This window comes from Propionivibrio limicola (assembly GCF_009469695.1).
GTDB classification, from domain to species: domain Bacteria; phylum Pseudomonadota; class Gammaproteobacteria; order Burkholderiales; family Rhodocyclaceae; genus Propionivibrio; species Propionivibrio limicola.
Map to the genome: position 1 here is coordinate 1 of NZ_SSSR01000023.1, position 46031 is coordinate 46031.

Sequence of the window (46031 nt, forward strand, 5' to 3'; positions counted from 1 at the left end):
GCGCTGATCGCGCCGCCTTCCGGTCGGGCCTTCGCCCCTCCCTCTCGGCAACGCGATCAGCGCAAATGAAGTGTCCGGGGTGTGTCAGTTTTGAATCGCTGCCCAACAAAAATCTGTATCAGTTTTGAATCGCCGTTGACACCTGCTCTGGGCCATTGAGCACCTGCATCATGATGAGCATATCGATGCCGCAACCCTGTCAGGTGTTCTCAACTACGCTTTCTGTATCCAGTTGAGCGACAGCGGGGGCAATCCGTCCGTTGAGGGGCAAGCTTACGATGCCGATCGGCAGGCGCGATGGCCCCAACCGCCGATTCTTTCGCCTCCACGCCGACCGATGACGTATGAGGATCCCGAAAATCACATTTTTGTGATCTCCCACGACTGCGCTATCGGCTGCGCTCGGAAGCCGCACAACGACGATTGTGTCGTCGAGCACGGAAATATGGTCATCGAGTCGATTTATCTCGATGACCAACTGGCTCGCGGGGCCGAGATGTCACGGTGTGTCGGCATCGACCATCTCGAATCGCAACCCTACATCCTGGATATTGATCTGGATGCTTTCCACAGCAGACAGGCGATCGATCCGGCCGACCGGACTACCTTTTACCGCCTGATCAGAAATGCGGCGGCAATCACCGTCGCCACCGAGGCCGAGTGCGTGGATGATCTGAAGTTTGACGGTGAGGCAATTGACGTCGATTTCTTGCTGGCTAGGGTGGTGGAACATATCAAGGCGGCACAAACACTCGTTCCGGGGTGAGTGATGTATCGGAGATATGGGAGTAAGGCAATTCCAGTTCGGGGGATGTTCGCGGAATCGAACTCGGGCATTTCGCTATACTGATTTGCGGCACGGTGCATGGGCGGGGGTGGTAGAGGAACGAAAAACTCCCTCCGAAGCACCCGGTGGCTTCAATCCTTCCTAAAATTTCCGAAATGCTTTAAGATACAAGTTCTTTCGGTGGTTGTAGTCCACCACTAGATTTTCAAGCACTTACGCCAATCCTGTTGGGTTGGCGTTTTGCTTTACGGCATTCACGTAGCCAAAATCGGCGGGGGAACGTCTCTCTCACGATCCGGGCTTGGGCCGTTGAAGTAAGCGCAAGTATTAATCGGGCGCGGGGTGGAGCAGTTGGCAGCTCGTCGGGCTCATAACCCGAAGGTCGCAGGTTCAAGTCCTGCCCCCGCAACCAAGCAGCAGATATGCAGCCCATTCTTCGGAGTGGGCTTTTTGCTATCTGGCGTTCGTTATGGGCTGAGACAGCGCGGAATCCCAAGGTTGTTTGTGAAGCGCCTCCCTTCGCAAAATCGGGGCTGGCCAAGGTTCGGGCTGGCCTTTTTATGGTTCATCGCGCTTTGCCGGGGAAGGCGGCCTTTGTCTTCGGAAAGAAATAGTGGTGTGGGCTGAGGTGGCGGATTCGGGATTGGTCGATTGATGGTCGCCAAGCGTGTCAATCATCCAAAGTGCTACTGACAGAAGGCGTTTTGGCAATGGATGCCACTGGACCCCGATTCGGTGTGATCGTTGCCGTGCCGAATTTGTACTGAATGGCTGATTTTGTACCGGTAAAAAGAAAAAGGCACCGAGGACGAGGTCCTGGGTGCCTAATTTCTTCAGAATTCGTGGTAGGGCGTGAGGGGATCGAACCTTCGACAAACGGATTAAGAGTTCTTTCGGAAAGCTATTTTTGGCTCGCCAGCCTTTCAGAAAAACACTTGTTTTTCAAAGGCGTACCCTCTCTCGCAGTACATTAACTCGCCTTTTTCTCAGTACAGATGGCGTACAGATGTTGCACGAAAAACCAGAAATGGACCGTAACCAGCGGGGGTGATTCAGAATGCAACTTCCCACTGCCTCAGTTGGCCGACCGTCTCTGGAAGACCTTGCTGAAGCAGCGTATCTAGGTATTCGGCAGTAGTTTTCGGTGGGTTCTTGAGGGTGCGACGGTGCGCTGCAACAGCCGACAGCACTCGAGCAGTGTCGAGGTCGATTAGATCGGAGATGAACTCGTCCGGGTGGAGCGCTTCGACCTCATATTTGCTCAACTCTTCTTTCGGAAAATCCTTCAGGTTAAACGTCAGAATAACGCTCGACTGACTACGTATCGCTGTCGCGAGTACGTGTCGATCATCCTCATCCGGCAGTTGCAGCGAAGGGATCAAGTACTCGTAGCCTCTGACCAGACAATCACGAACGCTGGCGTCCATAAGCTGACGGGTACGCTCCAGCCGCTCCCTAGTCAGGTCCTCCCGAGATTTCAGTACATTCCGCATCCATTCTTCGTGGATGCGAGCCGACCACTTGGCTCGGTACAGGTCCGTCAGTGCCAAGTGCATCAGCAAGTCTCGCAGTGGTGCCGGATACAGCACACACGCGTCGTACACCACTGAGAAGCTGGTCATTCGTAGTAGCCCATATTCAGTTCTTGTGCCTCCGCTGCGAGAGCTTCCAGCGCTTTATTACGTTCGCCATCGATTCGTGCCTTGTATTCCACCAAATCGCGGTAGTAGACGCGGCGATGGCTGCCGACCTTGTGGTACGGCATATCACCCGTGTCGAGTAGCTTGACCAGATAAGGGCGGGATACGTTGAGCATGTCGGCCGCTTCCTGCGTCGTCAGTTCAGCATGAACCGGGATCATGCTGACAGCGTTACCCTGTGCCATTTCGGACAGAATATCGATGAGCAGCCTGAATGCAGCAGTCGGCACCTTGATAGCCTCATGCTCACCGGCTTGGTCGATCACCCGGATCGACTGAGATTCTTCCTTCGTGCTTAGGTATAGAGAGAGTAGGCGGCTACTCTCTCTCGCCATCGACGCTTCTGCGTTGGTGGGTAGTTCGGTCTTCACCTTCGTGTTCATGGTTTCACCTGCCTGTGTCAGTCGTCTAATTATCTGTACGTTGTCGTCGTGTCTAAGCTTTAGTAGCTGTCGAATTTGTTACGTGTAGGGAAGGGGTAGACAGTGTACTTAAACGAAATATCCGAAACAAGCGAAATAATCGAATTGTTTTCGGTCTGGTCAACCTCATTGGAATTGCACTTGCCGGCGAGGAGTCATGACCCTCCTCCATGAAACGAAAAATCCAGAGGTAGCGAGCCCCGTATCTCCTTCGCCTTCCTAGAAGGCGAAGCACGATCGATGACCGGTGGTGTCAATTCATTGATTCTATCTACCCCTTTGGAGTAATTGACACCACCTGCCAGCCCGCATGGATGCGCTGCTAATGTGAGCCTACCAAAAAGCGATCAACTTCCTAGCAACGCTAGTTCAAGTCGTACAGTGTTGGGAGCGCGAGGATTTGGTTCGCCGTCGGTACTCTTGCGATCTACTCCGGAGAGTCGTAGGTCACGGTATTGCGCAAGACCAAAGACCCGCATGAGATAATTTCTACGTCATTCATAGACCTTGGGAGTGAACAAGTGCTGATCCGAAAATTCGAGCATCAGCAAATCAATGGGTTGCATTTATGCATAATTAACTCCAAGTTCCGACTGGCCAATATAAATTGTTATGTTACCCCAGCATTCTCGCAAACACTGTTAGGCAAGCAATAGGGCTTTCAAAATGAAGATTAACAAGACACCCAAGGCTTTTTTCACCGAACTCACAATGGGCTCAGAGCGTTACGAGTGTGATTCTATGTCTGGTAAATTGCGTGTAAAAGGGGAGTATGGAATAGGATTATGGCTACGTAAAGATCAACAGCCGCCGTATAAATCCACACTACTTTTCCAAGTAAACCAGCAATTTCAAGAAGTATTTGTACAGCTTTCTGACAAAAAGTACAGCCTTGAGCATGAAAGCGAAGGGCATAGTGCATACTTGGTGATGGACTCCTGCCCGAGTGTTAAAGAATTCATCGAAACAGCTCTTGAAGCTCTTGCTGTCCTTGATAAGGCGGTGATGATAAGAAGAATGGCGATTTCTTGCGACACTTCGAGCAGTGAGGATTAATCCTGTAGTCCACAGAGGCGCTGCGCAAAATAGAAGCGCAGCGCCTCTGTGCTGTGCTTGGACGTTGAAGGTCCGCTTTCGAAAATCCTGACCGTCGCCTTCGGGGCGTGACCTGTCGAAAAGCGACGCTTGACCTCTGCTCAAAACAATGGCTGCTTCACCGCTTAGCGGACTGAATCCTTCGATTTAAGGGCTACGTATCGATCAATAAAATCGACGAATACCTGTTTGCCATTCCTGCCGCCATACTTCTTCGTAACCCGATTCCACCACGGCATGCCAGGGTGTGGAGCGTGCTCATAAAGGATATTTTGCCCCTTCAGGAACGTCTTTACTCCTGAACTGCTAGCGCATCGATACGCGAGAGAACTGCAGAAAAGGCGTTGTTGCATAAAAGCCGAATCCTGTAGTCTGACGAGATGAACAAACCGCCGAGAGCAAAGTACAAGACGCAGAACTGGAAGGCCTACAACGCGGCGTTGAAGAGACGCGGCGGGCTGATGATCTGGTTGGACAAAAATTTGAAATGGCAGGCGAACCCGAACGGTAAGCCGGGTCGTCCGGCGATCTTCAGCGAGGGGGCCATCCAGTTCTGTCTGACGATCAAAACCCTGTTCGGTCTGGCGTTGAGGCAATCGATAGGCTTCGTTGAAAGCCTGCTCAAGCTGGCGGGTTTGGATTGGCAAGTACCCGATTTCAGCACCGTGTGCCGGCGACAAAAACGTCTTGTCGTCGAGATTCCTGCCCGGGTCAATCCCGCAGGGCTGCACCTTCTGGTTGATAGCACGGGCATCAAGATCATGGGCGAAGGCGAGTGGAAAACGAAGAAGCACGGTGCGGAGTATCGCCGCCAGTGGCGGAAGGTGCATCTGGGCATCGACGCCGACACACTGGAAATTCGGGCGATTGAAGTCACCGGTAGCAAAGTCGGGGACGCCGAAATGCTCCCAGAGCTGCTCGATCAGATTCCGCAGAACGAGCCCTTGCTCTCGGTGAGCGGGGACGGCATCTACGACACCAAGGTCTGCCATGAAGCGATTGCCGGACGGAAGGCGGTAGCGATTATTCCCACTCGGAAAAACGCCCGGCGTTGGAAAGAGACCGGCCCTGGCGCTCGGGCGCGCAACGAGATTCTACGGACGACGCAGCGATTGGGGCGTTCAATCTGGAAGACGTGGAGCGGTTATCATCGACGCAGCCTCGTCGAAACCAAGATGAGGTGCTTCAAACTTCTCGGCGAACGGGTGATGGCGCGTGACTTTTATCGGCAGGTCGTCGAGTTACAGGTGCGTGCCGCTATTCTGAATCGGTTCACCTATCTTGGCACGCCGGACACGGTGCGCGTGCCATAAATCCGTCCAGGGTTGGGGGAGGCTCAGCCTTGCGGCGATTTATGCAACAACGCCGCAGAAAATAACTGCATCTGGACGGATCGCGCAGACAACTTCTCGGAAAACCTGGCTCGCCACAAGCGCATCCTGTTTGCTGACCTTGATGGATTTCCCGCTTATTTCTGCAGGCCGCTGGAAGTAGTTCATGAATGCCACTTCTGTAAAGGCATTGGTCGGGCAGGTGTAAAACAACCGGCTGGAACGTAAAGCGCTATCCATGTTTCGGTAGAGTACTGCCGATTTTTCGCGCCACTTGTTTTTGATCCCTTCGGCAATGATGGTGCGCGTCCAAAAACCTTTTGACTTAACTCCTTTTGAGTCATCTGTACCCACTCCGTCGTACCACTTCTCTGGATCTCGGTGAAACTCAAATTGTTTCCCAACATAGTGGCTCTCAGCTACCAACAACACCTTGTGACTCTGGAGTGGGTAGCCCTTGCCAATCCAAGGACGCATTTGATGATAGATTCCATAATGAGGAATCTTATCTAAAAATTGGTCGTATTCGAGAGTGAGAAAATCGGTATTAACGCTCATACAGCCACCGTCAAGTTGAGATGTGATTGCACTATCGGTACAAGTTTTTTGTACTGCTCGATCGAATACGATTAGCATCAACAGTTTTTTGCAATGGGTCAAGAGTCGTGGTAGTCCTTGGTGCGCCTAGATCGTGACAAGACGCAAAGACCGGAAATGGACCAGACCAATGCACCCAAGTGCCACAGACCAACGGCTGTTAAGACCTACCCGCTGTCCGCGAGCAGGCGGTCTCTGAGCGTCGGCTCGACTCAGTTACCTATCGCAAAGCGACGCTTGGTCAATCTCGTTGGAATTGCGCTTACCGGCGCGGAGTCCTGAGCCCCCCCTTCCAGGAACTGAAAAATCCAAAGACAGCGAGCCCCCGTATTCCCTTATCTCTCCGAGAAGGCGAAGCACGATCGATGGCCGGTGGTGTCAATTCATTGATTCTATCTACCCCTTTGAAGTAATTGACACCACCTGCCAGGCCGCATGGATGCGCTGCTAATGTGAGACTACCAAAAAGCGATCAACTTCCAGGCTCGGGAAACGCTCTTTCACAACCGAGAGAAACTTCGTCACTTCGGGAGTGGATGGAACGACGTGCTCGTAGAGTTGAGTTCGGCCTGCATTTTTCACATTGTAGGTCGCCGTCTTGTACCCTGCGGTGGTCAACCACTGTGCCAATCCAGCCTGGGATAGATCGACATCCTGCAAGCCCCATGCACGCTGCACGTAAGCCACAAGGAAGGTCCTGATGGCAATGCCGAGATATGGCTTGTCCCCTCGCGCATAAAGCATTCCAGTCACCCCGCGCGTGACGCGTGTAACGCTCGGTGTAGGCAGTACGGCGGCGCCTGTTCCCGATGGATTGGATGATTGCGCACCCTTTCGAAGTTGGCGCGTAACCGAAGATTGTTCTGGCTGCGCTAAATACTGTCGTACACGACGTCGATTGCCTGCGTATAGTCCTTGAAACGCCTGCCAATCGTTCCAGTCCTCCAAGGCCTTGAGGCAACGGGGTGGGGACCCTTCATCCCCCTTCTTGCCACGACGCCACTGGTCGAACAGAGTACGAACCAGCTCACCTTCCTCGGCGGATTCCCACGGAACCGTCCGGAAAGCGAGATGCTCAACGCCATGCGATTCGATTTTGACCATGCAAGGATCGACCGGCTTGCGCTTGAAATCGAATTCCATGTTCAATGTCATATCCCGGTCGAGCGTCTGCATATCCCAATCGTTGAGGAGAACGTCGCGCATCGACATCAGCGATGGCCGCTTGATCACCTGTCCCGGATAGCGGTCGACGAATAGATCCAAAACGAACTTGTTCTGGTTAACAGGCTTCAGCAGCTCAAGTTCCTTGGCCTCGTCCCCTTCGGCCGAGTCCAGAAGGACCTTGATTCCGCCTTTTGCGACGACTGGCTCCTGCCCCTCGACTGCTTTTCCCGTTAGCTGCAACCGGGTCTTGGCGGCAACCGCTTGCGCGATCAGGTGCTTGAGTTCGGTCATCGCGGTACCTGGCGCAACCCGATCGACCAAGGCTTGAAACCGCTGGCAAAGCGGGCCGGATAAGTTGAGCTTCTCTACATCTACCAGTAGCCCGTCAGTGGTCGCCGAAACGACCAGCGTACCCTGCGGCAACTTCCAGAGAATTTCCCCCAGTACTGCACGGGCAAAGCCACTGGTCATCGCGGCTATAGCGGCTTCGGAGATCGCTGACTTGCCGATTTTGACGGTGTCCATCTCCTTGGGGCTCATGCTGCGCTTTTCTTTGTACCCTTGCCCAGATTTGCCGTAGCAGGTGTTGCCAACGCCCTTCATAAACTCGTTGGGTAGCGACTTCTTCTTGTACTTCAGCCGCTCTGTGCGGGTGTAAATCGAGAACGACTCGAAGGGGCGGTAACCAACATCGCCATGAGATTCGGGAGGGAACTGCATTTCCGGGGCGGGGACGAGAACATCTCCGTCCCACTCCAGATCATTTTTTTTGGCCTTACCCACCTTCTTGCTACGCATGATTTTCTGACTGCGTAGAAATACTTCTTCACGCGCCATCCACGGAATGACGACACCGAACTTGACCTTGACCTCTGCTCCCATCATCAGCGCGAGCTCAATTTCAGGCGCTGTCGCGATGGAAGTGCCGGAAAGCGGGAACCAGAGCCCATAATTTCCAACTATAACCGGCAGGCATGGGTATTCGGTGCTGGAGGGGAAACTAAACTCTACCTGAGCAAATCCGGCAACGTGACCAACGAATGCTTGCGGGTCACGCACGATATTCATCCGCTCGTAATCAAGCGTCATTGCGCCAGCCAGGCTGACCACGTAGCAACCGGCCAGGTCATGGTCGTAGAGGCGGGAAGCTGGGCTCGCGATAGGGGTTGGGCCGAATCGATAGCATTCGTTTCGTCCGCCAATGTAGGCATCGGCGAGGAATGCCTCCAGCCATTGTCGTAATTGTGTGGCTACGCGCTTCGTTTGGGAAAGAGGGCGATCATGGCGACCGCTCCACCGCCATTCACGAACCTTGGTGAAATTCAGAGCCACATCGGGATGGATACCATCTTTACGCATGCAAAGCTGGGACAGCCGCACGCCAAGCCCGCTCAGCGTTGCGGACACACCCTTCAACCCCAGGCGACGATTGCAGAACCAGAGCACCCAAAGCACGTAGAGTACGGCAAGTTCGGCATCTCGCAAGCCGTAGGCCTTGAAGAAATCTGGCCGGTCACGCTGAAGCCTTGCCATGTCAGACTTCATGTACCCCTTCGGTAATGATAATTTTTCCAGACCCAACCATTCGCCGATCTTGTTTAGATTGGCCCCGGGGGGCGCAAGCCGAGCGGCATCAATCAGCCGAACCGAAATCAGCCGAGGATCGAAATTCTCACCGGCGATGAAGGAATACCGCGACTTGAGGCGATTGGCCTGGGCATCGCTAAGGGAGATTTTGAGTTCGGCGGGCCTGCCCACCGTTGCCAGAGAGCCATTGACCCCCTGCGTCTGGCGGATAAAGTTCTTGGCGTCGCGGAATATCGGTAGATCGGCCAGCGTGAAAAAACCACACAGGATGATTTCACAAGGCCATTCATCGAAGATGCAGTAGCTTTCCGCTTCGTCCAACATTTCGTTGAGTGCATCGGCGAGGCTCGGGCGGGCATCGAGACATTCACCATTTTCGACTTCGACGACCTTGTCGAGCCGTTCTCCGGTGGGGCCGACCATGTGAAATTGAACCGTTAACAAGCGGTTCCGCCCTTTTCGGTGATGCTGCCACTCCGCGTCAAAGCCGATGAAAACCGGCGCTCCCAGCCCACGCAGGAGGTCCGGCTTGCCCCCCTTCATTGCTGCGGCTGTTGGCAGAGCTGCGGATATATCGACATGTCCTTGCCCCTGTCCGGCTAGAAACTCATCACGTGCCCGAAGTTCTTCCTCGCTCGGTCCTGTCTTCATAAAGCCCGGCAGCCCAGCTTCACCAGAAGGGGGGCGGGGGGGCTGCTTAACCTTGGCCCCCTCCAGCAAAGGCTCGAAATGGGTACGCGCTTGGCGTGACGAAGAAGATCCGCGGCGGCTCGGAGAGAATCGGACATGTGGTGTTCCTTGTTCGTGCGGTGCTGTTAGGAAGCGCGAGAAGGAATTTTTACATGCCGTCGTGACAGGTGGTGTCGTTTCGCTATCGAGCAAACCTGTCACGAAAAGTGAAGAGCTCTTGCTTGTCGAGGGAGGTAGAGCTGCTTCGACTCTGTTCTTGCAATTGACGTCAAGCGCAGTCCTTGGATGGACGCGGATAAGCCTGACGTTGCTCGGACCAGAAATGGACCAGAAGCCGAATTTAGAAAACAAAAAAGCCAACCCGGGGGTTGGCTTAAGTGCTTGTTACTACTGCAAGAATTCGTGGTAGGGCGTGAGGGGATCGAACCTTCGACAAACGGATTAAGAGTCCGCTGCTCTACCAACTGAGCTAACGCCCCGCAATTTCTGCTTTGCTTTGGTGGGTCGGGCGAGATTCGAACTCGCGACCAACGGATTAAAAGTCCGCTGCTCTACCGACTGAGCTACCGACCCGAAGCAAGGAGCGCGCACTATACTGGTCTTCCAGATGTGTGTCAACGAAATTGAGTGAATTGAATTAAATCGTGCCATCGATCATCGTCTGGTAATTGCCACGCCTCATTCTTCGGTAAATGCGATTGCCTGATGCTGCCAGTAGCCAAGCCGCTGTGCCCGGCGGATTCGGTGCTAGAATCGGAACCCTTTTGAAATCCGCCCCTTAAGGGATTTGTTCCGATGAAAAGCGCCGAAATCCGCGAGACATTCCTCAAGTTCTTCGAGTCGAAGGGCCACCAGATTGTGGCTTCCAGTTCGCTCGTGCCGCACGAAGATCCGACCCTGCTGTTTACCAATGCCGGGATGAACCAGTTCAAGGACGTGTTCCTTGGTTTTGACAAGCGCCCCTACACGCGGGCGACGACGTCGCAGAAATGCGTACGGGCGGGCGGCAAGCATAACGATCTGGAAAACGTCGGCTACACGGCGCGCCACCACACCTTCTTCGAGATGCTCGGCAACTTCTCGTTCGGCGATTATTTCAAGCGCGACGCGATCAAGTACGCCTGGGAGCTGCTGACCGAGGTCTACAAGTTGCCGAAAGAGAAACTGACTGTCACTGTCTACGCCGAGGACGACGAGGCTTACGACATCTGGACCAAGGAAGTCGGCGTGCCGGTCGAGCGGGTCATCCGCATCGGCGACAATAAGGGCGCCCGTTACGCTTCCGACAACTTCTGGATGATGGGCGACACCGGCCCCTGCGGCCCGTGCACCGAGATTTTCTACGACCACGGTGACCACATCTGGGGTGGCCCTCCCGGATCGCCGGAGGAAGACGGCGACCGTTTCATCGAAATCTGGAACAACGTCTTCATGCAGTTCAACCGCGACGAGGCGGGCGTCATGCATCCGCTGCCCAAGCCCTCGGTCGATACCGGCATGGGGCTGGAGCGCATCTCGGCCGTGTTGCAGCACGTGCATGCCAACTACGAGATCGATCTGTTCCAGAAACTGATCCAGGCCGCCGCCCGCGAAACGAGCGATGCCGACATGGCCAGTCCGTCGCTGAAGGTGCTGGCCGATCACATCCGTGCCTGTTCGTTCCTGATCGCCGACGGCGTCATTCCGGGCAACGAAGGGCGTGGCTATGTGCTGCGCCGCATCATCCGCCGCGCCATTCGTCACGGCTACAAACTCGGCGCCCGCGCTGCCTTCTTCCACAAGATGGTGCCGGATCTCGTCGCCGAGATGGGCGTCGCCTATCCGGAACTGGCGCAGAGCCAGGCCAAGATCATGGCAACGCTCAAGCAGGAGGAAGACCGCTTCTTTGAAACGATCGAGCACGGCATGGCGATCCTCGAAGGCGAGCTGAAAGCGCTGTCCGAAGGCGGTGTCTTCAACGGCGAAACCGCTTTCAAGCTGCACGATACCTACGGCTTCCCGCTCGATTTGACGGCCGATATCTGCCGCGAGCGCAAGGTGACCGTCGATGGCGCCGCCTTTGACGCCGCGATGGCCCGCCAGAAGGAACAGGCACGCGCCGCCGGCAAGTTCAAGATGGCCGCTAATCTCGAATACGATGGCCCGGCGACCATGTTCCACGGCTACGACACGCTCGAATTCAAGGGCAACGTGCTGGCGCTGTACAAGGACGGAGCGGCCGTCAATCAGCTGAACGAAGGTGAGATGGGTGTTGTCGTGCTCGACAACACGCCGTTCTATGCCGAATCGGGCGGTCAGGTCGGCGACTGTGGCGTGCTGCAGTCGGTGCACGGCATTTTCGCCGTTGAGGACACGCAGAAGATTCAGGCAACCGTTTTCGGCCACCATGGCGTCGTCAAGACCGGTACGCTGACCGTCGGCAACGGCGTTACGGCCAAGGTCGATGTGCAGGCCCGCGCCCGCACGATGCGCAACCACTCGGCGACGCACCTCCTGCACAAAGCGCTGCGCGAAGTGCTCGGCGACCACGTCCAGCAGAAGGGCTCGCAGGTCGATCCCGACAAGACGCGTTTCGACTTCGTGCACAACCAGCCGCTGACCGACGAGGAAATCCGCAAGGTCGAAACCTTGGTCAACGCCGAAGTGCTGGTCAACGCCGCCACCGAGTGCCGCGTGCTGCCGATCGCCGAAGCGCAAAAGCTCGGCGCGATGATGCTGTTCGGCGAAAAGTACGGCGACGAGGTGCGCGTGCTCGACATCGGCTCGTCGCGCGAACTGTGCGGCGGCACCCACGTGGCACGCACCGGCGACATCGGCCTCTTCAAGATCACGGGCGAAGCCGGCGTCGCGGCCGGAGTGCGACGGATCGAGGCGGTGACCGGCGACAACGCGCTCGCCCTCGTGCAGCAGCAACAGGCCATGCTCGACGCCGCCGCGTCCGCCTTCAAGGCGCCGGTGGTCGAGGTGCCGGGCAAGATTGCGCAGGTACTCGATAACGTGCGGGCGCTGGAGAAGGAACTGGCGCGCTTGAAATCGAAGCTGGCCGCCTCGCAGGGCGATGATCTGGTCAATCAGGCGGTTGAGGTCAAGGGCGCGAAAGTGCTCGCCGCGACGCTCGAAGGTGCCGACGTCACCGCCTTGCGCGAAACGATGGACAAGCTCAAGGACAAGCTCAAATCGGCCGCCATCGTGCTAGCTTCCGTTGTTGACGGCAAGGTGACGCTGATCGCCGGCGTGACGGCCGATCTGACCGGCAAGGTCAAGGCGGGCGAGCTCGTCAATATGGTCGCCCAGCAGGTCGGCGGCAAGGGCGGCGGCCGTCCGGACATGGCGCAGGCCGGCGGTACGCAGCCGGAAAACCTGCCGAAGGCGCTGGTGTCCGTACCGGCTTGGGTCGAGCAGAAGCTTTAAAGCCTGCTTTTCTGACAAGCGGCGCGGCTGTTTCCGGAAGGGGCAGCCGCTTTTTTATGCATAACACTGCCGCCTGCTGAATATCGAAGGCGAAGACGTGTTAGCATCGCGCCTCCTCATAGCGCCACTCATCAGTCTTGGCGCTAGTCCGATCTGGCCAAGCCCCTTGCTTTGCCTTACCCACAATACCTGAGCGTTTGCCGAGACTGGTTCGTGCATAGGCGGTTGCATTGCTTTCCGCGCACGCATGGCAAATGCCTGGAGTTCTCTCGCTTGAAATTTACCGAACTTGGTCTCGTTCCCGAGATCCTTCGCGCCATTGCCGATCAAGGCTACGAAACACCCACGCCGATTCAGTCCCAAGCCATTCCCGTCGTCCTTTCCGGACGCGATCTGATGGCCTGTGCGCAAACCGGCACCGGCAAGACTGCCGGATTTACCCTGCCGATTCTCAATCGCCTGAGCGAATCGAGAGCCGCTACCACCGGGCCGCGCAAGATTCGCGTGCTGATCCTGACGCCGACGCGCGAGCTGGCCGCCCAGGTCGGCGAAAGCGTCGCCACTTACGGTGCGCACCTGCCGTTCAAATCGCTCGTGATCTTTGGTGGGGTTAGCATGAACCCGCAGATTTCGGCGTTGCGCAAGGGCGTCGATATCCTCGTTGCTACCCCCGGCCGCCTGCTCGATCACGCGCAACAGCGCAACGTCGACCTCTCGGGCGTCGAGGTGCTGGTGCTCGATGAAGCCGACCGCATGCTCGACATGGGCTTCATCCACGACATCAAGCGCGTCATTGCGCTGGTGCCGAAAAAGCGTCAGACGCTGCTGTTTTCGGCGACGTTCTCGGATGAAATCCGGACGCTGGCCAGCAACTTCCTGACCGATCCCGGCTATGTCGAGTCGGAACGTCGCAACACGGCATCCGAACTCGTCACGCAGTACGTCTACAAGGTTGACCGCGAGCGCAAGCGCGACCTGCTGGTCGAGCTGATCCGCGAAAAGGGCTGGTATCAGGTGCTGGTGTTTACGCGCACAAAATGGGGCGCCAACGGGCTTGCCGAGAAGCTGGTCAAGTCCGGCATCGAAGCCGATGCGATTCATGGCAACAAGAGCCAGAATGCGCGTACGCGGGCGCTGGCCAACTTCAAGAGCGGCAAGCTGCATGTGCTGGTCGCGACCGATATCGCGGCGCGTGGCATCGACATCAACGAACTGCCGCACGTCGTTAACTTCGAGCTGCCGAACGTTGCCGAGGATTACGTCCATCGCATCGGGCGGACGGGCCGTGCCGGTTCTGAAGGTTCGGCAGTTTCTCTGGTCTGCGTTGATGAGCACAAACTGCTCAAGGACATCGAACGGCTGATCAAGAAGCCGATTGATGTGCTTGAGTATCCTGGCTATGCCCCGGACCCGTCGATTCGCGCCGAGCCGATCCAGATGCGTTCGGCCGGACCGCGTGGTGGTGGGCAGCGCTCGAATGGTGGGCGTTCTGGCGGTGGTGGTGCGTCACGCGGCAGTGCGCCGAAGGCGCCGGGGGGGGCTTCTGCCGGCAACGGCGGTAGGCCGGGCGGCGGTTCGCACCGCAGTGGCAGCCGCCATCGCTGATTGAGTTCTGAACGCCTGCTTTTCAGGTGCCAGACAAGTAATACGTGGTTAATGAGACCCCGGCTTCGCGCCGGGGTTTTACTTTGAAGCGGGCGCTCTTACCCTGCCGGATAGGCGACGCTTTGGCCAAGGATGATGCGTTGCTGCGCGTCAAGGCCAAGCGCCTTGCCGAGCGCTTCGCGGTCGACCGAGCCGCGTGCGACCGTCGACAGGCCGGCCGAGGTGCAGTAGAGGTAGGCGTTCTGCACGCAGAAGGCGGCATCGGTCGAGCCGTAGACCAGTTGCTGCTCGGTGTTGAGTTCCGGCATCTTGCGGAAGTCGGCGACGAAGACAAGATTGACGGGAGCGGTCGGCACAAAGTCCTGCTTGCCGGCCAGAAGGCGGATGTCTTCGGCGAGTACGACGATCAGCGCGTGCCGGTCGATGTCGTATTTGTAGGTGGCTTCCGCCGTGATCACGAACACGTCGATTTCGCGCCGGCTGCGGCCGTTCGGTACGGTCAGCTTGCCGCTTTCGGGGCGGCTGATGCCGATGGCGGACCACAGCAGATTGGCGAGTACTTGCGTCGGGATCGGCGTTGCGCTGTATTCGCGCCGCGACTCGCGGGTTTTGAACGCTTCCATCAGCGGCATGCCGCCGGTCGTTTCGGGGGGGGGGGGGGGGATGGTGGTTCCGGGGGTGAGCGTCATGCTTATTCCTTAGGCGGGTGATGATTAAAGCTGGCGGATTTTTTCCAGTAGCGCCGTCGTCGATTTCTGGTGGATGAACGGAATCGAAACGACTTTGCCGCCCCAGCCGGTGACTTCGCGGTTGCCGACGATTTTCTCGACCGGCCAATCGCCGCCCTTGACGAGAATGTCCGGCCGACATTCGAGGATGCGTTCGATTGGCGTGTTCTCGTCGAACCAGGTGACGAGCGAGACGCATTCGACGGCGGCCATCACCGCGAGGCGGTCGGCGAGGCTATTCACCGGTCGGTCGTCGCCCTTGCCGAGTCGTTTGACGGAGGCATCGGTATTGAGCGCGACGATCATTGACTGGCCAAGGGCGCGTGCCTGTGCGAGCAGGGTGACGTGGCCGCGATGCAGGATGTCGAAGCAGCCGTTGGTGAAGACGAGCGGGCGCGGTAGTGCCGCGAGGCGGTCGGCAAGATCGCCGGGGGCGACGATCTTGGATTCGAAGGCGGGGGGCGGGAAGTTCATCGTTTCGTAATTCGGTTCGGAAAGAGGCTCGGCCGGGAGGTTATGGCGCTCTCGATTCGACGGGCACCGGCCCCGGCTTTTGGCCGCTCGACTGTGCGACGTCGAGTTCGCGGGCCTTGGCCGGAGAGATGGTTTCGATCAGATTCACTACCCGTCTGACGCCGGCCGTGGTGCGGGCGACGTTGATGGCCGAATCGGCTTCGGCCTGCGTCAGCAACCCGAGCAGGAAGGCGGTGCCGGCTTCGGTGACGACCTTAAGGTGTACCGGGTTGAACTTGCCGGAATCGACCGAGCGGCTCTTGATCTTTGAGGTGATGAACGCGTCGTTGCTGCGGTCGCTGAACGACGATGACGGCCCGACAACCAGTTCGTTGAAAACGCCGTGCACATTCGGAATTTCCGAGACGATGCGCTCGGCCTCGGTCTTGATTTCCTCCGAGGCGACTTCACCGGTGATCAGAACCTTGCGGTTGTAGCTTGTAAAGTTGAAATGGCCGCGGTCTCTGAGTTTTTCGCTGACACGGGTGTCGGCTTTCCATTCGATGGATTCGTCTTCGGTCTGAGTGCCGAGCGAACGCCGATCGAAGGTGGCAAGGACGCCGCTCGTGACGCCGGCGGCGACCATCGTAACGCAGCCCTGCAGGGCCGGAAGAGCGGTGGCGCCAACAAGCAGCGCGGCAAGCAGGTGTTTTTTCATTCTTCAACTCCTAATAGCAGGCAATCAATGCCGTCGCACAGGCAGTGAATCGTCAATAGGTGAATTTCCTGGATGCGCGCCGTGCGGTCAGCAGGTACGCAGATATGGACATCGCTGTCGCGCAACATTTCGCCGATGGCGCCGCCGCCCTTGCCGGTCAACGCGACGACGCGCAGATCGTTGTCGTGTGCGGCGTGAATGGCTTCGATGACGTTTTCCGAGTTGCCGGACGTGGAGATTGCCAACAGGATGTCGCCTGATTGGCCAAGGGCGCGCACCTGCCGTTCGAACGTCAGCGCGTAGCCGTAATCGTTGCCGACCGCCGTCAGGATCGAGGAGTCGGTGGTCAGCGCGATGGCGGCGAGGCCGTGCCGCTCCATTTCGAAGCGACCGACGAGTTCGGCCGCGAAGTGTTGCGCATCGGCCGCCGAGCCGCCGTTGCCGCAGGCGAGAATCTTGCCGTTGCTGACGAGGCTGTGCACCATCAATTCGGTGGCGCCGGCGATCGGCGCGGCCAGCAGTTCGATGGCGTTGAGCTTGGTTTGGGCGCTGTCGGTGAATTGCTTGCTGATGCGGGAAATGAGATCCATGTCGTGGGTCGCGGGGCGGAAAAACAAGCGGCAAGTCTAACATCAGAGGGCCAGATAGACCTCGAACTCGACGCGTTGCCATGGATCGGTGGCGTCGCGCAGCCCGGAGACGCGCGCTTCGAGTTTTTCTCCGGCGTCGAGCGCGCGGGCGACGGCCTTGTTCTCGGCGCGCGGCACGTAACCGAGCTTTTCGCCGTTCCACTCGATGCGCACGGCGTGGCGGTCATGGCGGTTGTCCGGTTCGCGCGTCAGCGTCAGGGCGTCGCCGACGCGGATCGCATCGCGCACGCGCGAAAGGGCGTGGTACTGACTTCCGGCTAGCGGCGAGCTCTGGATGAGGATCTTGATCGACTCCGCGGAAGCTGGATTCGTGACGAGGAGGGCGAATGCCAGCAGGCTAGTCCGCAGAAAAAGCATTGCGCACCCAGTTGATCGATTGGTCGGATGTTCCGTCCAGCAGCACGCAATCAAAACGGCAATCGGCATCGGTTTTTGAGTGGGTGGCCAGATAATGCCGGGCGGCGAGAATGATGCGGCGCTGCTTGGTTAGTGTGATGCTCGCCGCCGCGCCACCGAAGGCGTTGCTCCGGCGCAGGCGTACTTCGACGAAAACGAGCGCGGCTCCGTCCTGGCAAATCAGATCGATCTCGCCGCCGCGGCAGCGGTAGTTGCGCGTCAGGATGCGCAAGCCGTGTCTTTGCAGGAAGTGGGCGGCCAGTTCCTCGCCGGCTTGTCCGCGCTGTTGGGTCGGCGATTGCCGGTTCGGGCTCGTGGTATCGTTGCGCCTCATTGATTGTGTGATCGCCATGACAGAAGAATTCCCCGCATTATATGTAGTCCCGACGCCGCTCGGAAATCTGGCCGACATGACGCAGCGCGCCATCGACGTCCTGCGCCAGGTGAAATGGGTGGCGGCTGAGGATACGCGCCACACCGCGCCGCTGCTCAAGCATTTCGGCTGTTCGGCGCGTCTGCTGCCGGCGCATGAGCACAACGAGGAAGCCGCGGCGCAGCAGGTGATCGCCCGGTTGAACGACGGCGAATCGGTGGCGCTCGTTTCCGACGCCGGGACTCCGGCGGTGTCCGACCCCGGCGCGCGGCTGGTGGCGCGGGTGCGCGAGGCCGGGTTTCGCGTCGTGCCGTTGCCGGGGCCGTGCGCAGTCGTCACGGCGCTTTCGGCATCCGGGCTAGCGGAGCCGCATTTCCTGTTCTACGGTTTTTTGCCGGCCAGGAACAAACAGCGCGAAGATGCGCTACGCGAGGTGGCGGAGTTGCCTTACGCGCTAGTCTTTTATGAAGCGCCGCATCGCATTCTGGAAACGGTCGAATCGCTGGTCAGCGTATTCGGGCCGGAGCGCACGCTGGTGCTGGCGCGCGAACTGACCAAGCTGTTCGAAACGATTCATTCTTGCCCGCTCGGCGAGGCGCTCCCTTGGTTGAACGCCGATGCCAACCGGCAGCGTGGCGAGTTCGTGTTGCTCGTTTCCGGGGCGCCGGCGGCGGGCGATGACGGCGAGGGTGAGCGGGTATTGAAACTGCTGCTTGACGAGGGGCTGCCGGTCAAACAGGCCGCCAGGCTGGCGCATGCGATCACCGGCGCGGGCAAGAATGCGATGTACGAGCTGGCGCTGGCGTTGAAAGAATCATAGCCGTGCCCTTTCGGCAGCGTCGAAGAGGCGCGCCATCATTGTCGTTGCCCGCTTTTCAACTAAAATCCGCCTATTCGAACGAGAGTATCAAATCATGCAAATTACAATCACCCGGCCCGACGACTGGCACCTGCATCTGCGCGATGGCGACGCGCTGAAGACTGTTCTTCCCCATTCGGCACGGCAGTTCGCGCGCGCCATCATCATGCCCAACCTGCGCCCGCCCGTGACTACCGTCGCTGCTGCCGCCGAGTATCGGCAGCGCATCCTGGCGGCGGTGCCGGCCGGGCTGAGTTTCGATCCGCTGATGACGCTTTATCTGACCGATAACACGCCGGCCGACGAAATTCGGCGCGCGGCCGATAGCGGTTTCGTCAAGGCGGTCAAGCTGTATCCGGCGGGAGCGACGACGAATTCGGACGCCGGGGTAACGGATCTGGCCAAGTGCGATGCCGCTCTGGCCGAGATGGAAAAAGCCGGCATGCCGCTGCTGGTGCATGGCGAAGTGACCGATCCCGCCATCGATATTTTCGACCGCGAAAACGTTTTTATCGAAAAGGTGATGCAGCCCCTGCTGGCGCGCCGTCCCGGTCTGCGCGTCGTCTTCGAGCACATCACGACCAAGGATGCCGCCGATTTCGTGTTGTCCGCCGGCGATAACGTGGGGGCGACGATCACGGCCCACCATCTGCTGTTCAACCGGAATGCGATTTTTGTCGGCGGTGTGCGCCCGCATTACTACTGCCTGCCGGTGCTGAAGCGCGAGATGCACCGCAAGGCGCTGGTTCGTGTGGCGACATCGGGCAACAAGAAATTCTTCCTCGGCACCGATTCGGCGCCGCATGCGCGGCATACCAAGGAGGCGGCCTGTGGTTGTGCTGGCTGCTACACGGCGTTTTCCGCGCTGGAGCTTTATGCCGAGGCCTTCGAAGCGGCCGGGGCGCTCGATAAGCTGGAGGCGTTTGCCAGCTTCAACGGGCCGGAGTTCTACCGTCTGCCGCGCAATACCGGAACCGTGACGCTGGAGAGGCAGTCGTGGCCTGTGCCAGATGCCTTTGCGTATGGCGAAGGGGAGTCGTTGGTGCCGCTGCGTGCAGGCGAGTCTCTTGGCTGGAAAGTGCTTGGCTAATCCCTGTCTCGATGTCTTTTGCGTTGGGAGGTGTGCTGTGTTCCGAATGAGGCTTTTGCCGTTCCTGCTGCTGCCGTTGCTTGCGGCGTGTTCAGATTTGCGTGCCACCTATGAAATAGAGGGCAGCGCCCACGCGTTGAGTCTGATCCGGGTCACGGGCATGCCGTGGGAAAGCAAGGCCAAGTATTCGGTAGTGGCGGCGCGCATGCCCGATTGCATGCGGCGTCACCCGATGTCGGAGGCAGGGCTTCGTGCCAAGGTCGAGGTTTATGCGCCAGGCAACAATGCGTGGATTCTCAAGCAGAATGGTCGCATGTACGCGGTGGAAACCCGGACGTGCGAGGGCTTTGCCAAGCTTGATGCGATTCCGGAGGGGGGAACCGGACCGCTGCTGGGAGCCTTCCAGATGCAGGGCGAAAAACTGGTTTTCGTCGCCGCCCCTGAAGTGCCGTAATCGGCGGAATCGCCTCCCGCGCAGGGAGGGAGTCCAAGTGTCGAGCCGTATCTCGCTGCACGGGGGCCCGATGAGCCGCCGTCAAACTGGCAGGGGGTTGACGGCCTGCGTATAATCAAAGCGGGAAGTCGGCCAGGCAACCGCCGGGCAAAGGGTGAAAACCCCGAGCCGGGAGGAAAGTCCGGGCTTCATAGAGCAGGATGCCGGCTAACGGCCGGGCGCTATAAGCCGCAAGGCGAAGGCGACGGAAAGTGCAACAGAGAATAGACCGCCTAAGACCGGGGAAACCCGGGACGGTAAGGGTGAAACGGCGAGGTAAGAGCTCACCGCGGACGTGGTGACACGGACGGCACGGCAAACCCCATCCGAAGCAAGGCCAAATAGGGAAGCGCATGGCGTGGCTCGCGTTGCTTCCGGGTAGGCTGCTTGAGCGTACTGGTAACAGTACGCCTAGAGGAATGGTTGCCCACGACAGAACCCGGCTTATCGACCGGCTTCCCAATTTCCTTCTTGTTTCATGGCGTCAGAGACGGAGCGCAAGTGCGATCGGTACGAAAACGATCGCCATGGCGTTGCCCATCGCTACGATTGAAGCGACTTTGTCCGGTTCCTGTTTGTAGCGCTCGGCGAAAATGAAGTTCGAGACGGCCGGCGGCAGGGCGCCGAAGACGAACAAGATATCCTGGTCGGCACGCGGAATATCGACGAATTCGCAGAAGAGCCACGCCATGATCATGCCGGTGATCGGGGTCAGGATGGCGCCGGTCAGGCCGATGCCCCAAGCGTTCAGTTTCGCCGAGGAAAGGCGGACGCCGAGCGAGAAGATCATCAGGCCGAGCGAAATGTCGCCGACGATTTTGCAGGCGGTCATGATCGGGGGCCAGACGGCAAAGCCGGTCAGACTGACCGTGACGCCCAGTGCCGCAGCGATGATGAAGGGCTCTTTTAGAACGGTGGTGAGCGGCGAGCCGCCTTTGATGAGCCACGGGCTGAGGGCGAATTGCAGCAGGGTGACGATCAGCATCAGCACGATGGCCGCGCCCAGCGCCTGTTCGCCGAAAGTGAGCAGCATCAGCGGCAGCCCCATGTTGCCGACGTTGTTGAACATGATTGGTGGGATCAGGGTTTTCGTGTCGTAACCCAGCAGGCGCACGATCGGCCAGGCGATCAGGCCGGAGCCGAAGACGATAACGAGGGCGCCCAAAATGCTCGGGATGTTGTCGGCCAGCTCAAAGGATTTTCCGGCCAGTGCCGTGAAAATAAGGGCGGGCAGGAAGACTTCCATGTTGAGCTTGTTGGCGGCCATCATCTCCGGGCGATGCTTGCGGCCGTAGAGAAAGCCGGCGAGCACGATGATGAAGATCGGGAAAACGATACTGATGATGCGGAGCAGCATGGGGCGGTCTCGCAGAAGTTGAGTCTTGAGGACGGCCGTTGTCAGCGCGAATCCGGAGGGGGTATCCGTTGCCTGTGCCAACCGTGCGTGCCGGGGCGTGTCCAGGAACGCCCGTATTTTATCCGCTTCGTATTGACCTGTTTTGCCGCAGGAAGGCCGCCGCGGAAAAACAGTCTTTCCACTTCGTTGATGCACTGTGTTTTCGGTGCTTTTTGCTGCTCTTACGTCAGCTCATTCGGCATGTTCGTGGCGGCAGTGTGGTTTTTTTTATGTCCTTGGTGTTTTTGGGGCTGTTACGGGCTGGTCATTCGCTTTGATGTCGCATTCGTTACAAACCACTTTAACTTGCGGTTTTTTGCGCCTTGTTTTTTAAGGGAATTTTTTTCTGCAAGTTTTTGTAAAATCGTTCGTAAGTTGTTGTAGTCATTGGAAAAAATCGTAAATGGGCGCTTGCAAAGCCAAAGTCTTTGTCTTAAAGTGGGGGCCGGTGGTAAAAAGTGGGAAGCCGAGCGGTTTCTCCGTCAAGAAGAAGAAAGCGGGGCCATTTTGGTTTTTCAGGGAGCAGCAGCGCTCAATCTCGACGCTAAAGGGCGGCTTGCCATTCCGGCACGCCACCGGGAGGCGCTCGTGGCTGCTTCCGAGGGGCAGCTGGTGCTGACCGCGCATCCCCATCGCTGTCTTCTTCTCTACCCGGCCGCCGCCTGGGAGCCCATCCGGGACAAGGTGCTGGCGGCTTCCAGCCTCAATCAGCAGTCGGCGGCCATCAAGCGTCTACTGGTCGGTAACGCACGCGACGAGTCGCTCGATTCCGCCGGCCGCCTTCTGGTTGCACCCGAGTTGCGCCAGTTCGCGCAGCTTGAAAAACAGGTGTGGCTTGTCGGTCAGGGCTCGCACTTCGAAATCTGGTCGGATGCCGGCTGGCAAAAACAGCAGGAAATGTTCTTCGGGATGGGAAATGAGATGTTGCCGCCAGGGCTTGAGGATTTGCCGCTGTGAGTGCCGTGTCGCCGCATCAGACGGTTCTGCTGACGGAAGCGGTCGAGGCGCTGGAGGTCAAACCCTCCGGCGTTTATGTCGACGGTACTTTCGGTCGTGGCGGCCACAGCCGCGCCATTCTCGCGCATCTCGGTCCGGAAGGGCGCTTGCTGGCGCTGGATCGCGATCCGCAGGCGATTGCCGTGGCACGCGAGATCAACGACCCGCGCCTGCAGGTGCTGCATCGCAGTTTTGCGGAGCTTGGCGAGGCGGTGCGCGAAGCGGGGTTGGCGCACGTGGATGGCGTCCTTCTCGACATCGGCGTTTCCTCGCCGCAGATCGATGAAGGTGAAAGAGGGTTCAGTTTTCGCTTCGATGCGCCGCTCGATATGCGCATGGATACGACGCAGGGCGAAACGGCTGCCGAATTTTTGGCAAATGCCGATCTTAAAGAAATAACGGAGGTCATCAGAAATTATGGCGAAGAACGGTTTGCTTTCCAGATTGCAAAGAAGATTGTGGCTGCTCGGAGCGAGCGGCCTCTTGCAACCACAGGCGAACTCGCCACGCTCGTACGCGAAACCGTGCGGACCCGCGAGCTCGGCCAGGATCCGGCGACGCGTACCTTTCAAGCTTTACGGATTCACGTCAATCAAGAGCTCGAGCAACTCGCTCTAGTCTTGCCGCAGGCGGTTGATGTGCTGGCGCCGGGCGGGCGGCTGGTCGTGATCAGCTTCCATTCGCTGGAGGACCGTATCGTCAAGCGCTTCATGCGCGAGCAGGCGAGCGCCGATCGTTTGCCGAAGAATCTTCCCTTGCGCTCCGTGGATTTGCCGCAGCCGGTATTAAAGCTGATCGGCAAGGCGGTCAAGGCGAGCGAAGCCGAGGTGGCAGGAAATCCGAGGGCGCGCAGCGCGGTCATGCGTGTCGCGGAAAAGTTTGTCGGCACGAGCGGGCGGAGCAGCGACTGAAATGCTGCGCTTCAATATCGTCCTGTTGCTGGCGCTCATGCTGTGTGCGTTGGGTTTGGTCAGTTCCCAGCACCGGGCGCGCAAGCTTTTTCAGGCGCTGGAGCATGAGCAGGAGCGTGCCAGGCAACTCGATGTCGAGTACGGCCAGTTGCAGCTCGAGTTGTCGACGTGGGCGACGTCGCCCCGTATCGAAAAAATCGCACGCGAGAAATTGAAGATGCGCACACCGGAGGCGGCGAAAGTCCTCTCCGCCACCGCCGGGGGGGCGGTGCGATGATGAACTTCAAGGGCGTGCGGGCGCACAAGTTTGCGGAAAGCCCTGTGCTGCAGTTGCGCCTTCCCGCCTGGCGGTCGCGTCTGATGGGGCTGCTGATCCTGTCCAGCTTTGTCGTGCTGGTCGGACGCTCGTTCTATCTGCAAGTGCTCAACGAGGACTTTTTGCAGGAGAAGGGTGAGTCGCGTTACCGGCGCGATCTTGAAATTTCCGCTTCGCGCGGCCGCATTTCCGATCGCAACGGCGATGTGCTGGCGATCTCGACGCCCATGAAATCGGTCTGGGCGATGCCGGCCGATGCCCGTCTTACGCCGGAACAAACAACGCAGTTGGCCGGCTTGCTGGAGATGGATGCGCGGGAGTTGGCCGGCAAGCTGGCGAGCGAAAAATCGTTTGTGTTCCTGCGCCGCCAACTGCCGCCCGAAATCGGCGACAAGATTGCGGCGTTGAAGCTGCCCGGCATCGGTCAGGACAAGGAGTACCGGCGTTATTACCCGAGCGGCGAGATGACGGCGCACGTTGTCGGATTTACCGGTATCGATGACAAAGGTCTGGAAGGCGTCGAGTTGGCGTTTCAGGATCAGTTGCGCGGCCATCCGGGAAGTCGCAGCGTGATCAAGGACCGGCGCGGCCAGATCGTCGAGGATGTCGGTTCGATCCGGCCGCCCCAGGATGGCAAGGATATCCGCCTGTCGATCGACTCGAAGCTGCAGTACCTCGCCTACAGCCAGTTGAAGCAGGGCGTGGCCGACAACAAGGCCAAGGCCGGCGGAGTCGTCGTTATCGATGTCAAGACCGGCGAAATTCTGGCGCTGGCCAACTGGCCGACGTACAACCCGAATAACCGCGGGCGTCTGTCCGGGGCGCAGCTGCGCAACCGGGCGGTGACCGACACCTTCGAGCCTGGCTCGACGATGAAACCATTTACCATCGCGCGGGCGCTCGAGAGCGACAAAGTCCGCTTCGACACCATCATCAACTGCGCGCCGGGGCGCTTGACCATCGGCCGGGCGACAATTTCCGACGCGCACCCGCACGGGGCGTTGACCGTCGCGCAAGTGCTTCAGAAGTCGTCGAACGTCGGCACGGCCAAGATCGCCGCCATGCTGGCGCCGCAGCAGATGTGGGAAATGTTCGATTCGATCGGCTTCGGACAGGTGCCTCGTCTTGGTTTTCCGGGCGAAGTGCCGGGACGGGTGCGCCCCTGGAAGTCGTGGAAACCGATCGAGCAGGCGACGATGTCTTATGGCCACGGTATCTCGGTGTCGCTGATGCAGTTGGCGCGCGCCTATACGGTTTTCGCCCGCGAAGGCGACGTTATTCCGTTGTCCCTGGCGCGGCGTGATGCGGCGCCGGATGGCGCGAAACCTGTGTTCAGCCAGCAGACGGCGCGCGAAGTGCGCGCCATGCTCGAAATGGCCGTGCAGCCGGGCGGTACGGCGCCGAAAGCGCAGATTCCAGGTTATCGCGTGGCGGGCAAGACGGGGACAGCATACAAGCTCGAAGGCGGGCAATATGCGCGCAAATACGTCGCCTCGTTCGTCGGTTTTGCGCCAGTATCCGATCCGCGCCTAGTCGTGGCCGTCATGATCGACGAGCCGAGCGCCGGATCACATTATGGCGGCGAAGTCGCCGGCCCGATTTTCTCGCGCACCATGGGTGGCGCGTTGCGCACGCTCGGCATCCAGCCGGACGCGCCGGTCGAGCTTGCGCAAAAGCCGGCAGCGCCGAAAGGACGGCTATGAAAAAGGTCAGCGCGCCTGCCTTCATGGATCCGGCTCCGCTCCTCGCGCAACTCGCCGCAGCCGGCGTTCAGCCGACCGGCGTCACCGAGGACAGCCGGTGCGTGCAGCCGGGCGACATCTTTCTGGCTTATCCCGGCGATTTCGCCGACGGCCGCCGCTATATCCCCGATGCCATGGCGCGCGGCGCCTGCGCTGTTCTCTGGCAGACCGGCGGTGGTTTCGAATGGAAAAACGAGTGGACGCTGCCCAATCTGCCGGCCGAGCAATTACGCGGCCTGTCCGGGCCGCTCTCGCATGCGATTTACGGTCATCCGAGCGAGCGTCTGTCGTTGATCGCGATCACCGGAACGAACGGCAAGACGACGATCAGTCAGTGGATCGCCCGCACGCATCCGCGCTGTTGCGCCATCATCGGCACGCTTGGCGCCGGTATGCCGGAGCGCCTGACCGAAACCGGCTTTACCACGCCGGAGGCCGCGACGCTGGCGCGTTATCTGAAGGAATTTGCCGACGACGGCGCGCAGGCCTGCGCGCTGGAGGCGAGTTCGATCGGTGTCGAGGAGCGGCGGCTCGATGGCGCACGTTTTGATGTGGCCGTGTTCACCAACCTGACGCGCGACCATCTCGATTATCACGGTTCGATGGACGACTATGCGGCGGCCAAGGAGAAACTCTTCGTCTGGCCGCGTTTGCGCCTGGCCGTGGTGAATCTCGACGATCCTTTCGGCGTCGAACTGGCCGCACGGACGAGCGCGGCCAAGGTGATCGGCTACACGCAACGGAACGCGGCCGGTGGTCTGCAGGCCGTAGTACGCGCCGAGAACGTGGAAGATACGGCGAGCGGGCTGCGCTTTACCCTATCTGCGCCGAATGGCAAGGCGACGGTACAGACCGGTTTGCTCGGTCGCTATAACGTTTCCAATCTGCTGGCTGTGGCGGCCGTGTTGATCGATGCCGGCCTGACGCCCGGGCAGATTGCCGAACGCTTCGCCGACCTGGCACCACCGCCCGGGCGGCTGGAAAAGCTGGGGGGCGAAGGTGAGCCGCTGGTCGTTGTCGACTACGCCCATACGCCGGATGCGCTGGAAAATGCCCTCGGCGCCCTGCGCGGTGCGGCGACAGCCAGGCAAGGGCAGCTGTGCGCCGTCTTCGGCTGCGGTGGCGACCGGGATCACGGAAAACGTCCGTTGATGGGCGAAATCGCGGCGCGCCTGGCCGACAAAGTCGTGCTGACGAGCGATAATCCGCGCCGCGAAAACCCGCAAACAATTATCGAAGAAATTTACGTGGCGGCGCCTGGCGCCGAAGTGATTGCCGATCGTGCCGAAGCCATTCGTGCGGCGGTACTGGGGGCGGAGGCTGGCGATGTCGTGTTGCTGGCGGGCAAGGGCCACGAACCCTATCAGGAAATTGCCGGCGTCCGTCGACCGTTCTCGGACGCCGAAGAAGCTCGCGCGGCATTGGCTGCGCGCCAGGAGAACAAACAATGAGTGTGAAGATGGATCTGCAGGAAGCGGCGAATGCCATGTCCGGTACCGTGGCCGGCAAGAATGTCTGCTTTCTGGGCGTGACGACCGACAGCCGCAACGTGGCGGCCGGGCAGCTGTTCGTCGCCTTGCGCGGGGAGCGTTTCGACGGCCATGCCTTTGTCGGCGCGGCCAAGAAGCTGGGCGCGGCGGCCGCCGTGGTCGATGTCGAAGGCGCCGAGGTGCTTGGTGATGTCGGGCTGCCGCTGATCGTCGTTGCCGATACAAGGCTGGCGCTCGGTGCGTTGGCGGCGGCGTGGCGTGCACGCTTCTCGTTGCCGGTGATCGCCGTCACCGGCAGCAACGGCAAGACGACGAGCAAGGAAATGATCGCTAGCATCATGCAGGCCGCTTTTGGCGACGCCGTGCTGGCGACGCAGGGCAATTTCAACAACGACATCGGCTTGCCGCTGACGCTGCTCAAGCTTGACGCCAGCCATCGCGCTGCCGTCATCGAAATGGGCATGAATCATCCGGGCGAAATCGCTTACCTCGCGGGCATCGCCCGCCCGACCGTGGCGCTGGTGACCAACGCCCAGCGCGCGCATCTCGCCGGCATGGGGTCACTCGACTCGATCGCCGTCGAGAAAGGCAGCCTGTTTACCGGGCTGGCCGAGGATGGCGTGGCGGTGTTCAGCGCCGACGAGCCGTGGGGCGACGTCTGGCGCAGCCAAATTGGCACGCGCAAGGTGATGACTTTTGCCTGCGAGCGTCCGGCCGACGTGACAGGCAACTTCCGCACGCATGGTTTGGAAAATCATGTGGCGATCGCCTTTCAGGGCGCGGAAGTCGCCGTCGATCTGGCGTTGCCCGGCGCGCACAACGCGCGCAATGCACTCGGGGCGGCGACCGCGGCATTGGCTGCCGGCGTTTCGTTGGCTGAAGTGCGTGACGGGCTGGCGGCGTTCCGCGGCATCAAGGGGCGCCTGCAGCGCAAAGCCGGCCTGAATGGCGCGGTGCTGCTCGACGATACCTACAACGCCAATCCCGATTCGGTCTGCGCCGCCATCGACGTGCTCGCATCGACGGTCGGCAAGCAAATCCTTGTCCTCGGCGACATGGGCGAAATTGGCGAGATGAGCGGCCAGTTCCATGACGAAGTTGGCGGCTACGCCAAGAGCCAGGGGATCGACCAGTTGTTGGCGTTCGGCGAGGCGAGTGCCATCGCCGCACACAATTTCGGCGCCGGTGGCCGGCATTTCAAGAAGCTCGAGGACCTGATCGAGACGCTCAAGGGTGAAATGACGCCGGAGACGATCGTGCTGGTCAAGGGCTCGCGCTTCATGCGCATGGAGCGCGTGGTGGACGCCGTCGCTGCAGCGCAAACCGAAGGGGGTAAATAATGCTGCTGATGCTGGCGCAATGGCTGTCGCAGGATTTCGGAATCCGCGGCTTCAATGTCCTGAATTACATCACGCTACGCACCGTGCTGGCGGCGATGACGGCGCTGATCATTTCCTTCGTCGCCGGGCCGCACGTCATCCGCTGGCTGGCCGCCAAGAAGATCGGGCAGGCGGTGCGCACCGACGGGCCGCAGACGCACCTCGTCAAATCCGGCACGCCGACCATGGGCGGCATCCTGATCCTGATCGCCATCGGCGTCACCACCCTGCTTTGGGGCGACCTTTCCAACCGCTACGTCTGGGTCGTGCTGATCGTGACGCTTGGCTATGGCGGCATCGGCTGGTACGACGACTGGAAGAAGGTCGTCTATCGCGATCCGAAGGGGCTGGCCAGCCGCTGGAAATATTTCTGGCAATCGGTGATCGGCCTCGTCGTCGCCGTCTATCTCGGCCTGTCGGCCAACGTGCCGGCGCAGATGGAACTGATCGTGCCGTTCTTCAAGACGGTTTCGTATCCGCTCGGCGTCGTCGGTTTCATCGTGCTGACCTATCTGGTCATCGTCGGTTCGAGCAACGCCGTCAATCTGACCGACGGCCTCGACGGGCTGGCGATCATGCCGACCGTGCTGGTTGCCTCGGCGCTGGCCATTTTCGCCTACGTCGCCGGCAACGCCGTATTCGCCAAATACCTGTTCGTGCCCTACATCCCAGGTGCCGGCGAACTGGCCGTTTTCCTTGGTGCGATGGCCGGAGCCGGTCTCGGCTTCCTCTGGTTCAACGCTTATCCGGCCGAAGTGTTCATGGGCGACGTCGGCGCGCTGGCGCTCGGCGCGGCGCTCGGCACGGTCGCCGTCATCGTCCGTCAGGAAATCGTGCTGGCGATCATGGGCGGCGTCTTCGTCGTTGAAACGCTATCGGTGGCGATGCAGGTGCTCTACTTCAAGCATACCGGCGGCAAGCGGATTTTCCGCATGGCGCCGCTGCACCACCACTTCGAACTCGGTGGCTGGAAGGAAACGCAAGTCGTCGTCCGTTTCTGGATCATCACCATCATGTTGGTGCTGGTCGGTTTGTCCACCCTGAAGATTCGCTGAGCGGCCATGGAACTCGAAGGTAAGCGCGTTTTAGTCATCGGGCTCGGCGAAACCGGGCTGGCCATGGCCAAGTGGCTGGGCCGGCAAGGCGCGCGCGTGCGCGTGGCCGATTCCCGCCCGACGCCGCCCAACGTCGATGCCTTGCGTGCCGCCGTGCCGGCGGCCGAAGTTGTCGCCGGGCCGTTTGCCGAAGAAACCTTCGCCGACATCGACCTGGTCGCCATTTCGCCCGGCGTGCCGGTGCAGACGCCGCAAGTGCAGGCCGCCAAAGCGCGCGGCGTGCCGGTCGTTTCGGAAATCGAACTGTTTGCCTGGGGCATCCGTCAGGTAACGCCAGAGGCGAAGGTGATCGCGATTACCGGCAGCAATGGCAAGACGACTACCACCACGCTGACGGCGCATCTGCTCAACGCGGCCGGCGTGCCGGCTGTCGCGTGCGGCAATATTTCGCCCTCGGCGCTCGATGCGCTGATGGGCGTCGTCGATGGCGCGGCCGGTTATCCTGCCGCGCCGGCCGTGTGGGTGCTCGAACTGTCGAGCTTCCAGCTCGAAACGACGCACACGCTGAATGCCGATGCAGCGACCGTGCTCAACGTCAGCGAAGACCATCTCGACCGCTACACCGGCATGGACGACTACGCTGGAACCAAGGCACGCGTGTTTCAGGGTGACGGCGTCATGCTGCTCAATCGCGACGATGCGCGCTGCATGGCATGGTCACGGCCGGACCGCAAAACGGTCAGCTTCGGGCTGAATCCGGCGCCGTCGGTTGGAGACTACGGTTTTGTCGATGGCTGGATCGTGCGTGGCGATGAAAAGCTGGTTGCGCTCAATGCGCTCAAGCTGACTGGTCTGCACAATGCCGCCAACGCCATGGCGGCGCTGGCGCTGTGCGAAGCCGTCGGAGTTGCGCCGGCCACACTGTTGCCCGCCCTGCAGCAGTTTTCCGGCCTGTCGCACCGCGTCGAATTCGTCGCCGAGATCGATGGCGTCGGCTATTACGACGATTCAAAAGGTACCAACGTCGGGGCGACGCTTGCCGCCGTGCAGGGCATGGGCCGCAAGGTGGCCCTGATCCTCGGCGGCGACGGCAAGGCGCAGGATTTTTCGCCGCTCAAGCCGGTGCTTGCACGGCATGCACGCGCCGTCGCGCTGATCGGGCGTGATGCCGAGTTGATCGGCGCGGCGATCGACGGCTGCGGTGTGCCCGTTCAGCGGTGCGGCGACATGGAGGAGGCCGTATGCTGGTGCGCCGGGCAGGCGCAAGCCGGCGACACCGTGCTGCTTTCGCCGGCCTGCGCAAGCTTCGACATGTTCCGCAACTACGCGCACCGCGCCGAGGTGTTCATCGCGGCCGTGCAGGCCATGGCCAAGGAGGTGGGGCGATGATGCCTGCGCTTGACGGTACGCGGCGCCTGCCATCGGAGATCGATCTGTCGCTCCTCTGGAGCGCATTGATCCTGCTGCTGCTCGGGCTCGTCATGGTCTATTCGGCGTCGATCGCGATCGCCGAGGCGGGGCGCTTTACCGGCAATCAGCCTGCCTACTATCTGATCCGCCATGCCGTTTTCCTAGCGATCGGTTTCGTCTTCGCCGGGTTGGCGTTTCAGGTGCCGCTGAACGTCTGGCAGGAGATTTCGCCGTGGCTGTTCGTCGCCGGCTTCGCGCTGCTGGCGCTGGTCCTGATTCCGGGGGTCGGGCGAGACGTCAACGGCGCGCGGCGCTGGCTGTCGCTTGGTGTGGTCAACCTGCAGCCATCGGAACTGATGAAGATGTTCGCCGTGCTCTATGCCGCCGACTACACGGTGCGCAAGATGCCGCACATGCACGACCTGAAGAAGGCGTTTCTGCCGATGGCCGGGGCAATGGTCGCAGTTGGCGTGCTGCTGCTGAAAGAGCCCGATTTCGGCGCCTTCGTCGTCATCATTTCGGTGGCGATCGGCATTCTCTTCCTCGGCGGCATGCGGGCTCGCCTGTTCGCCATCCTGATTCTCGTACTGGTGGCCGCGTTCGCCATCCTGATCATCGTTTCGCCTTACCGCCGCGACCGGATTTTCGGTTTCATGGATCCGTGGTCGGATGCCTTCGGGCGCGGTTACCAACTCTCGCATGCGCTGATCGCCTTCGGGCGGGGCGAATTGTTCGGCGTTGGCCTCGGCGCCAGCGTCGAGAAGCTGTTCTATCTGCCGGAAGCGCACACCGACTTCCTGCTCGCCGTGATCGCCGAGGAGCTTGGTTTTACTGGCGTCGTGATCGTCATCCTTCTCTTCGGACTGCTCGTGCAGCGCGCCTTTGCCATCGGCCGGCAGGCCGTGGCGCTGGACCGCCTTTACCCGGCACTCGTCGCGCAGGGAATCGGGATCTGGATCGGCGTGCAGAGTTTCATCAACATGGGCGTGAACATGGGGCTGTTGCCGACGAAGGGGCTGACGCTGCCGCTGATGAGCTTCGGCGGTTCGGGCATTGTCGCCAATTGCATGGCGTTGGCGATCCTGCTGCGGGTCGATTGGGAGAACCGGCAACTGATGCGGGGAGCGAAGTTGTGAGCAAGACACTCCTCGTCATGGCCGGCGGCACCGGTGGGCATGTTTTTCCGGGGCTGGCCGTCGCCGATTTGCTGAAAAGCCAAGGCTGGCGCGTCGTCTGGATGGGCAATCCGGACGGCATGGAGGCGCGGCTCGTTCCTTCGCGCGGCTACGAAATGGCGTGGGTGCGTTTTGCGGCCTTGCGCGGCAAAGGGCTGCTGCGCAAATTGCTGCTGCCGCTCAACCTGTTGTCCGGCTTCTGGCAGGCGCTGCGCGAGATTCGCCGCGTCAAGCCGGATGTCGTGCTCGGCATGGGCGGCTACATTACCTTTCCCGGCGGCATGATGGCCGCGCTGCTCGGGCGTCCGTTGGTGATCCACGAACAGAATTCGATCGCCGGCCTGACCAACCGCGTGTTGGCGAAAGTGGCTGACCGCGTGGTCTGCGGCTTTCCCGATGCGCTGCCCGGCAGCACGTGGGTCGGCAATCCGGTGCGGCAGGACATTGCGAATTTGCCACTGCCCGCCGAGCGGTTTGCAGAACGTTTGGCCGACGATGGCGATGCTTCGCCGCTCCGCCTGCTCGTCCTCGGTGGCAGTCTCGGTGCGGCGGCGATCAACGAAATGGTGCCGAAGGGGCTGGCGCTGATCGCGGAGGGCGAGCGGCCAGTCGTTGTGCATCAGGCGGGCGAAAAGCATCTGGCGACGGTCGAAGCCAACTACGCGGCGGCCGGCGTGCGCGCCAATTGTGTCCCTTTCATTCAGGACATGGCCGGCGCCTACGCGTGGGCCGATCTGGTGCTCTGCCGCTCCGGCGCGTTAACCGTGGCCGAGCTGGCGGCGGTGGGCGTGGCGAGCGTGCTCGTGCCGTTCCCGCATGCCGTCGACGACCACCAGACGGCGAACGCCAGATTCCTCGCTTCAGCCGGTGCGGCCATCCTGTTGCCGCAAAGCGAAATGACGCCGGAAGCGATCAGCCGGATCAGCCAATACACACGCGAACAATTGCAGCAGATGGCCGAAAAAGCGCGCGAGCTGTCCCGCCCCGAAGCGGCGGCGACAGTAGCGCGGATCTGCGAAGAAACCTGCAAGGGCGCGGTTAGCAAAAGCAAGGCAACAAGAGACACCCAATGAAACATAAAGTCAAAAACATCCATTTCGTCGGCATCGGGGGCGTGGGCATGAGCGGCATTGCCGAAGTGCTCGCCAACCTCGGTTTCGGCATCAGCGGCTCGGATCTGGCCGACAACGCGACGACACGCCGGCTGGCCAGCCTCGGCATCCGCATCGCGACCGGCCACGCCGAGGAGAACATCGGTCATGCCGACGCCGTCGTCGTATCGACGGCGGTCAAGGACGACAATCCGGAGGTGCTGGCCGCGCGGGCGCGTCATGTGCCGATCGTGCCGCGTGCCCAGATGCTGGCCGAACTGATGCGCCTGAAGCGCGGCATCGCCGTTGCCGGCACGCACGGCAAGACGACGACGACCAGCCTCGTCGCCTCGATTCTTGCCGAAGGCGGCATGGACCCGACCTTCGTCATCGGCGGTCGCTTGAACGCCGCCGGTGCCAATGCCCGGCTCGGTTCCGGCGACTTCCTCGTCGCCGAGGCGGACGAGTCGGACGCGTCTTTCCTGTACCTGACGCCGGTCATCTCGATCGTCACCAACATCGATGCCGACCACATGGAAACGTATGGCCATGACTTCGGCAGACTGCGTCAGACTTTTGTCGATTTCCTGCAGCGCCTGCCGTTTTACGGCGTGGCCGTGCTCTGTGCCGACGATCCCAACGTGCGCGAAATCATGCCGCTGGTGAGCAAGCAGATCGTCAGCTACGGCGTCAGCGAAACCGCCAACGTGCGCGCCGAAAACGTGGTGGCCGAGGATGGCCGCATGAAGTTCGACTGCGTGCGGGTGAATGGCACCGTCAGCCGTTTCCCGGTCACGCTCAACCTGCCGGGCATGCACAACGTCCTCAATGCGCTGGCGGCGATCGCTGTGGCGACCGAACTTGGCGTCTCTGACGCAGCGATCATCAAGGCGCTTGCCGAATTCAAGGGCGTCGGGCGCCGCTTCCAGCGTTACGGCGAAGTGGCTTTGCCGGATGGCGGCCAGTTCACGCTGATCGACGATTACGGCCACCATCCGGTGGAAATGAAGGCGACCATCGCCGCCGCGCGTGGCGCCTTTCCCGGCCGCCGTCTGCTGCTCGCCTTCCAGCCGCACCGCTACACGCGGACGCGCGATTGCTTCGAGGATTTCGTCAGTGTGTTGAATACCGTCGATGCACTCGTGCTGAGCGAAGTCTATGCCGCCGGCGAAGCGCCGATCGTCGCCGCCGACGGCCGCGCCCTGGCGCGCGCCCTGCGCGTCGGCGGCAAGATCGAACCGGTCTTCGTCGAAAACATCGTGGATGTTCCGCAAACAATTATGGATGTCGCCCGCGCCGGCGACGTAGTGATCACCATGGGCGCCGGCTCGATTGGCGGCGTTCCGGCCAAGCTGGCACAGGGTTGAAATGAATAAAAACGCTTTCAACGCAGAGTTCGCAGAGGCGCAGAGAACGCAGAGTTTTGATTTTCTCTGCGAGCTCTGTATCTCTGCGTTCTCCGCGTTGAGAGAGGTTAAGGATTTTTACAATGTCTGATTTCGGAAAAGTAGCGGTTCTCTTCGGCGGCACGTCGGCCGAGCGGGAGATTTCTTTGAAGAGCGGTTCGCGCGTGCTGGCGGCGTTGCAGAGCCAGGGCGTCGATGCGCATGCCTTCGATCCGGCCGAGCGCAAGCTCGACGAGCTGGCCGGTTTTGACCGCGCCTTCATCGCCTTGCACGGTCGTCACGGCGAGGATGGCACGATTCAGGGGGCGCTCGAGCTGATGGGGATTCCCTACACCGGGAGCGGTGTCATGGCGTCCGCGATCGGTATGGATAAATGGCGGACCAAGCTTCTGTGGCGTTCGGTCGGTCTGCCGATCCCGGAATTCGTCATGCTGGATGCGTCGAGCGATTTCGACGCCGTCGAGAAGCAATTGGGCTTGCCGCTGTTCGTCAAACCGGCCTGCGAAGGCTCGTCGATTGGTGTGACCAAGGTGCGTCAGGCGGGCGAATTGCGCGCTGCCTATCTCGAGGCCGCCAAGCATGATTCATTGGTGATCGCCGAGAAGGCCGTGCTCGGTGGCGAATACACCGCCTCGATCCTTGGCGACACCGCCTTGCCGATCATCAAGATCGAGCCGGCGACCGATTTCTACGACTACGAAGCCAAATACTTCCGCGATGACACCGCCTACCGCTGTCCGTGCGGCCTGCCGGAAGCGCGCGAGCTTGAAATCCGCGCGCAGGCGCTCGAAGCCTTCCGCGTCCTCGGTTGCCGTGGCTGGGGGCGGGTCGATTTTCTGATGGACGAGCAGGGCAATGCTTACATGCTCGAAGTGAATACCTCACCGGGTATGACCGACCATTCGCTGGTGCCGATGGCGGCGCGCGAGGCGGGAATCTCCTACGAGCAACTCGTGGTGCGCGTGCTTGCGCTGGCCAGTTTAGGGTGATTAAGGCTTAAGCGATGTGGAACCGGCCGCAACTGATGACTGCTGTTTCCGACCTGCTCTATCTGGCAGGTGCGGCGGCATTGGTTGTCGCTGGCGTACTGTGGGTGGCGCGGCTGCCGTTGTTCCCCATTCGCGAAGTGGTGGTGACGAATACGTTGCGCGAAGTGCGGCGCGTCGAACTGGAACGCTTGATGGCGACGCGACTGAGCGGAAACTTCTTCAGCGTCGATGTGGAGCGTGTGCGCAAGTCGCTCGAGGAACTGCCTTGGGTGCGCCGTGCGCAGGTGCGCCGGCAGTGGCCGTCACGCATCGAGGTCGGGATCGAGGAGCACGTGCCGGTGGCATTCTGGGGTTCGGCGACGGGCCAGTTGGTGAACTCGCACGGCGAGATCTTTGCGGCGGCCATGAGTGTGACGCCGGAAGAGGCGATGCCGGTGCTGACTGGGCCGACAGGGTTCGTGACCGAGATGCTCGATTTTTATCATCAGGCGCAGGGCGTCCTGAAACCGACCGGGCGGGTGCCGCGTGCCTTGAACGTCTCGCCGCGTCTGGCCGTGCAGCTGCGACTCGACGACGGCATGCTCGTCGAACTGGGCCGCGAACAGGCCAAGGTGCCTCTGCGCGGTCGGCTCGCGCGCTTTGTCGAGTACTACAACAGTGTGATGGCGGTCGCCAATGCGCGGCCGGCAACGGTGGATTTGCGGTATCCGAACGGATTTGCGCTGCACATCGCAGCGACGCAGGCAATTGAAGGAAAAGGGAAACCATGAGCAGGGATAGCAAGGAACTCATCGTCGGCCTCGATATCGGCACGACCAAGATCGTGGCGCTGGTCGCTGAAGTCACGCCCGAGGGGCGGCTTAACATCATCGGCATGGGGTCGCAGGATTCGCGCGGGCTGCGCAAGGGCGTCGTCGTCAATATCGAGGACACCGTGGCCGCCATTTCGCGCGTCATCCAGGAGGTCGAGCTGATGGCCGACTGTCAGGTCAAGGATGTCTATACGGGCATCGCCGGCAGCCACATCAAGAGCTTCAACTCGAACGGCATGGTGGCGATCAAGGACAAGGAAGTGACGCCGATGGACATTGAGCGCGTCGTCGAAACGGCGCGCGCCATGCCGATTCCGGCCGATCAGGAAATCCTGCACATCCTGACGCAGGAATTCATCATCGACGATCAGGACGGCATCCGCGAGCCGATCGGCATGAGCGGCTTCCGTCTCGAAGTGAAGGTGCATATCGTCACCGGCGCCGTTTCTGCCGCGCAGAATATCGTCAAGTGTGTGCGCCGCTGCGGGCTGGAGGTCAACGACCTCGTGCTGCAGCCGCTGGCCTCGAGTTTCGCCGTGCTGTCCGAGGACGAGAAGGATCTCGGCGTCTGTCTGATCGACATCGGCGGTGGCACCACTGACATTGCCGTGTGGACGCAGGGCGCCATCCGCCATACCTCGGTGATTCCGATCGCCGGCGACCAGATCACCAACGATATCGCCATGGCGCTGCGCACGCCGACGCGCGAAGCCGAGGAGATTAAGTGCAAGTACGGCTATGCGCTCGCCGATCTGGCCGATCCCGAGGACGTGCTCGATGTGGCCGGCGTGGATGATCGTCCGTCGCGCAAGTTGTCGCGCCGGGCGCTGGCCGACGTGATCCAGCCACGTGTCGAGGAATTGTTCGAGCTGGTGCAGGCCGAACTGCGCCGTTCCGGCTTCGAGGAAGTCTTGTCGTCGGGCCTCGTGATTACCGGCGGCTCGGCGGTGATGCCGGGAATGATCGAACTGGGTGAGGAGGTTTTCCACATGCCGGTTCGCCTCGGCTGCCCCAAATACAACGGCGCGCTGGCCGACGTCGTGCAGGCCCCACGCTTTGCGGCGGCCTGCGGGCTGCTGCTCGAAGCGCAGACGCAGCGCAAGCGCGGCATGAAAGTGCGCGAGACGCGCGACGTCAAACAAGTTTTTGGACGTATGAAGTCCTGGTTTGAAAAGAATTTCTGAACATCATCGGAACACTACCAACAGTTTTTTGCGGAGGAGAAGGCCATGTTTGAAATCATCGAGAAAGAAGAAACAAGCGATGTGGAAACCGTGATCAAGGTGATTGGCGTCGGCGGTGCCGGCGGCAATGCCGTCGATCACATGATTCGTGAGGGCGTCATGGGCGTCGAGTTCCTCGCCGCCAATACCGATGCGCAGGCGCTGGGCCGCAGCGTTGCGCACAAGAAGCTGCGCCTCGGCAAGTCCGGGCTCGGTGCCGGCGCCAAGCCGGAAGCTGGCCGTGGTGCCGCGCTGGAAGAGCGGGAGCTGATTGCGGAATCGCTCAAGGGCGCGCACATGGTCTTCATTACCGCCGGCATGGGCGGTGGCACGGGTACCGGTGCCGCGCCGATCGTCGCCGAAGTGGCGCGCGAACTGGGTATCCTGACCGTTGCCGTGGTCACCAAGCCGTTCGAATTCGAAGGCAAGCGCCTGAAGATCGCCGATGCCGGGATTGCCGAACTGCAGAAGAACGTCGACTCGCTGATCGTCATCCTCAATGACCGTCTGATGGACGTGCTCGGCGAAGACGTTTCGATGGACGAAGCCTTCAAGGCGGCCGACAACGTCCTGCGCAACGCCGTCGGCGGCATCGTCGAAATCATCAACTATCCGGGCCTCGTCAACGTCGACTTCGAAGACGTGCGCACGGTCATGGGCGAAATGGGCATGGCGATGATGGGGTCGGCGAGTGCTTCCGGCGTCGATCGCGCCCGCATTTCCGCCGAACAGGCGGTTGCTTCGCCGCTGCTCGAAGGCGTGCATCTCTCCGGCGCCAAGGGCGTCCTCGTCAACATCACGGCGACGCGCGGCCTGAAGATGAAGGAAGTGAATGAAGTGATGAGCACCATTCGCGAATTCGCGGCCGAGGATGCGCACATCATTTTCGGTGCCGTCTACGACGAGTCGATGGGCGAGGAAATCCGCGTTACCGTCGTGGCCACCGGCCTTGGCCAGGCGCAGGCACGCCGCCAGGGCTTTACGGTCGTCGAAACGCCGACGATGCAGGCGACTGGCACGGACGGTCTGTTCGCCCAGTCGGCGCAAGGGATCGACTACAGCCAGCTTGATGTGCCGGCGATTGTCCGCAATGGCCGCAGCAACCGTAACAGCTCGACCGTCGAAGCGCTGGCCAATAGCGGCATCGATCGCTATGACATCCCGGCCTTCCTGAGAAAACAGGCCGACTAAAAAAGGAAACGCCCCGGCCTCCGCACCGGGGGGCGTTTATAAACCTTTACTCCGCATGGTGGGAGTTGCCGTGGTCGCGACGCGTGGCGTGCATGCTACAATGCGTGTCCCGGTAATTCCCTGTTTTTTCAAGCAGATACAGCCATGCTCAAGCAGCGTACCCTCAAGTCACTGATCCGCGCCTCCGGCGTCGGATTGCACTCCGGCATCAAGGTCAACATGACGCTGCGCCCGGCGGCGCCCGATACGGGCATCGTTTTCCGGCGCGTCGATCTCGATCCGATTGTCGATCTGCCCGCATCGGCGCTCGAAGTCGGCGATACGCGCATGTGTTCGTGCCTTGAACGCGGTCAAGCCAAGGTGGGGACGATCGAGCATCTCATGTCGGCTCTGGCCGGTCTCGGCATCGATAACGCCTATGTCGACCTCGACGCGGCGGAAGTGCCGATTCTCGACGGATCCGCGTCACCCTTCGTGTTTCTCATCCAGTCGGCGGGTATCGAGGAGCAACCCGCGCCGAAGAAATTCATCCGCGTCAAACGGCTGATCGAAGTGCGCGAGAGCGACAAAGCAGGCGAAAAGTGGGCGCGCTTCGAACCGTACAACGGCTACAAGCTGAATTTCTCCATCGTTTTCAATCATCCGGCTATCGACCGCACCGGGCAGCAGGTTACCTTCGATTTTTCCGATCACTCCTACGTGCGCGAAATCGCGCGCGCGCGCACCTTTGGCTTCATGCAGGAGGTCGAATGGCTGCGCGAGAACGGGCTGGCCCAGGGCGGCGGCCTCGATAACGCCGTTGTGCTCGACGAATACCGCGTGCTCAATGCCGATGGCTTGCGCTACAGCGACGAATTCGTGAAGCACAAGGTGCTCGACGCCATCGGCGACCTGTATCTCCTCGGCCACCCGCTGCTGGCGTCGTTCACGGCGCACAAATCCGGCCATGCGTTGAACAACCTTCTAGCGCGCGAACTGCTGGCCAACCCCGATTCTTGGGAGTTCGTGACCTTCGAGGACGAGGCGCAGGCGCCGGCCAACGTGATGCGCTGGCTGGCGCAACCGGCTGCCGCGGCGTGACGCCATGTGGCTGATGCGTTTGCTGGCCGTGCTGACGGCCATCGGCATTGCCGGCAGCGTTCTCTGCTACCTCTTTACCAACGACCGGCGTTATCTCCGTTTGGCGTCGCGGCTATTCCGCTTCACGCTGATTGCGGTGCTTCTGTTCTTCGGCCTGCTGATCCTGGAACGGGTCGCCGTTATTCCCCTTGTTATTCCTTTTTAGCGGCCCGATCGAGCAGGTGGGCGAGCGCGGTGCGCAACGGCGAGTCGCCGGGTAACGTTTCGCGCAAGCTGTCCAGTGTCCGGCTGGTGGCGGCACTCAACGGCTTCAGCGTGCACGTGTCCAGCGGCCGGTCGGTCAATGCTGTGTGCACCTTGACCTGCACGCCGTTGCACTCGATGCCCTTCTTGATGAACCCGGCCGTCAATGTTGGCGCCAACTGGCGCAACTTGGCGGCGACGGCTCCGCTGTTGGCGTGGATGACGATGGTTCCCGACTTGTAGTTGGCGAGCGAACTCGACTGGGCGAGGTGGGCCGGTGCCAATTGCTGGTAGAGATGCGCGAGCTTCATCAGCAAACGGGCGTGCGCGATCACCTTGGTGGCTCCATCCGGTGTGTCGAGATAATCGTCGAGGGTGTTTGGCATGGGTGTGTCGGGGGCGAGAGGGGCGCTATTATCGCCCTGGAATCCCCATCGGGAAAGGCTGAGGCCGGGGCCGCGTGTTAGAATCGCGCCTTTCCATTCGCCTGAGTTATCCAGAATGATTCCCGGCCTCCTCAAGAAGATTTTCGGCAGCCGCAATGACCGGCTGATCAAGCAGTATTCCGCCGTTGTTCGTCAGATAAATGCGCTGGAGGCGGGAATCAGTGCGCTTTCCGACGACGAGTTGCGCGGCAAGACGGCCGAGTTCAAATCCCGTATCGCCAATGGCGAAACCCTCGATTCCCTCCTGCCGGAAGCCTTTGCGGTCGTCCGTGAAGCCGGCAAGCGCGCGCTCGGCATGCGCCACTTCGACGTTCAGCTGATTGGCGGCATGGTGTTGCACTACGGCAAGATCGCCGAAATGCGCACCGGCGAAGGCAAGACGCTGGTCGCCACTTTGCCGTCCTACCTGAACGCGCTGTCCGGCAACGGTGTGCACGTCGTCACGGTGAACGACTACCTTGCCCGCCGCGACGCCGAGTGGATGGGGCGTTTGCACCGCTTCCTCGGCCTCACCGTCGGCATCAACCTGTCGCAAATGGCGCACGAGGACAAGCAGGCCGCCTACGCTTCCGACATCACCTACGGCACCAACAACGAATTCGGCTTCGACTACCTGCGCGACAACATGGTCTATGGCGCCGCGGAGCGCGTGCAGCGCAAACTGAATTTCGCCATCGTCGACGAAGTCGACTCGATCCTGATCGATGAAGCGCGCACGCCGCTCATCATTTCCGGCCAGGCCGACGACCGCACCGATCTCTATGTCCGCATGAACCAGGTGGCGCCGATGCTGACGCGCTGCCAGGAAGAAAACGGCCCCGGCGACTACTGGGTCGACGAGAAGGCGCACCAGATTCTGCTTTCCGAAGAAGGCTACGAGCACGCCGAAGAAGTGCTGGCCCGGCTCGGCCTGCTGCCCGAGGGCGGCAGTCTTTACGACGCCTCGAACATCATCCTCATCCATCACCTGTATGCCGCGCTGCGCGCCCACAACCTGTTCCTCAAGGATCAGCAGTACGTGGTGCAGAACGGCGAAGTCGTCATCGTCGATGAATTCACCGGCCGCCTGATGGCCGGGCGACGCTGGTCGGAGGGGTTGCATCAGGCCGTCGAAGCCAAGGAAGGCGTGCAAATCCAGAACGAGAACCAGACGCTGGCCTCGATCACCTTCCAGAACTACTTCCGCATGTACAACAAGCTGTCCGGCATGACCGGTACGGCGGATACGGAAGCGTACGAATTCCAGCAGATCTACAACCTCGAAACGGTCGTCATTCCGACCAACCTGCCGGCGCAGCGCAAGGATTTCAACGACCAAATTTTCCGCACGGCCGACGAGAAATTTGCCGCCATCATCGCCGACATCCGCGAGTGCCAAAAGAAGGGGCAGCCGGTGCTGGTCGGAACGACCTCCATCGAGAACTCGGAACTGCTGTCGCAGTTGCTTGACCGCGAAAAACTGCCGCATCAGGTGTTGAACGCCAAGCAGCACGCGCGTGAAGCCGAGATCGTCATCCAGGCTGGCCGGCCCGGCATGATTACCATCGCCACCAACATGGCCGGTCGCGGAACCGACATCGTGCTCGGCGGCAGTATCGAGAAACAGGTCGACGCAATTCGCGACGACGAAACGCTCGACCAAGCGACCAAGGATGCCAGGATCGCCGCGCTCAAGGCCGACTGGCAAAAGCTGCATGAACAGGTCGTCGCCGCCGGCGGTCTGCACATCATCGGCTCCGAGCGCCACGAGTCGCGCCGCATCGACAACCAGTTGCGCGGCCGCGCCGGTCGTCAGGGCGACCCCGGTTCCTCGCGCTTCTTTCTGGCGCTCGATGATTCGCTCCTGCGTATTTTTGCCGGCGAGCGCCTGAAGGCGATCATGGATCGTCTGAAAATGCCGGAAGGCGAGGCCATCGAACACCCGATGGTGTCCCGCTCGCTCGAATCGGCGCAGCGCAAGGTCGAAGGCCGCAACTTCGATATCCGCAAACAGCTGCTCGAATACGATGACGTTGCCAACGACCAGCGCAAGGTGATCTACGCGCAGCGCAACGAACTGCTTGAAACCGAGGATATCTCCGAGACGATTACCGCCATGCGCCAGGGCGTGCTGAACGACACGTTCCGCCGCCACGTACCGGTCGACAGCGTCGAGGAGCAGTGGGATCTGCCGGCGCTGGAGAAGGAACTGGCCGCCGAATTGCACATTTCGCTGCCGGTGGCCGAATGGGTCAAGAGCGAACCGACGCTCGGCGACGAGGCCATCCTCAAGCGCATCATCGAGCAGGTCGACGAGCTCTACGCCGCCAAGGTGGATGCTGTCGGCGCCGAGAACTTCCACCAGTTCGAGCGCAACGTCATGCTGCAGAGCCTCGACACGCACTGGCGCGAACACCTCGCCGCCCTCGATCACCTGCGGCAGGGCATCCACTTGCGCGGTTATGCGCAGAAGAACCCGAAGCAGGAATACAAGAAGGAAGCCTTCGAACTCTTCGAAATGCTGCTCGACGCCGTGCGTGCCAACGTGACGCGCCTGCTCGTTACCGTCCAGATTCGTGCCGAGGAAGTCGAGGAAACCGCGCCGCACGCCGACGTGCATAACGTCCAGTACCACCATGCCGACTACGATGCAGCACTCGCGGGAGAAGGGGAGGACGGCGAAGCGTCCGAAGAAGCTGGTGTCGCACCGCGCCACGCCGAACCGAAAATCGGCCGCAACGATCCGTGCCCCTGCGGCTCCGGCAAGAAGTACAAACAGTGCCACGGACAACTGAGCTAACGTTTAATCATTAACCGCATTCGACGCAGAGGGCGCAGAGATACGGAGAACGCAGAGTTCTTCCCGGTTTTCTCTGTGCCCTCTGCGTATCTATGTATTTCTGAGATCTCTGTGTTGAAAGAGGTAAGAACATGACCGTCAATTACGCCACCCCCGCTCCCGAAGCTCTTTTCCCCGTTGCCGGCGTTGCGCTCGGCATTGCCGAGGCAGGTATCCGCAAGGCCGACCGCCGCGACCTGACGCTGATCGCGCTCGAACCCGGTTGCACCGTCGCCGGCGTGTTCACTGAAAACCGCTTCTGCGCGGCGCCGGTGCAGCTGTGCCGCAAGCATCTCGGCGCGGGCAGCGAAATCCGTGCCCTCGTCATCAACACCGGCATCGCCAACGCCGGCACTGGCGAGCCCGGCCTGCTGGCTGCACAGGAAACGTGCGCCGCCGTCGGCCAGCTGATCGGTGTCAAGCCGGAGCAAGTGCTGCCGTTTTCCACCGGCGTCATTCTCGAACCGCTGCCCGTCGATCGCCTGATCGCCGGGCTGCCGAAATGCAAGTCCGACCTCCAGGCCGACAACTGGCACAGCGCCGCGCACGGCATCATGACGACCGACACGGTGGCCAAAGCCGCCTCGCGCCGTATCGAAATCAACGGCAAAACGGTGACGATCACCGGCATCAGCAAGGGCGCCGGCATGATCAAGCCGAACATGGCGACCATGCTTGGCTTCGTCGCCACCGATGCCGGCATCGCCGCGCCGCTACTGCAACAACTCGTGCGCGAAGCCGCCGACGAATCGTTCAACTGCATCACCGTCGATGGCGATACCTCGACCAACGACTCCTTCATCCTGATCGCTTCCGGCCAATCGGGCGTCAGCTTCGCTGATGCCAGTGCGGCAGGCTACGCCGAACTGCGCGCCGCGATCATCGCCCTCGCGCGCGAACTCGCCCAAGCCATCGTCCGTGACGGCGAAGGCGCCACCAAGTTCATCACCATCGCCGTCGAAGGCGGCAAGGACCGCGACGAGTGCAAGAAAGTCGGCTACGCCGTCGGTCACTCGCCACTCGTCAAAACCGCCTTCTTCGCCTCCGACCCCAACCTCGGCCGCATCCTCGCCGCCATCGGCTACGCGCAGATCGACGCGCTCAACGTCGACACCATCCGCGTCTGGCTCGGCAGCGCCGGCGAAGAGGTGCTGGTTGCCGAAAAAGGCGGCCGTGCCGCTGCCTACCGCGAGGAAGACGGCGCCCGCATCATGCAGGCGCAGGAAATCACCATCCGCATCGACCTCGCGCGCGGCAACGCCCGCGGCAACGTCTACACCTGCGATTTTTCGTACGACTACGTGAAAATCAACGCCGACTACCGGAGCTAGGCCAACAGCGAATTCAACGAATTCAACGAAATCCAGCGAAGTACACAAAGCCCGCGTAAAACCGGGCTTTTTCACATCAGCAGGCTCGACAGCTGCTCCCGGGGGATGCAGCGGTTGCGTGTCCGGGTCGAATGACCCAGAGCCCGCCGATTTTCCACCTCGCTAAGCTGATCTGTCGTGGGGCAGGGGAAGTTGTCTGGTTCGACCGACTACCACCGGCCCGGCTCGCGCTTGCGTGGTTGTGGCACCATCTGCAACGGACGTGCGACGTCCTCCAGTTCCCGCTGCCATGCGGCGCGCCGCACATCTTCCGCCACATGACGCTCCAGCCGTACTTGCCGCAGACGCAACTGTTTGTGCCAGATTGCCGCCGACAAGGCGATGATGATGGCGCCGCCAAGCAGCACCAGCCATAGCCCGTTGATTCCATCCGGCGCGGCCCGGCGGCGTGGCGCTGCCGGGCGCACCGGCTCCGACGCCGCCGCATCCTGACGCTCACTCGCCGCCCCGGCATCGGGCGCTGCTGCTGCCGCGCTGGCGGCCTCAGGCGATTTTTCCTTACCGGCCACCTCTGCCAGTTGGCCAGTCTCCTGGCTCTCGGAGTCACCGGCCGGCCGCACACCCCGTTCGCCGGAACGCTCCGCCGGCCCGCGTTCCGCCTTGGGCGGCATCGGTGCGAACCACGCCACCGCCATGAACACAAGGCCCGCCGCAATGAAGGCGAAAATATTGCCGAGCTGGCCAAGGGCGCCGAAGTCGAACAGCACCAGCTTCAGCGCTGCCGCCAGCAGAAGCACCGAGCCGATGCTCCACAGCGAACGCGAAGCGCGGCGCGTGCCCCACCACGCCAGCCCGGCGCCGAAGATCACCCACATCAGCGACGCCACGGCGGGCAGCTGCATCCGGTAGATATCCGACGCATCCATGACCGGGATATCCGGTCCGAAAACGCGCAGGATCATCGCCTGCAGGTAAAAGGCGACGGCCATCACGAACAGCGCCCCCATGCCAAAGCCGATCTCGTCCTCCTCCCGGCTATAGCGATTGAAATAGACGATCAGGTAAGCCAGCGCCAGCGTCTCAAACAGCACCGGCCACACCCCGCGCTCGATATAAAAGAGCGTCACGCCAAGCAGCGCGAAGGCGATGAAGCACACATGCATCGGCTGAATCCACTCGTTCCAGCGCGGGCTGGAACGCAACCAGAGCCGCGCCGCCAAACCACCGAGCGCCGCCCCTGTCAACGGCGATTCAAAACTGATACAGATTTTTGTTGGGCAGCGATTCAAAACTGACACACCCCGGACACTTCATTTGCGCTGATCGCGTTGCCGAGAGGGAGGGGCGAAGGCCCGACCGGAAGGCGGCGCGATCAGCGC

The 46031-nt window shown here is 60.7% G+C and carries 40 protein-coding genes, 3 tRNA genes and 1 other RNA gene; 29 read left to right on the plus strand and 15 right to left on the minus strand.

Features of this window, described 5'->3' with window-relative positions; all coding sequences use genetic code 11:
- Positions 1 to 370: 370 nt before the first annotated feature.
- Both GH659_RS13030 and GH659_RS13035 read left to right on the plus strand, forming a co-directional pair.
- On the plus strand, positions 371 to 766 hold the full coding sequence (locus tag GH659_RS13030; RefSeq protein ID WP_153111874.1) for a hypothetical protein: 396 nt from the start codon (positions 371 to 373) through the stop codon (positions 764 to 766).
- Between the two features lie 357 nt (positions 767 to 1123).
- Positions 1124 to 1199, plus strand: a tRNA-Met gene (locus GH659_RS13035).
- 640 nt (positions 1200 to 1839) lie between these two features.
- Here GH659_RS13035 and GH659_RS13040 read toward each other — a convergent pair.
- Both GH659_RS13040 and GH659_RS13045 read right to left on the minus strand, forming a co-directional pair.
- Positions 1840 to 2409, minus strand: coding sequence for a PIN domain-containing protein (locus GH659_RS13040; protein WP_153111875.1), 570 nt, complete (start codon positions 2407 to 2409; stop codon positions 1840 to 1842).
- Positions 2406 to 2870: a helix-turn-helix domain-containing protein gene (locus GH659_RS13045; RefSeq protein ID WP_153111876.1), complete on the minus strand. Its 465-nt coding sequence runs from the start codon at positions 2868 to 2870 to the stop codon at positions 2406 to 2408. Before GH659_RS13045 ends, GH659_RS13040 begins: the two co-directional genes overlap by 4 nt.
- A 705-nt stretch (positions 2871 to 3575) precedes the next feature.
- Here GH659_RS13045 and GH659_RS13050 point away from each other — a divergent pair.
- Together GH659_RS13050 and GH659_RS13055 are read left to right on the plus strand one after the other, a co-directional pair.
- Entirely contained in the window at positions 3576 to 3965 is a 390-nt protein-coding gene (locus GH659_RS13050) for a hypothetical protein (RefSeq protein WP_153111877.1), read from the plus strand.
- Between the two features lie 419 nt (positions 3966 to 4384).
- The gene (locus tag GH659_RS13055; protein WP_153111878.1) at positions 4385 to 5317 is read left to right on the plus strand and encodes an IS5 family transposase; all 933 of its coding nucleotides are present in this window, start codon (positions 4385 to 4387) and stop codon (positions 5315 to 5317) included.
- 39 nt (positions 5318 to 5356) lie between these two features.
- Here the strand turns inward: GH659_RS13055 and GH659_RS13060 are convergent, their stop codons facing one another.
- The 4 genes from GH659_RS13060 to GH659_RS13075 all read right to left on the minus strand — a co-directional run bounded on the left by GH659_RS13060 (position 5357) and on the right by GH659_RS13075 (position 9949).
- Positions 5357 to 5893: a hypothetical protein gene (locus GH659_RS13060; protein ID WP_153111879.1), complete on the minus strand. Its 537-nt coding sequence runs from the start codon at positions 5891 to 5893 to the stop codon at positions 5357 to 5359.
- Between the two features lie 486 nt (positions 5894 to 6379).
- Positions 6380 to 9577, minus strand: a complete 3198-nt coding sequence (locus GH659_RS13065) for a hypothetical protein (RefSeq protein ID WP_170285895.1) — start codon at positions 9575 to 9577, stop codon at positions 6380 to 6382.
- Positions 9578 to 9779: 202 nt separating this feature from the next.
- Positions 9780 to 9855 (minus strand) — tRNA-Lys (locus GH659_RS13070).
- 18 nt (positions 9856 to 9873) lie between these two features.
- A tRNA-Lys gene (locus tag GH659_RS13075) sits at positions 9874 to 9949 on the minus strand.
- A gap of 222 nt (positions 9950 to 10171) precedes the next feature.
- Here GH659_RS13075 and alaS point away from each other — a divergent pair.
- Positions 10172 to 12787 carry an alanine--tRNA ligase gene (alaS, locus tag GH659_RS13080; RefSeq protein WP_153111881.1) on the plus strand — a complete coding sequence of 872 codons (2616 nt, stop codon included), beginning with the start codon at positions 10172 to 10174 and terminating at the stop codon, positions 12785 to 12787.
- 273 nt (positions 12788 to 13060) lie between these two features.
- A complete protein-coding gene (locus tag GH659_RS13085) occupies positions 13061 to 14392 on the plus strand; it encodes a DEAD/DEAH box helicase (protein WP_153111882.1) in 1332 nt (443 codons plus the stop codon).
- A gap of 98 nt (positions 14393 to 14490) precedes the next feature.
- Here GH659_RS13085 and GH659_RS13090 read toward each other — a convergent pair whose 3' ends face one another.
- Genes GH659_RS13090 through GH659_RS13115 form a run of 6 tightly spaced genes read right to left on the minus strand, consistent with a single transcriptional unit; the run spans position 14491 to position 17689 of the window.
- Positions 14491 to 15081: a nitroreductase family protein gene (locus tag GH659_RS13090; RefSeq protein WP_153111883.1), complete on the minus strand. Its 591-nt coding sequence runs from the start codon at positions 15079 to 15081 to the stop codon at positions 14491 to 14493.
- A gap of 24 nt (positions 15082 to 15105) precedes the next feature.
- The gene (gene rfaE2 / locus GH659_RS13095) at positions 15106 to 15594 is read right to left on the minus strand and encodes a D-glycero-beta-D-manno-heptose 1-phosphate adenylyltransferase (protein ID WP_153111884.1); all 489 of its coding nucleotides are present in this window, start codon (positions 15592 to 15594) and stop codon (positions 15106 to 15108) included.
- A gap of 40 nt (positions 15595 to 15634) precedes the next feature.
- Positions 15635 to 16291, minus strand: coding sequence for a BON domain-containing protein (locus GH659_RS13100; RefSeq protein ID WP_153111885.1), 657 nt, complete (start codon positions 16289 to 16291; stop codon positions 15635 to 15637).
- On the minus strand, positions 16288 to 16881 hold the full coding sequence (locus tag GH659_RS13105; RefSeq protein WP_153111886.1) for a phosphoheptose isomerase: 594 nt from the start codon (positions 16879 to 16881) through the stop codon (positions 16288 to 16290). The genes GH659_RS13100 and GH659_RS13105 overlap by 4 nt, the downstream gene beginning before the upstream one ends.
- 42 nt (positions 16882 to 16923) lie before the next feature.
- On the minus strand, positions 16924 to 17298 hold the full coding sequence (locus GH659_RS13110) for an HIRAN domain-containing protein (RefSeq protein ID WP_153111887.1): 375 nt from the start codon (positions 17296 to 17298) through the stop codon (positions 16924 to 16926).
- The gene (locus GH659_RS13115; protein ID WP_153111888.1) at positions 17279 to 17689 is read right to left on the minus strand and encodes a YraN family protein; all 411 of its coding nucleotides are present in this window, start codon (positions 17687 to 17689) and stop codon (positions 17279 to 17281) included. The genes GH659_RS13110 and GH659_RS13115 overlap by 20 nt, the downstream gene beginning before the upstream one ends.
- On the opposite strand from GH659_RS13115, the gene rsmI reads away from it, so the two are divergent.
- From rsmI to rnpB, 4 genes are all read left to right on the plus strand, one after another.
- On the plus strand, positions 17688 to 18530 hold the full coding sequence (rsmI, locus tag GH659_RS13120; RefSeq protein ID WP_153111889.1) for a 16S rRNA (cytidine(1402)-2'-O)-methyltransferase: 843 nt from the start codon (positions 17688 to 17690) through the stop codon (positions 18528 to 18530). The two genes, GH659_RS13115 and rsmI, sit on opposite strands and share 2 nt — an antisense overlap.
- Positions 18531 to 18621: 91 nt before the next feature.
- Complete coding sequence (gene pyrC, locus GH659_RS13125) at positions 18622 to 19659, plus strand: dihydroorotase (RefSeq protein ID WP_153111890.1); 1038 nt, start codon at positions 18622 to 18624, stop codon at positions 19657 to 19659.
- A 46-nt stretch (positions 19660 to 19705) separates the two neighbouring features.
- Complete coding sequence (locus GH659_RS13130; protein WP_153111891.1) at positions 19706 to 20113, plus strand: hypothetical protein; 408 nt, start codon at positions 19706 to 19708, stop codon at positions 20111 to 20113.
- Between the two features lie 124 nt (positions 20114 to 20237).
- An RNA gene (gene rnpB / locus GH659_RS13135) (RNase P RNA component class A) lies at positions 20238 to 20615 on the plus strand.
- A 21-nt stretch (positions 20616 to 20636) separates the two neighbouring features.
- Here the strand turns inward: rnpB and GH659_RS13140 are convergent.
- The gene (locus GH659_RS13140; protein WP_153111892.1) at positions 20637 to 21509 is read right to left on the minus strand and encodes an AEC family transporter; all 873 of its coding nucleotides are present in this window, start codon (positions 21507 to 21509) and stop codon (positions 20637 to 20639) included.
- 546 nt (positions 21510 to 22055) lie between these two features.
- On the opposite strand from GH659_RS13140, the gene mraZ reads away from it, so the two are divergent.
- From mraZ to GH659_RS13225, 17 genes are all read left to right on the plus strand, one after another.
- Complete coding sequence (mraZ, locus tag GH659_RS13145; protein ID WP_153111911.1) at positions 22056 to 22505, plus strand: division/cell wall cluster transcriptional repressor MraZ; 450 nt, start codon at positions 22056 to 22058, stop codon at positions 22503 to 22505.
- Complete coding sequence (gene rsmH, locus GH659_RS13150; protein WP_153111893.1) at positions 22502 to 23455, plus strand: 16S rRNA (cytosine(1402)-N(4))-methyltransferase RsmH; 954 nt, start codon at positions 22502 to 22504, stop codon at positions 23453 to 23455. Before mraZ ends, rsmH begins: the two co-directional genes overlap by 4 nt.
- Position 23456: 1 nt before the next feature.
- On the plus strand, positions 23457 to 23732 hold the full coding sequence (gene ftsL, locus GH659_RS13155) for a cell division protein FtsL (protein WP_153111894.1): 276 nt from the start codon (positions 23457 to 23459) through the stop codon (positions 23730 to 23732).
- Positions 23729 to 25474 carry a peptidoglycan D,D-transpeptidase FtsI family protein gene (locus GH659_RS13160; protein WP_153111895.1) on the plus strand — a complete coding sequence of 582 codons (1746 nt, stop codon included), beginning with the start codon at positions 23729 to 23731 and terminating at the stop codon, positions 25472 to 25474. Before ftsL ends, GH659_RS13160 begins: the two co-directional genes overlap by 4 nt.
- Positions 25471 to 26964 (plus strand): UDP-N-acetylmuramoyl-L-alanyl-D-glutamate--2,6-diaminopimelate ligase, encoded by a 1494-nt coding sequence (locus GH659_RS13165; RefSeq protein ID WP_153111896.1) that lies wholly within the window; start codon positions 25471 to 25473, stop codon positions 26962 to 26964. The genes GH659_RS13160 and GH659_RS13165 overlap by 4 nt, the downstream gene beginning before the upstream one ends.
- Positions 26961 to 28343 (plus strand): UDP-N-acetylmuramoyl-tripeptide--D-alanyl-D-alanine ligase, encoded by a 1383-nt coding sequence (locus GH659_RS13170; RefSeq protein ID WP_425499996.1) that lies wholly within the window; start codon positions 26961 to 26963, stop codon positions 28341 to 28343. The genes GH659_RS13165 and GH659_RS13170 overlap by 4 nt, the downstream gene beginning before the upstream one ends.
- Positions 28343 to 29437, plus strand: a complete 1095-nt coding sequence (mraY, locus tag GH659_RS13175; RefSeq protein ID WP_153111897.1) for a phospho-N-acetylmuramoyl-pentapeptide-transferase — start codon at positions 28343 to 28345, stop codon at positions 29435 to 29437. The genes GH659_RS13170 and mraY overlap by 1 nt, the downstream gene beginning before the upstream one ends.
- 6 nt (positions 29438 to 29443) lie before the next feature.
- Positions 29444 to 30826, plus strand: coding sequence for a UDP-N-acetylmuramoyl-L-alanine--D-glutamate ligase (gene murD, locus GH659_RS13180; protein ID WP_153111898.1), 1383 nt, complete (start codon positions 29444 to 29446; stop codon positions 30824 to 30826).
- A complete protein-coding gene (gene ftsW / locus GH659_RS13185; protein ID WP_153111899.1) occupies positions 30823 to 31983 on the plus strand; it encodes a putative lipid II flippase FtsW in 1161 nt (386 codons plus the stop codon). The genes murD and ftsW overlap by 4 nt, the downstream gene beginning before the upstream one ends.
- Positions 31980 to 33095, plus strand: coding sequence for an undecaprenyldiphospho-muramoylpentapeptide beta-N-acetylglucosaminyltransferase (gene murG / locus GH659_RS13190; protein WP_281349760.1), 1116 nt, complete (start codon positions 31980 to 31982; stop codon positions 33093 to 33095). The genes ftsW and murG overlap by 4 nt, the downstream gene beginning before the upstream one ends.
- Positions 33092 to 34480, plus strand: a complete 1389-nt coding sequence (gene murC, locus GH659_RS13195) for a UDP-N-acetylmuramate--L-alanine ligase (protein ID WP_153111900.1) — start codon at positions 33092 to 33094, stop codon at positions 34478 to 34480. Before murG ends, murC begins: the two co-directional genes overlap by 4 nt.
- Before the next feature lie 122 nt (positions 34481 to 34602).
- Complete coding sequence (locus tag GH659_RS13200) at positions 34603 to 35508, plus strand: D-alanine--D-alanine ligase (protein ID WP_153111901.1); 906 nt, start codon at positions 34603 to 34605, stop codon at positions 35506 to 35508.
- 35 nt (positions 35509 to 35543) lie between these two features.
- Positions 35544 to 36278: a cell division protein FtsQ/DivIB gene (locus GH659_RS13205; RefSeq protein ID WP_246167853.1), complete on the plus strand. Its 735-nt coding sequence runs from the start codon at positions 35544 to 35546 to the stop codon at positions 36276 to 36278.
- Positions 36275 to 37504: a cell division protein FtsA gene (gene ftsA, locus GH659_RS13210; RefSeq protein ID WP_153111903.1), complete on the plus strand. Its 1230-nt coding sequence runs from the start codon at positions 36275 to 36277 to the stop codon at positions 37502 to 37504. Before GH659_RS13205 ends, ftsA begins: the two co-directional genes overlap by 4 nt.
- A 45-nt stretch (positions 37505 to 37549) precedes the next feature.
- Positions 37550 to 38734, plus strand: a complete 1185-nt coding sequence (gene ftsZ, locus GH659_RS13215) for a cell division protein FtsZ (protein ID WP_153111904.1) — start codon at positions 37550 to 37552, stop codon at positions 38732 to 38734.
- A gap of 144 nt (positions 38735 to 38878) precedes the next feature.
- Positions 38879 to 39814, plus strand: a complete 936-nt coding sequence (gene lpxC, locus GH659_RS13220; protein WP_153111905.1) for a UDP-3-O-acyl-N-acetylglucosamine deacetylase — start codon at positions 38879 to 38881, stop codon at positions 39812 to 39814.
- 4 nt (positions 39815 to 39818) lie between these two features.
- Positions 39819 to 40019: a hypothetical protein gene (locus GH659_RS13225; RefSeq protein WP_153111906.1), complete on the plus strand. Its 201-nt coding sequence runs from the start codon at positions 39819 to 39821 to the stop codon at positions 40017 to 40019.
- On the opposite strand, the gene GH659_RS13230 is transcribed toward GH659_RS13225, so the two are convergent.
- A complete protein-coding gene (locus GH659_RS13230) occupies positions 40006 to 40443 on the minus strand; it encodes a DciA family protein (RefSeq protein WP_153111907.1) in 438 nt (145 codons plus the stop codon). The two genes, GH659_RS13225 and GH659_RS13230, sit on opposite strands and share 14 nt — an antisense overlap.
- A 115-nt stretch (positions 40444 to 40558) precedes the next feature.
- Here GH659_RS13230 and secA point away from each other — a divergent pair, with 115 nt between their 5' ends.
- Entirely contained in the window at positions 40559 to 43282 is a 2724-nt protein-coding gene (gene secA / locus GH659_RS13235) for a preprotein translocase subunit SecA (RefSeq protein ID WP_153111908.1), read from the plus strand.
- Positions 43283 to 43413: 131 nt separating this feature from the next.
- Complete coding sequence (gene argJ / locus GH659_RS13240; RefSeq protein ID WP_153111909.1) at positions 43414 to 44652, plus strand: bifunctional glutamate N-acetyltransferase/amino-acid acetyltransferase ArgJ; 1239 nt, start codon at positions 43414 to 43416, stop codon at positions 44650 to 44652.
- A gap of 209 nt (positions 44653 to 44861) precedes the next feature.
- On the opposite strand, the gene GH659_RS13245 is transcribed toward argJ, so the two are convergent.
- Positions 44862 to 45950, minus strand: a complete 1089-nt coding sequence (locus GH659_RS13245) for a DUF2339 domain-containing protein (RefSeq protein ID WP_153111910.1) — start codon at positions 45948 to 45950, stop codon at positions 44862 to 44864.
- Between the last annotated feature and the right edge of the window lie 81 nt (positions 45951 to 46031).

Bases quoted from the DNA above. Each gene is read 5' to 3' on its own strand.
- ftsL (WP_153111894.1), top strand. From the start codon at position 23,457: ATGCTGCGCTTCAATATCGTCCTGTTGCTGGCGCTCATGCTGTGTGCG.
- GH659_RS13205 (WP_246167853.1), top strand. From the start codon at position 35,544: ATGACTGCTGTTTCCGACCTGCTCTATCTGGCAGGTGCGGCGGCATTG.
- ftsZ (WP_153111904.1), top strand. From the start codon at position 37,550: ATGTTTGAAATCATCGAGAAAGAAGAAACAAGCGATGTGGAAACCGTG.
- GH659_RS13225 (WP_153111906.1), top strand. From the start codon at position 39,819: ATGTGGCTGATGCGTTTGCTGGCCGTGCTGACGGCCATCGGCATTGCC.
- GH659_RS13045 (WP_153111876.1), bottom strand. From the start codon at position 2,870: ATGAACACGAAGGTGAAGACCGAACTACCCACCAACGCAGAAGCGTCG.
- GH659_RS13160 (WP_153111895.1), top strand. From the start codon at position 23,729: ATGATGAACTTCAAGGGCGTGCGGGCGCACAAGTTTGCGGAAAGCCCT.
- ftsW (WP_153111899.1), top strand. From the start codon at position 30,823: ATGATGCCTGCGCTTGACGGTACGCGGCGCCTGCCATCGGAGATCGAT.
- secA (WP_153111908.1), top strand. From the start codon at position 40,559: ATGATTCCCGGCCTCCTCAAGAAGATTTTCGGCAGCCGCAATGACCGG.
- GH659_RS13140 (WP_153111892.1), bottom strand. From the start codon at position 21,509: ATGCTGCTCCGCATCATCAGTATCGTTTTCCCGATCTTCATCATCGTG.
- alaS (WP_153111881.1), top strand. From the start codon at position 10,172: ATGAAAAGCGCCGAAATCCGCGAGACATTCCTCAAGTTCTTCGAGTCG.
- GH659_RS13055 (WP_153111878.1), top strand. From the start codon at position 4,385: ATGAACAAACCGCCGAGAGCAAAGTACAAGACGCAGAACTGGAAGGCC.
- GH659_RS13170 (WP_425499996.1), top strand. From the start codon at position 26,961: ATGAGTGTGAAGATGGATCTGCAGGAAGCGGCGAATGCCATGTCCGGT.
- rfaE2 (WP_153111884.1), bottom strand. From the start codon at position 15,594: ATGAACTTCCCGCCCCCCGCCTTCGAATCCAAGATCGTCGCCCCCGGC.
- GH659_RS13200 (WP_153111901.1), top strand. From the start codon at position 34,603: ATGTCTGATTTCGGAAAAGTAGCGGTTCTCTTCGGCGGCACGTCGGCC.
- GH659_RS13050 (WP_153111877.1), top strand. From the start codon at position 3,576: ATGAAGATTAACAAGACACCCAAGGCTTTTTTCACCGAACTCACAATG.
- GH659_RS13040 (WP_153111875.1), bottom strand. From the start codon at position 2,409: ATGACCAGCTTCTCAGTGGTGTACGACGCGTGTGTGCTGTATCCGGCA.
- rsmI (WP_153111889.1), top strand. From the start codon at position 17,688: ATGACAGAAGAATTCCCCGCATTATATGTAGTCCCGACGCCGCTCGGA.
- GH659_RS13060 (WP_153111879.1), bottom strand. From the start codon at position 5,893: ATGAGCGTTAATACCGATTTTCTCACTCTCGAATACGACCAATTTTTA.
- GH659_RS13090 (WP_153111883.1), bottom strand. From the start codon at position 15,081: ATGACGCTCACCCCCGGAACCACCATCCCCCCCCCCCCCCCCGAAACG.
- GH659_RS13105 (WP_153111886.1), bottom strand. From the start codon at position 16,881: ATGGATCTCATTTCCCGCATCAGCAAGCAATTCACCGACAGCGCCCAA.
- mraY (WP_153111897.1), top strand. From the start codon at position 28,343: ATGCTGCTGATGCTGGCGCAATGGCTGTCGCAGGATTTCGGAATCCGC.
- argJ (WP_153111909.1), top strand. From the start codon at position 43,414: ATGACCGTCAATTACGCCACCCCCGCTCCCGAAGCTCTTTTCCCCGTT.
- GH659_RS13100 (WP_153111885.1), bottom strand. From the start codon at position 16,291: ATGAAAAAACACCTGCTTGCCGCGCTGCTTGTTGGCGCCACCGCTCTT.
- ftsA (WP_153111903.1), top strand. From the start codon at position 36,275: ATGAGCAGGGATAGCAAGGAACTCATCGTCGGCCTCGATATCGGCACG.
- GH659_RS13110 (WP_153111887.1), bottom strand. From the start codon at position 17,298: ATGCTTTTTCTGCGGACTAGCCTGCTGGCATTCGCCCTCCTCGTCACG.
- GH659_RS13115 (WP_153111888.1), bottom strand. From the start codon at position 17,689: ATGGCGATCACACAATCAATGAGGCGCAACGATACCACGAGCCCGAAC.
- GH659_RS13130 (WP_153111891.1), top strand. From the start codon at position 19,706: ATGAGGCTTTTGCCGTTCCTGCTGCTGCCGTTGCTTGCGGCGTGTTCA.
- murD (WP_153111898.1), top strand. From the start codon at position 29,444: ATGGAACTCGAAGGTAAGCGCGTTTTAGTCATCGGGCTCGGCGAAACC.
- murC (WP_153111900.1), top strand. From the start codon at position 33,092: ATGAAACATAAAGTCAAAAACATCCATTTCGTCGGCATCGGGGGCGTG.
- lpxC (WP_153111905.1), top strand. From the start codon at position 38,879: ATGCTCAAGCAGCGTACCCTCAAGTCACTGATCCGCGCCTCCGGCGTC.
- GH659_RS13165 (WP_153111896.1), top strand. From the start codon at position 25,471: ATGAAAAAGGTCAGCGCGCCTGCCTTCATGGATCCGGCTCCGCTCCTC.
- GH659_RS13230 (WP_153111907.1), bottom strand. From the start codon at position 40,443: ATGCCAAACACCCTCGACGATTATCTCGACACACCGGATGGAGCCACC.